Source organism: Candidatus Beckwithbacteria bacterium (genome assembly GCA_026397255.1).
Taxonomy (GTDB): Bacteria; Patescibacteriota; Microgenomatia; order UBA1400; family CG1-02-47-37; genus JAPLVF01.
Genome location: JAPLVF010000014.1, coordinates 1 through 54,455, shown reverse-complemented (window position 1 = coordinate 54,455; position 54,455 = coordinate 1). Strand labels below are relative to the sequence as shown.

68 protein-coding genes and 5 tRNA genes (1 of these 73 running past the window's edge) are annotated in these 54,455 nt (G+C 42.7%); 24 read left to right on the top strand and 49 right to left on the bottom strand.

Annotation, left to right across the window (positions count from 1 at the left end; translation table 11 throughout):
* The 11 genes from NTZ93_04760 to NTZ93_04710 all read right to left on the bottom strand — a co-directional run.
* A protein-coding gene (locus NTZ93_04760; GenBank protein ID MCX6817148.1) for a hypothetical protein crosses the window boundary here: on the bottom strand, nt 1–648 show its start. It extends 1,872 nt beyond the left edge of the window; only the first 648 of its 2,520 coding nucleotides appear in the window; it begins with the start codon at nt 646–648; its stop codon lies off the left edge, out of view.
* A gap of 55 nt (nt 649–703) precedes the next feature.
* Entirely contained in the window at nt 704–922 is a 219-nt protein-coding gene (locus NTZ93_04755; protein MCX6817147.1) for a type II toxin-antitoxin system HicA family toxin, read from the bottom strand.
* Nucleotides 900–1,154 (bottom strand): type II toxin-antitoxin system HicB family antitoxin, encoded by a 255-nt coding sequence (locus NTZ93_04750; protein ID MCX6817146.1) that lies wholly within the window; start codon nt 1,152–1,154, stop codon nt 900–902. Before NTZ93_04750 ends, NTZ93_04755 begins: the two co-directional genes overlap by 23 nt.
* A 150-nt stretch (nt 1,155–1,304) precedes the next feature.
* Nucleotides 1,305–1,553 carry a type II toxin-antitoxin system HicB family antitoxin gene (locus NTZ93_04745; protein MCX6817145.1) on the bottom strand — a complete coding sequence of 83 codons (249 nt, stop codon included), beginning with the start codon at nt 1,551–1,553 and terminating at the stop codon, nt 1,305–1,307.
* A gap of 22 nt (nt 1,554–1,575) precedes the next feature.
* Nucleotides 1,576–2,625, bottom strand: a complete 1,050-nt coding sequence (locus NTZ93_04740; protein ID MCX6817144.1) for a M50 family metallopeptidase — start codon at nt 2,623–2,625, stop codon at nt 1,576–1,578.
* On the bottom strand, nt 2,625–3,188 hold the full coding sequence (locus NTZ93_04735; protein ID MCX6817143.1) for a ribosome-recycling factor: 564 nt from the start codon (nt 3,186–3,188) through the stop codon (nt 2,625–2,627). The genes NTZ93_04740 and NTZ93_04735 overlap by 1 nt, the downstream gene beginning before the upstream one ends.
* A gap of 18 nt (nt 3,189–3,206) precedes the next feature.
* The gene (gene tsf, locus NTZ93_04730; protein ID MCX6817142.1) at nt 3,207–3,665 is read right to left on the bottom strand and encodes a translation elongation factor Ts; all 459 of its coding nucleotides are present in this window, start codon (nt 3,663–3,665) and stop codon (nt 3,207–3,209) included.
* The gene (gene rpsB, locus NTZ93_04725; protein MCX6817141.1) at nt 3,649–4,350 is read right to left on the bottom strand and encodes a 30S ribosomal protein S2; all 702 of its coding nucleotides are present in this window, start codon (nt 4,348–4,350) and stop codon (nt 3,649–3,651) included. The genes tsf and rpsB overlap by 17 nt, the downstream gene beginning before the upstream one ends.
* Before the next feature lie 46 nt (nt 4,351–4,396).
* On the bottom strand, nt 4,397–5,686 hold the full coding sequence (locus NTZ93_04720; GenBank protein MCX6817140.1) for a serine hydroxymethyltransferase: 1,290 nt from the start codon (nt 5,684–5,686) through the stop codon (nt 4,397–4,399).
* 24 nt (nt 5,687–5,710) lie between these two features.
* The gene (locus NTZ93_04715; GenBank protein MCX6817139.1) at nt 5,711–7,264 is read right to left on the bottom strand and encodes a hypothetical protein; all 1,554 of its coding nucleotides are present in this window, start codon (nt 7,262–7,264) and stop codon (nt 5,711–5,713) included.
* A 1-nt stretch (nt 7,265) separates the two neighbouring features.
* Nucleotides 7,266–7,907: a deoxynucleoside kinase gene (locus NTZ93_04710; GenBank protein MCX6817138.1), complete on the bottom strand. Its 642-nt coding sequence runs from the start codon at nt 7,905–7,907 to the stop codon at nt 7,266–7,268.
* A 28-nt stretch (nt 7,908–7,935) separates the two neighbouring features.
* Between NTZ93_04710 and NTZ93_04705 the strand changes: the two genes are divergently transcribed.
* Entirely contained in the window at nt 7,936–8,655 is a 720-nt protein-coding gene (locus tag NTZ93_04705; protein ID MCX6817137.1) for a purine-nucleoside phosphorylase, read from the top strand.
* Here NTZ93_04705 and guaA read toward each other — a convergent pair whose 3' ends face one another.
* From guaA to NTZ93_04645, 12 genes are all read right to left on the bottom strand, one after another.
* Entirely contained in the window at nt 8,656–10,140 is a 1,485-nt protein-coding gene (gene guaA, locus NTZ93_04700; GenBank protein ID MCX6817136.1) for a glutamine-hydrolyzing GMP synthase, read from the bottom strand. It lies immediately after the preceding gene.
* Nucleotides 10,137–10,742, bottom strand: a complete 606-nt coding sequence (locus NTZ93_04695) for a phosphoribosyltransferase family protein (protein MCX6817135.1) — start codon at nt 10,740–10,742, stop codon at nt 10,137–10,139. The genes guaA and NTZ93_04695 overlap by 4 nt, the downstream gene beginning before the upstream one ends.
* Nucleotides 10,743–10,761: 19 nt before the next feature.
* Nucleotides 10,762–10,941, bottom strand: coding sequence for a hypothetical protein (locus NTZ93_04690; protein MCX6817134.1), 180 nt, complete (start codon nt 10,939–10,941; stop codon nt 10,762–10,764).
* Nucleotides 10,942–11,033: 92 nt separating this feature from the next.
* Nucleotides 11,034–12,107: an IMP dehydrogenase gene (locus NTZ93_04685; GenBank protein ID MCX6817133.1), complete on the bottom strand. Its 1,074-nt coding sequence runs from the start codon at nt 12,105–12,107 to the stop codon at nt 11,034–11,036.
* A 4-nt stretch (nt 12,108–12,111) separates the two neighbouring features.
* Nucleotides 12,112–12,999, bottom strand: a complete 888-nt coding sequence (locus tag NTZ93_04680) for a ribose-phosphate pyrophosphokinase (GenBank protein ID MCX6817132.1) — start codon at nt 12,997–12,999, stop codon at nt 12,112–12,114.
* A 2-nt stretch (nt 13,000–13,001) separates the two neighbouring features.
* On the bottom strand, nt 13,002–13,841 hold the full coding sequence (locus tag NTZ93_04675) for a hypothetical protein (GenBank protein MCX6817131.1): 840 nt from the start codon (nt 13,839–13,841) through the stop codon (nt 13,002–13,004).
* On the bottom strand, nt 13,838–14,578 hold the full coding sequence (gene pyrF / locus NTZ93_04670) for an orotidine-5'-phosphate decarboxylase (GenBank protein ID MCX6817130.1): 741 nt from the start codon (nt 14,576–14,578) through the stop codon (nt 13,838–13,840). Before pyrF ends, NTZ93_04675 begins: the two co-directional genes overlap by 4 nt.
* The gene (locus NTZ93_04665) at nt 14,575–15,204 is read right to left on the bottom strand and encodes a phosphoribosyltransferase family protein (protein MCX6817129.1); all 630 of its coding nucleotides are present in this window, start codon (nt 15,202–15,204) and stop codon (nt 14,575–14,577) included. Before NTZ93_04665 ends, pyrF begins: the two co-directional genes overlap by 4 nt.
* On the bottom strand, nt 15,197–16,117 hold the full coding sequence (locus tag NTZ93_04660) for a dihydroorotate dehydrogenase (GenBank protein MCX6817128.1): 921 nt from the start codon (nt 16,115–16,117) through the stop codon (nt 15,197–15,199). Before NTZ93_04660 ends, NTZ93_04665 begins: the two co-directional genes overlap by 8 nt.
* Nucleotides 16,105–17,547: a hypothetical protein gene (locus NTZ93_04655; protein MCX6817127.1), complete on the bottom strand. Its 1,443-nt coding sequence runs from the start codon at nt 17,545–17,547 to the stop codon at nt 16,105–16,107. The genes NTZ93_04660 and NTZ93_04655 overlap by 13 nt, the downstream gene beginning before the upstream one ends.
* A gap of 131 nt (nt 17,548–17,678) precedes the next feature.
* Nucleotides 17,679–17,858 carry a hypothetical protein gene (locus NTZ93_04650; protein MCX6817126.1) on the bottom strand — a complete coding sequence of 60 codons (180 nt, stop codon included), beginning with the start codon at nt 17,856–17,858 and terminating at the stop codon, nt 17,679–17,681.
* Between the two features lie 15 nt (nt 17,859–17,873).
* Nucleotides 17,874–18,662, bottom strand: coding sequence for a nucleoside phosphorylase (locus tag NTZ93_04645; GenBank protein ID MCX6817125.1), 789 nt, complete (start codon nt 18,660–18,662; stop codon nt 17,874–17,876).
* A 26-nt stretch (nt 18,663–18,688) separates the two neighbouring features.
* Here NTZ93_04645 and NTZ93_04640 point away from each other — a divergent pair, with 26 nt between their 5' ends.
* The gene (locus NTZ93_04640; protein MCX6817124.1) at nt 18,689–18,913 is read left to right on the top strand and encodes a hypothetical protein; all 225 of its coding nucleotides are present in this window, start codon (nt 18,689–18,691) and stop codon (nt 18,911–18,913) included.
* Here NTZ93_04640 and NTZ93_04635 read toward each other — a convergent pair.
* From NTZ93_04635 to topA, 6 genes are all read right to left on the bottom strand, one after another.
* Nucleotides 18,885–19,328 (bottom strand): cytidine deaminase, encoded by a 444-nt coding sequence (locus NTZ93_04635; GenBank protein ID MCX6817123.1) that lies wholly within the window; start codon nt 19,326–19,328, stop codon nt 18,885–18,887. The genes NTZ93_04640 and NTZ93_04635 overlap by 29 nt on opposite strands.
* Nucleotides 19,291–19,929, bottom strand: coding sequence for a dTMP kinase (tmk, locus tag NTZ93_04630; GenBank protein ID MCX6817122.1), 639 nt, complete (start codon nt 19,927–19,929; stop codon nt 19,291–19,293). The genes NTZ93_04635 and tmk overlap by 38 nt, the downstream gene beginning before the upstream one ends.
* Nucleotides 19,926–21,266 (bottom strand): deoxynucleoside kinase, encoded by a 1,341-nt coding sequence (locus tag NTZ93_04625; protein ID MCX6817121.1) that lies wholly within the window; start codon nt 21,264–21,266, stop codon nt 19,926–19,928. The genes tmk and NTZ93_04625 overlap by 4 nt, the downstream gene beginning before the upstream one ends.
* Complete coding sequence (locus NTZ93_04620; GenBank protein ID MCX6817120.1) at nt 21,263–23,434, bottom strand: adenosylcobalamin-dependent ribonucleoside-diphosphate reductase; 2,172 nt, start codon at nt 23,432–23,434, stop codon at nt 21,263–21,265. The genes NTZ93_04625 and NTZ93_04620 overlap by 4 nt, the downstream gene beginning before the upstream one ends.
* Before the next feature lie 97 nt (nt 23,435–23,531).
* Nucleotides 23,532–24,323, bottom strand: coding sequence for a hypothetical protein (locus tag NTZ93_04615; protein ID MCX6817119.1), 792 nt, complete (start codon nt 24,321–24,323; stop codon nt 23,532–23,534).
* 41 nt (nt 24,324–24,364) lie between these two features.
* A complete protein-coding gene (topA, locus tag NTZ93_04610) occupies nt 24,365–26,290 on the bottom strand; it encodes a type I DNA topoisomerase (protein MCX6817118.1) in 1,926 nt (641 codons plus the stop codon).
* A gap of 21 nt (nt 26,291–26,311) precedes the next feature.
* Between topA and NTZ93_04605 the strand changes: the two genes are divergently transcribed.
* Nucleotides 26,312–27,097, top strand: coding sequence for a hypothetical protein (locus NTZ93_04605; GenBank protein MCX6817117.1), 786 nt, complete (start codon nt 26,312–26,314; stop codon nt 27,095–27,097).
* On the opposite strand, the gene dprA is transcribed toward NTZ93_04605, so the two are convergent.
* Both dprA and NTZ93_04595 read right to left on the bottom strand, forming a co-directional pair.
* Nucleotides 27,084–27,950 carry a DNA-processing protein DprA gene (gene dprA / locus NTZ93_04600; protein MCX6817116.1) on the bottom strand — a complete coding sequence of 289 codons (867 nt, stop codon included), beginning with the start codon at nt 27,948–27,950 and terminating at the stop codon, nt 27,084–27,086. The two genes, NTZ93_04605 and dprA, sit on opposite strands and share 14 nt — an antisense overlap.
* Before the next feature lie 3 nt (nt 27,951–27,953).
* Nucleotides 27,954–29,375, bottom strand: a complete 1,422-nt coding sequence (locus NTZ93_04595) for a penicillin-binding transpeptidase domain-containing protein (GenBank protein ID MCX6817115.1) — start codon at nt 29,373–29,375, stop codon at nt 27,954–27,956.
* Nucleotides 29,376–29,403: 28 nt separating this feature from the next.
* Here NTZ93_04595 and NTZ93_04590 point away from each other — a divergent pair, with 28 nt between their 5' ends.
* Nucleotides 29,404–29,646 (top strand): hypothetical protein, encoded by a 243-nt coding sequence (locus NTZ93_04590; protein ID MCX6817114.1) that lies wholly within the window; start codon nt 29,404–29,406, stop codon nt 29,644–29,646.
* Here the strand turns inward: NTZ93_04590 and NTZ93_04585 are convergent.
* Nucleotides 29,621–30,667, bottom strand: a complete 1,047-nt coding sequence (locus NTZ93_04585; GenBank protein MCX6817113.1) for a rod shape-determining protein — start codon at nt 30,665–30,667, stop codon at nt 29,621–29,623. The two genes, NTZ93_04590 and NTZ93_04585, sit on opposite strands and share 26 nt — an antisense overlap.
* A gap of 31 nt (nt 30,668–30,698) precedes the next feature.
* Between NTZ93_04585 and NTZ93_04580 the strand changes: the two genes are divergently transcribed.
* Entirely contained in the window at nt 30,699–32,531 is a 1,833-nt protein-coding gene (locus NTZ93_04580; protein MCX6817112.1) for an O-antigen ligase family protein, read from the top strand.
* Complete coding sequence (def, locus tag NTZ93_04575; protein ID MCX6817111.1) at nt 32,512–33,042, top strand: peptide deformylase; 531 nt, start codon at nt 32,512–32,514, stop codon at nt 33,040–33,042. The genes NTZ93_04580 and def overlap by 20 nt, the downstream gene beginning before the upstream one ends.
* Here the strand turns inward: def and NTZ93_04570 are convergent.
* Nucleotides 33,039–33,647, bottom strand: a complete 609-nt coding sequence (locus tag NTZ93_04570; GenBank protein ID MCX6817110.1) for a nucleotidyl transferase AbiEii/AbiGii toxin family protein — start codon at nt 33,645–33,647, stop codon at nt 33,039–33,041. The genes def and NTZ93_04570 overlap by 4 nt on opposite strands.
* Nucleotides 33,637–33,909, bottom strand: a complete 273-nt coding sequence (locus NTZ93_04565) for a hypothetical protein (protein ID MCX6817109.1) — start codon at nt 33,907–33,909, stop codon at nt 33,637–33,639. Before NTZ93_04565 ends, NTZ93_04570 begins: the two co-directional genes overlap by 11 nt.
* 20 nt (nt 33,910–33,929) lie before the next feature.
* Here NTZ93_04565 and NTZ93_04560 point away from each other — a divergent pair, with 20 nt between their 5' ends.
* A complete protein-coding gene (locus NTZ93_04560; protein ID MCX6817108.1) occupies nt 33,930–34,610 on the top strand; it encodes a formyltransferase family protein in 681 nt (226 codons plus the stop codon).
* Here NTZ93_04560 and NTZ93_04555 read toward each other — a convergent pair.
* A complete protein-coding gene (locus NTZ93_04555) occupies nt 34,567–34,803 on the bottom strand; it encodes a hypothetical protein (protein ID MCX6817107.1) in 237 nt (78 codons plus the stop codon). The genes NTZ93_04560 and NTZ93_04555 overlap by 44 nt on opposite strands.
* Nucleotides 34,804–34,830: 27 nt before the next feature.
* On the opposite strand from NTZ93_04555, the gene nadD reads away from it, so the two are divergent.
* Nucleotides 34,831–35,403 (top strand): nicotinate (nicotinamide) nucleotide adenylyltransferase, encoded by a 573-nt coding sequence (gene nadD / locus NTZ93_04550; protein ID MCX6817106.1) that lies wholly within the window; start codon nt 34,831–34,833, stop codon nt 35,401–35,403.
* Here the strand turns inward: nadD and NTZ93_04545 are convergent.
* Nucleotides 35,394–35,786, bottom strand: coding sequence for a hypothetical protein (locus NTZ93_04545; protein MCX6817105.1), 393 nt, complete (start codon nt 35,784–35,786; stop codon nt 35,394–35,396). The two genes, nadD and NTZ93_04545, sit on opposite strands and share 10 nt — an antisense overlap.
* Before the next feature lie 223 nt (nt 35,787–36,009).
* Here NTZ93_04545 and NTZ93_04540 point away from each other — a divergent pair, with 223 nt between their 5' ends.
* Nucleotides 36,010–36,600 (top strand): site-2 protease family protein, encoded by a 591-nt coding sequence (locus NTZ93_04540; GenBank protein ID MCX6817104.1) that lies wholly within the window; start codon nt 36,010–36,012, stop codon nt 36,598–36,600.
* Here NTZ93_04540 and NTZ93_04535 read toward each other — a convergent pair.
* Nucleotides 36,589–37,239: a GGDEF domain-containing protein gene (locus tag NTZ93_04535; GenBank protein MCX6817103.1), complete on the bottom strand. Its 651-nt coding sequence runs from the start codon at nt 37,237–37,239 to the stop codon at nt 36,589–36,591. The genes NTZ93_04540 and NTZ93_04535 overlap by 12 nt on opposite strands.
* A gap of 200 nt (nt 37,240–37,439) precedes the next feature.
* Here NTZ93_04535 and NTZ93_04530 point away from each other — a divergent pair.
* Nucleotides 37,440–37,511: transfer RNA gene (locus NTZ93_04530), tRNA-Thr, on the top strand.
* Nucleotides 37,512–37,525: 14 nt separating this feature from the next.
* On the opposite strand, the gene NTZ93_04525 is transcribed toward NTZ93_04530, so the two are convergent.
* Both NTZ93_04525 and NTZ93_04520 read right to left on the bottom strand, forming a co-directional pair.
* Nucleotides 37,526–37,762 (bottom strand): hypothetical protein, encoded by a 237-nt coding sequence (locus tag NTZ93_04525; GenBank protein ID MCX6817102.1) that lies wholly within the window; start codon nt 37,760–37,762, stop codon nt 37,526–37,528.
* A complete protein-coding gene (locus NTZ93_04520; GenBank protein ID MCX6817101.1) occupies nt 37,759–38,091 on the bottom strand; it encodes a DUF5674 family protein in 333 nt (110 codons plus the stop codon). The genes NTZ93_04525 and NTZ93_04520 overlap by 4 nt, the downstream gene beginning before the upstream one ends.
* Before the next feature lie 27 nt (nt 38,092–38,118).
* Between NTZ93_04520 and NTZ93_04515 the strand changes: the two genes are divergently transcribed.
* From NTZ93_04515 to NTZ93_04500, 4 genes are all read left to right on the top strand, one after another.
* A tRNA-Tyr gene (locus tag NTZ93_04515) sits at nt 38,119–38,201 on the top strand.
* 24 nt (nt 38,202–38,225) lie between these two features.
* Nucleotides 38,226–38,301: transfer RNA gene (locus tag NTZ93_04510), tRNA-Thr, on the top strand.
* Between the two features lie 39 nt (nt 38,302–38,340).
* The gene (rpmG, locus tag NTZ93_04505) at nt 38,341–38,520 is read left to right on the top strand and encodes a 50S ribosomal protein L33 (GenBank protein MCX6817100.1); all 180 of its coding nucleotides are present in this window, start codon (nt 38,341–38,343) and stop codon (nt 38,518–38,520) included.
* Nucleotides 38,521–38,526: 6 nt separating this feature from the next.
* Nucleotides 38,527–38,597 (top strand) — tRNA-Ala (locus tag NTZ93_04500).
* On the opposite strand, the gene NTZ93_04495 is transcribed toward NTZ93_04500, so the two are convergent.
* Entirely contained in the window at nt 38,579–40,057 is a 1,479-nt protein-coding gene (locus NTZ93_04495; GenBank protein ID MCX6817099.1) for a hypothetical protein, read from the bottom strand. The two genes, NTZ93_04500 and NTZ93_04495, sit on opposite strands and share 19 nt — an antisense overlap.
* Before the next feature lie 41 nt (nt 40,058–40,098).
* Here NTZ93_04495 and NTZ93_04490 point away from each other — a divergent pair.
* Nucleotides 40,099–40,170, top strand: a tRNA-Trp gene (locus NTZ93_04490).
* Nucleotides 40,171–40,175: 5 nt separating this feature from the next.
* Here NTZ93_04490 and NTZ93_04485 read toward each other — a convergent pair.
* From NTZ93_04485 to NTZ93_04470, 4 genes are all read right to left on the bottom strand, one after another.
* Nucleotides 40,176–41,366 carry a sigma-70 family RNA polymerase sigma factor gene (locus NTZ93_04485; protein ID MCX6817098.1) on the bottom strand — a complete coding sequence of 397 codons (1,191 nt, stop codon included), beginning with the start codon at nt 41,364–41,366 and terminating at the stop codon, nt 40,176–40,178.
* 478 nt (nt 41,367–41,844) lie between these two features.
* Entirely contained in the window at nt 41,845–42,801 is a 957-nt protein-coding gene (locus tag NTZ93_04480; GenBank protein ID MCX6817097.1) for an alpha/beta fold hydrolase, read from the bottom strand.
* Nucleotides 42,794–43,624 (bottom strand): deoxyribonuclease IV, encoded by an 831-nt coding sequence (locus tag NTZ93_04475; protein MCX6817096.1) that lies wholly within the window; start codon nt 43,622–43,624, stop codon nt 42,794–42,796. The genes NTZ93_04480 and NTZ93_04475 overlap by 8 nt, the downstream gene beginning before the upstream one ends.
* Nucleotides 43,624–44,517 carry a UTP--glucose-1-phosphate uridylyltransferase gene (locus tag NTZ93_04470; GenBank protein ID MCX6817095.1) on the bottom strand — a complete coding sequence of 298 codons (894 nt, stop codon included), beginning with the start codon at nt 44,515–44,517 and terminating at the stop codon, nt 43,624–43,626. Before NTZ93_04470 ends, NTZ93_04475 begins: the two co-directional genes overlap by 1 nt.
* 29 nt (nt 44,518–44,546) lie before the next feature.
* Between NTZ93_04470 and secE the strand changes: the two genes are divergently transcribed.
* The 5 genes from secE (at nt 44,547) to NTZ93_04445 (ending at nt 46,883) form a co-directional block, all read left to right on the top strand.
* Nucleotides 44,547–44,729 carry a preprotein translocase subunit SecE gene (secE, locus tag NTZ93_04465; GenBank protein ID MCX6817094.1) on the top strand — a complete coding sequence of 61 codons (183 nt, stop codon included), beginning with the start codon at nt 44,547–44,549 and terminating at the stop codon, nt 44,727–44,729.
* Nucleotides 44,730–44,732: 3 nt separating this feature from the next.
* Complete coding sequence (nusG, locus tag NTZ93_04460; GenBank protein MCX6817093.1) at nt 44,733–45,329, top strand: transcription termination/antitermination protein NusG; 597 nt, start codon at nt 44,733–44,735, stop codon at nt 45,327–45,329.
* A 10-nt stretch (nt 45,330–45,339) separates the two neighbouring features.
* Nucleotides 45,340–45,516 carry a hypothetical protein gene (locus tag NTZ93_04455; protein ID MCX6817092.1) on the top strand — a complete coding sequence of 59 codons (177 nt, stop codon included), beginning with the start codon at nt 45,340–45,342 and terminating at the stop codon, nt 45,514–45,516.
* A gap of 145 nt (nt 45,517–45,661) precedes the next feature.
* A complete protein-coding gene (gene rplK / locus NTZ93_04450; GenBank protein ID MCX6817091.1) occupies nt 45,662–46,081 on the top strand; it encodes a 50S ribosomal protein L11 in 420 nt (139 codons plus the stop codon).
* A gap of 1 nt (nt 46,082) precedes the next feature.
* The gene (locus tag NTZ93_04445; GenBank protein MCX6817090.1) at nt 46,083–46,883 is read left to right on the top strand and encodes a hypothetical protein; all 801 of its coding nucleotides are present in this window, start codon (nt 46,083–46,085) and stop codon (nt 46,881–46,883) included.
* On the opposite strand, the gene NTZ93_04440 is transcribed toward NTZ93_04445, so the two are convergent.
* Nucleotides 46,864–47,478 carry a hypothetical protein gene (locus NTZ93_04440; protein MCX6817089.1) on the bottom strand — a complete coding sequence of 205 codons (615 nt, stop codon included), beginning with the start codon at nt 47,476–47,478 and terminating at the stop codon, nt 46,864–46,866. The genes NTZ93_04445 and NTZ93_04440 overlap by 20 nt on opposite strands.
* Nucleotides 47,479–47,577: 99 nt before the next feature.
* On the opposite strand from NTZ93_04440, the gene rplJ reads away from it, so the two are divergent.
* The 3 genes from rplJ to NTZ93_04425 all read left to right on the top strand — a co-directional run bounded on the left by rplJ (nt 47,578) and on the right by NTZ93_04425 (nt 48,824).
* Entirely contained in the window at nt 47,578–48,111 is a 534-nt protein-coding gene (gene rplJ / locus NTZ93_04435) for a 50S ribosomal protein L10 (protein ID MCX6817088.1), read from the top strand.
* Complete coding sequence (gene rplL, locus NTZ93_04430; GenBank protein MCX6817087.1) at nt 48,108–48,506, top strand: 50S ribosomal protein L7/L12; 399 nt, start codon at nt 48,108–48,110, stop codon at nt 48,504–48,506. The genes rplJ and rplL overlap by 4 nt, the downstream gene beginning before the upstream one ends.
* Before the next feature lie 78 nt (nt 48,507–48,584).
* Nucleotides 48,585–48,824 carry a MerR family transcriptional regulator gene (locus NTZ93_04425; GenBank protein ID MCX6817086.1) on the top strand — a complete coding sequence of 80 codons (240 nt, stop codon included), beginning with the start codon at nt 48,585–48,587 and terminating at the stop codon, nt 48,822–48,824.
* On the opposite strand, the gene NTZ93_04420 is transcribed toward NTZ93_04425, so the two are convergent.
* The 4 genes from NTZ93_04420 to NTZ93_04405 are packed head-to-tail and all read right to left on the bottom strand — an operon-like array spanning nt 48,801 to nt 52,974.
* Nucleotides 48,801–49,469, bottom strand: a complete 669-nt coding sequence (locus NTZ93_04420) for a WecB/TagA/CpsF family glycosyltransferase (protein ID MCX6817085.1) — start codon at nt 49,467–49,469, stop codon at nt 48,801–48,803. The genes NTZ93_04425 and NTZ93_04420 overlap by 24 nt on opposite strands.
* Nucleotides 49,456–50,799 (bottom strand): aldehyde dehydrogenase family protein, encoded by a 1,344-nt coding sequence (locus NTZ93_04415; GenBank protein MCX6817084.1) that lies wholly within the window; start codon nt 50,797–50,799, stop codon nt 49,456–49,458. Before NTZ93_04415 ends, NTZ93_04420 begins: the two co-directional genes overlap by 14 nt.
* A gap of 14 nt (nt 50,800–50,813) precedes the next feature.
* Entirely contained in the window at nt 50,814–51,959 is a 1,146-nt protein-coding gene (locus tag NTZ93_04410) for a glycosyltransferase family 1 protein (protein MCX6817083.1), read from the bottom strand.
* 1 nt (nt 51,960) lies between these two features.
* Nucleotides 51,961–52,974, bottom strand: a complete 1,014-nt coding sequence (locus NTZ93_04405) for a rod shape-determining protein (protein MCX6817082.1) — start codon at nt 52,972–52,974, stop codon at nt 51,961–51,963.
* Between the two features lie 195 nt (nt 52,975–53,169).
* On the opposite strand from NTZ93_04405, the gene NTZ93_04400 reads away from it, so the two are divergent.
* Nucleotides 53,170–54,455, top strand: a 1,286-nt coding sequence (locus tag NTZ93_04400; GenBank protein MCX6817081.1) for a helix-turn-helix domain-containing protein, incomplete at its 3' end; no start/stop codon positions are given.

Sequence of the window (54,455 nt, the reverse complement as noted above, 5' to 3'; positions counted from 1 at the left end):
ATCTACGCCCGCCACTGCCAAGCTTAAAATTGCCCCGCCGTTAGCGATTCCGTCGGCATCCGGCAAAATCGCCGTCGCTGTTAAATGGCTATCATAACAAACCAATTGCTGATTAAGAGCGGCTGTATTAACCAAAGCATCCGGAGTAATTACCACCGCCTGCTCCACTTGCGCTGAATAAATTGTCGCCGCATGTAATAAATTGGAACACAAATCAGGTGTCGCTGTGGCTGTGCTTCCGCCGCCGCCTGGCGTAGGACTGCGGCCTAAACACGCCGCCAATACAGCCAAGCCAGTCAGACTTACCAAAGTAATTGCCCCATATCTTGCTAAAGCCTTCTTATTAGGTTTCCCATCTAAAATTAAACTCCAATTCTCTCGAGTCTCTTGCTTTATTAACTCTCTCGCAGTTTGTGGATCGGTTTTTTTTAAACGGTCCACCGTTGTTTCCGGTCCGTTTAAACTTAAAAGATGATCTATAGCAAAAGCAACAAAATCTTGTACCTGTAATTGATCCACTTGTCCCTGAATGCTAGTTTCATCAGCGTTTCTTACGAGCGGCCGATTCAAACGGGCCTCTGTCCGCGCTCTGATTCCTTCACCTAATGGCATTGACATATTTAAAAAAGCCTTATCAGCATTTGTCATATAAGGTATATTATACCCTATAATATCACATACAATTTAATTATACAAATGCGCCTTATTTTCTTTTAATATCATTTACCGTTAATTGAATGTCTCGAAGAATTTTGCGCAATAAACCCTTACCAATGGTTTTTCTGTGAATTGGCACCGAAGTCCATCGACCGTCTTTATGGGAAAATATAGCGTGACTACCACTCTGCCGATCTTTAGAAAAACCCTGTTTCTCAATTATCCTAACCAACTCATTCGGTTTAAGAATTGGCAAATAAGCCATAAGGAAAAATTAAATTCTTAATACCGACAAATTCTGTCTGGCTGTCATCGGGAAGAGAAACATTCGTCTTTCTTGCTTTCAAATGAAGCTTAATCACGTCTTTAATATTCCTCATCGCTTCTTCAAAAGTATCTCCCTCTGTATAACAACCTTGCAGAGACGGCGCCGAAGCCACAAAAACCCCGTCTTCGTCCTGTTCAATGAGCACTCGATAATTTAAAACTTTTGGCATATGTAATTAATTGTAACACTTTTCCTGACAAAAATCATAACTACCCTATAATAACCCCTTTAATTTAATTTTGCAAATGAGCCCTTCTGGGAAATAATTGTGAAACCTAGTCTTTTTAATCTTTTGATTAACTCTTTGGCCGAGTAAAATCTAGGCATACCGAATATTGGGAAAGAGTTTCTCCAGCCTCAGATCAGGCAAAATAACATCATCAACCGGCACTTTTTCGTCTTCAAAATAAAGTTCCAGCGCTTCCTGAAGATTCACTAATGCCTGCTTAACGGTTTTCCCCTGACTGGCAACTTCAATTTCCACCGCTTTCGCCACAAACCAATCACCCTCACGCCAAACCAAGGCATTAAGACCGAATTTTTTAACAGATTTTTTAATTTTTTTCATATATCTCAATTATAACACAAAACTACCCCATCAACCTTTTAATATCTCCGATTGTCACTAACACCATCAAACCAATTAATACTAACATTCCTGCCATATGGATCGCCTGCTCAATTCCCGGTTTAATCCGCTTGCGCGTCACCGCTTCTATCCCCAGAAACAGCAACCTGCCCCCGTCTAAGGCCGGCAAAGGCAGCAAATTTAAAATTGCCAAATTAACTGACAAAATCCCCATAAACTGTAAAACCGCTAAAAAGCCGGCCTTGGCCACGGTTTTGCTGATTTGATAAATTCCCACCGGCCCGGCTACGTCTTTCGGCATCTGTCCGTGTAACAAACCAGCGATCATTGTTCCCAAACCGGCCAAAATCTCCCCGCCCCAAGCCAGCGCCTCCTGCAATCCCAGCCACATTCCCCGAAACGGCCGCTGCCAAATCGGGTAAAATACCGTCTCTGTATCAGTTATTCCTACTCCCAGCGCCCCCTGGCCTTCCGGCGTGTCCTGGACCAATCTGGGTATAACAGTCAACTCTCGTCCATCTTTAATCTTTAATCTTATTTCTTGGCCGCGCTGATCGTTAATATAATTAATAAATTCTTCGCTCCCCTTAAAACCCAAAATTTTGTCGTCCGGTTTCAGGCCCGACTTTTCCGCCGGTGAGCCAACCGCTACGGCAGTTAAAGTCAAATAATCAGTTTTCTGGGGAATGCCGGTTTTGGTGTAAATCGCCCCGAACAGCACCACTCCCAAGATAAAATTCATTACCACGCCGGCAATTAAAATTATCAACCGTACTCGTTTTGATTTCAAAAAAAAGGCTCCTTTAGCTTGAGGCAAACCTGCCCTGAGCGAAGTCGAAGGATCTTCACCTCGCATTCTGACAAATCCCCCAAACGGCAAAAGATTTAAACTGTAAATTGTTCCCCGCTTTTTAATCCCTAAAATTCTCGGCGGGTAGCCGAAACCAAACTCTTCCACTTTGACTTTTAACTTTTTCGCCGCCAAAAAATGTCCCAGCTCGTGGACAAAAACCAAAATTGAAAGAATTATAAGAAAGCTTAAAATCGCCATTATATTTGCATCAGCTCTTGTTCTTTAACTTTCTCCAGCTCATCTAATTTCTTATTATATTCATCCACTACCCCTTGCAGTTTCTCGTTTAACCTAAAAATGTCGTCTTCGGACACGCCGGCCACGCCTTTTTGGTCATCGATTTCTTTTTTAGCTTCCCCCCGGGCTTGTCGCAGCATTGCTTTGCCGCCTTCAATTTTTTGTTTAACTGACTTGACCAACTCCTGCCGTCTTTCCTCAGTTAATGCCGGTATAGACAGCCGGATAATCTCGTTGTCCACCACCGGATTAATTCCCAAATTAGCTTCCTGAAGGGCTTTGGCAATCTTGGCTAAAACCGTTTGGTCCCAGGGTTTAATCACCAGGCTGTGCGGGTCCGGTGCCGAAATTGTCGCTAATTCTCTTATCTCCATCGGCCCCGAGCCTTCATAAGCCGCTACTTTGACATTTTCCACCATTGCCGGTTTGGCCCGGCCGGTCTGCACGCTTAATAAATCATCTTTAACCAATTGAATTACCCCGTCCATTTTCTGTCTTGCCCGCGCTAATTTACTCTCATCCATACTGATATCAATCTAACATCAAAGGCTCATTCTGGCAATCTCTTTCACTGTAATCCTTTCTTTGCACTTGGCCGCCATCTCATTCACCAAATCCGCTACTGTTTTTTTGGCATCGCGGATGTAAGGCTGTTTTAACAAATCTTTAATGTCTTTCGGATCCATGCTGGCCACCTGCATCGTCAATTCTTTGGTTAATTTTTGAAACTCTTCGCTTCGGCTGACAAAATCGGTTTCGCATAAAATTTTTACCATGGCCGCTACCCGGCCGCCGCTGTGGACATAAGCATAAATCTGACCTTCTTTAGTATCCTTATCGGCCCGCTTGGCCACTTTTTCCAATCCTTTCTTTGCCAAAATTTCTTTGGCCTTGGTTTCACTGCCCTTGGCTTCTTCTAAGGCTCCTTTAATTTCCATTACCCCAGCGCCGGTCTCTTCCCGGATTTTTTTAATCTGGTTAGCCTTAATTTTTACTGCCATCTACTACCGCCTGACTAATTTTCCCAACAATATATTTTATCGAGGCCACTGCGTCATCATTGGCCGGAATCGCTAAATCCACTAATTCCGGGTCGACGTTTGTATCCACAATACCGATTACCGTGATGCCTTTTTTCCGGGCTTCCCTTACCGCCGCAATTTCTTTTTTAATATCCACCACAAAAATAGCCGAGGGTTGTTGTATCAAATTTCTTAACCCTCCTAAAAACCGGTTTAACTTATCAATATCCCGGTCAATCAAGACGTTTTCCCGCTTGGTATATTTCTTAAACTCTCCGGCTGCTTTCCGTTTTTCCAAATCCATCATTTTATCCACACTTTTTTTGATCTGCTCCCAATTGGTAATAATCCCGCCCAGCCAGCGGACAGCCACGTAAGGCATACTGCACTTGACAGCTTCTTCTTTAATCACCGTCGCCGCCTGACGCTTAGTCCCGATAAAAACCAGCTGTTTTTTTTCTTTCACTAAATCCCGGACAAACTTCATCGCTTCTTCGAGCTTTTTGGCCGTCTGGCCTAAATCAAAAATATGCACCCCTTCACGCTTAGCATAAATATATGTCTTCATCTTTGGATTCCAACGCCGCGCCTGGTGGCCAAAATGGCATCCAGCCTCCAAAAGCTCCTTTAAACTGATCTTATATTCTGTAGTTTTTTTAGTCATTATTTAGGTTAATTAGGTAAATTAGAATAATTAGTATAATTTAAATCTATTTTCCCGGCAAGGGGTATTTTTTGGCCAATGCGTTTACTTTGGCTTTTAAGTTTTGTAAAAATTTATCTTGGGATAATTTTTTGAGCGTATCTCTATCATTAGCTAAATTTTTATCTTTAAGGTAATTAATTACGCTTAAAATCCACTGGCTAATCTGCTTCATTTCTTCTTCTTTCATCCCCCGGCTGGTCAAGGCCGGTGTCCCGAGGCGTAATCCCGAGGGATAAAACGCTGAACCGGTATCGTAAGGCACGGTGTTACGGTTAGCGATTATCCCCGCTTTTTCCAATGCCCAGGCCACCACCCAACCGGTCAGATTTTTGTTACGTAAATCAATTAACACCAAATGCTTGTCTGTCCCGCCGGAAACAATCTTTAAACCACCTTTTTTTAAATCCAGCGCTAATACCTTAGCATTTTTAACCACTTGCCAAGCATACTTCTTAAAGGGCTTGCTCTGAGTTTCACGAAGAGCGACCGCGATTCCGGCAATCGTGTGCAGATGCGGCCCACCTTGTAGCCCGGGAAACACTGAAAAATTAATTTTGTCAATTAAATCAATCCTTCCAATAATCATTGCGCCTCTTGGCCCCCGCAAAGTTTTGTGGGTCGTGAAAGTCACCACGTCGGCATGAGGAAACGGCGAGGCGTGTGCTCCGCCTACCACCAAACCCGCCTCGTGGGCAATATCCGCCAAATAATAACCCCTCACTTTTTTGGCAATCTGGCTCATTCGTTTATGGTTAATCGTCCGCGGGTAAGCTGTCCCGCCGGAAATAATTAATTTGGGCCTAAATTTTAACGCCTGCTTCTCAATCTGGTCATAATCAAAAACTTCAGTTTTTTGGTTAACATGGTAAAACTGGACCTCCCAAATCTTCGACACTAAAGTCACTTTTTTGTTAGGCAGCGACCAGCCGTGGGACAAATGTCCGCCGTCCGGCAAATACATCGCCATGATTTTATCCCCCGGCTGAAGCAAGGCATTGTAAACTGCCAAATTAGCCTCGCAACCGGAGTGCGGCTGAACATTCACTCCCCACTCCTTGTCAGATAAGCCAAAGGCTTGCAAAGCGCGTTTTTGGCATAAGCTTTCTATCTCATCCGCATTTCTATTTCCCTGATAATAACGTTTCTTCGGATAACCCTCCGCATATTTATTCATTAAGCACGACCCGACCGCTTCCATTACTGCTTTTGAAACAAAATTCTCCGAGGGGATCAGCTCCAACTCCTCCCTCTGTCTTTGTTTCTCCTTTTTTATTATCTTAAAAATCTGATCCATAAATCTTTTTTTAAGTATAACACACTAAAAATTCGAGTAATCAACGGTTAATTTCTTCATTTTTAAATCTAAAATTTCTCTAGGCACAACTGTTGTAAAGAATCTACTTTTTTGTTGAGCATAACTCATTACTTTTTCCACTCTGGACACAAAATCGCTGGGACTAAATCCTGGCTGCTTCGTCATCAAAATATATTTATTAAGCAAACTGACTGCCTGGCTGGAAAACTGACGCAAAACATAAATACCAATCTTTCTCATATAAGGATTGGCTAATCTTATATCTAATCTCCCATCAATAACTTTATTTAGATCATCAAAATTCATTGCCGCTATTCTGGTTAAAGCTTTTGTTAATTCTTCTGTTTTCTCACTATATTCTAACCACAATTCTTTCTGAAGCTCATGAGTTAATTCTAAAGATTTACTGAATAACGTCGTGGCTTTTAAATTATGACGGCTAATCAAAACCATATCTTTGGCAAACTTAATGTGATAATTTCCCCGTTTTAATTGAGAATATCTTAGCCAGGATTGGGCAAAAGGAGTTAAACCCGTAGTATCTTCAAAACTACGGCAGGTTTCATAAGCCGCCCGTAAAGTATCATCCTCAAAATCTTTACTTTCCGGATTGTATCCATCAACTATTCTATCGACAAACGTATAATAATCTGTAATTTGTTTTGACAAAGATAAATATTGTCTGCCGGGAATCGCCTTGATTGCCCTTAAGGCTGCAAATGACGGCGGTGCCACTTGGTCACGCACATCTGCCGCCGTTAAATGGCCTCTGACCAACTCTGCCATTAATTCAGTAATATGGGAAAAGTCTAACTCTAACGACCATAAATTCACCCCAAAAGCGGCCAAGCTTTTTTCTAATTGACCTAAAGAAGGATAAACTTCAGTTAAGCTTTTGCCAAAAATTTTTTCGTAAGACTTGATCAACTCTGCCGGTCTGGAAAAGTCAACCATCTTCATAGTCTTACTTTCCAGCTCATGATTAGCCACCGCATAAGCTGCTAAAGCAATCTGTCTGTCGGTATAAGTGGTCTTACCTAATAAATTCCCCAACCACATCAATCCGGGTATAAAAAAACGGCCGCCGATTTGATCATGTCCCAGTCTTTTACGCTCTGGTAAAGTCGAATCCACTTGTAAACAATCATGATCTGGCCAAATCGCTCCTAAACTAATCGCCACATCAATTTTATCCTGATAATTATCTAAACTCCTTACTCTCGGGTCAAATATTAAATGAACTTTGCCATTTTGAGTTACCCGGAAACTATGATTAACATCATGATCGCTATAAAACGGGTCGTACATTTTCTCTCTTAATCCTTGTGGTAAAACCTGATCGAATAATCTTGAACCATACAGTCTGGCACGGGGCAATACTTGATGAATAAATTCTCCGGCATACCACTTAACTTTAACTTCTGATTCAACTTTTCCGCCTAACGCTTCCCAGGCTTCGTTGTGAGATACAATTTCAGCCAAATCTTTTAAAATAGAGTGACCAAAAACAGTGGTCAAAGACCCCTCTGGCTGTCCTGATCTTTGTTCCGCTGGCATATTAAATCGCTTGCTTAATTACTTTTAAAGCCTGACTCATCTCAATTTTTCCGTTATTATCCTGCTTCACCTCGTCTTCTGTCAAGCTGACAACTTTAATTTTTTTTCTTTCCAGTTTTTCCTTTAATTTGACTAAGCCGTTGTCAATTTGTTTTAAATAGGTCGGATTATAATATTTCAGTTCAAATCCCCGACCACGCTTCTTAATTCGTTTAATTAAAGTGGGAACCGAACAGTCCAAGGCCACCACCAACGAGCTGGCAAATAAATTGATAGCAATTTTATCAAACAGCCGGCGGTAAAGCTGCCATTCTTCCTTTGTCATCGTCCCGGCCAAAAAATGGCCGTGGGTATACGCCCAGCTCATCAAGAGGCCGGAATCGACCACCAATAATTTATCTTTATTTGCCCGCAGATACTTTTTGACCAAAACTACCCGCTCCAAAGTCAACCACAGCTCATTGGCCAATGCCCACCTTTTGACATCATTCAAATACAGTTCCCGGAACGGATCAATTGTCTGAAATAAATTATCCGCGTCCACGTGTTTCGCCTTTAACATTTTGGCAATAATCGGCGACACTGTTGTTTTTCCCGAACCGATGTTGCCGACAACCGTGATCATCTTTGGCTTAAAACGCATGGATTTATTATATGTTAAAATATTTATTATGGAAACGGCTTTAATTTTAGGCAGCGGCTGGAACGCAATCATTAACCAAGTCGTCATTCTCAAACGCGAATCTTACCAAAAGCTTTTTCACTTAAAATCGACTGTTCCCGGCCATAGCGGCGAATTGATTCACGCCCGCCTGAAACATCAGGAGATCTTAATTATGTCCGGCCGATTCCATCTTTACGAAGGCTATTCTCCCCAACAAGTCACCCGGCCAATTCAATATTTAAAAAAACTTGGTGTTAAAAATTTAATTATTACCAATGCTGTCGGCGGGCTTAACCCTAAATATCGCGTTGGGGATTTTGTGGTCTTGTCGGACATTATTACTCTACTCTCCCAAACTCCCTTAGTCGGCCCGAAATTTGTTGATATGTCCCAAGTTTTTAATCTTCAATTAATTAAACTAGCCGAAAAGCAGGCTAAAAAATTAAGGTTGCGTTGCCATCGCGGTGTTTACGCTTATTGTCACGGCCCGCAGTATGAAACGCCGGCGGATAAGCGGGCGTTGATCGCCATGGGTGCCGACGTCGTCGGCATGAGTAATGTCCCGGAAACAATTATGGCTAATTATTTAGGCATGAAGGTTCTCGGCCTAACCTTTGTCACTAATCTGGCTTTTGTCAAACACTCCCACGGCGAGGTGCTGGCCGAATCCGCCAAAGCCGCTCCGAACATGTCCAAATTGCTGACCGGCATTATTGGAAAATTTTAGCTACTCCCATTCCATTGTTGCCGGCGGTTTGGTGGTAATGTCATAAACCACCCGGTTAATCCCCGCTACTTCATTGACAATTCTAGCCGAAGCTTTAGCTAATAATTTATAGGGCAAACGCGTCCAGTCGGCCGTCATCGCATCTTTGGCAGTCACCGAACGGATAGCAATCATGTCTTCAAAACTGCGACCGTCACCTTTCACCCCGGTAGTTTTTAACGGCACATAAATTGCAAAAGTCTGCCAAACCGGCTCTTTGATTTCTTCCTGTAAAATTTTATCCGCCTGCCGCAAGCGATCTAATCTTTCCTTAGTGACTTCCCCCCTGATTCTGATGGCCAACCCCGGTCCGGGAAACGGCTGACGCTTAATAATATTTTTAGGCAAACCCAATTTTGCGGCTAACTGCCGCACTTCATCCTTGTATAAATCCCGCAGCGGTTCGATTAATTTCAGCTTCATTTCTTCCGGCAACCCAGCGACATTATGATGACTTTTAATTGTTTCAGCAGAAACCCCACGTAGCTTTAGCGAAGTGGGGGCACTCTCAATCACATCCGGATAAATCGTCCCCTGGACTAACCATTTTGCTCCCCATTTTTTGGCTTCCGCTTCAAATAATTTAATGAATAAATTACCGATTATTTTCCTTTTTTCTTCCGGCTCTTCCACTCCCTTTAAGGCTTCTAAAAATTGCTTTTCCGCCCGGATAATAATTAAATCTTCTTTAAAAAATTTCTTAAAATCTTTTTCAATTTGGACTGTTTCCCCCAATCTCATTAAACCAGTATCCACATAAACACATTTTAATTGTCGTCCTATTACCTGATAAACTAAAGCCGCCGCGGTTGACGAATCTATTCCGCCGGATAAACCGCAGATTGCCCTGCCTTTAATTTCACTTTTCTGCCACTTTAATTGATTAAAGTCTTTCCTCGCCAGGCAAATATTAAAAATAAAATTTTTAAGAATTTTTATCCCGTTCTTTGTGTGGATTACTTCCGGATGGAATTGAATCGCTAAAAGCTTCTCCTTACCCATGGCGACATTAGGCACATCTTTAGACGAACCTAAATTAATAAATCCCGGCGGTAGTCTTAACACCTGATCGCCATGGCTCATTAACACTTGCTGTTTGCCGTTTATTCCTTTAAACAGCTTAGATTTTTTTAGATCTACCTCAACCACACCGAACTCTTTATTTTTTCCTTTGCCAACCTCGCCGCCTAAAATTTTACCCATCAGCTGCATGCCGTAACAAATCCCTAAAACCGGCACCCCCAAGCTAAATACTTTTTTGGAAATTGTCGGCGAATTAGGCAAGTTTACAAAGCTTGGCCCACCGGATAAAATTATTCCCTTAAGGTTTTTAAGTTTTTCAAGGCTTATTTTATAACTGACGACCCGGCTCTCTACTCCCAAATCCCTGATTCTTCGATTAATTAAATGGGCTGTTTGCGAACCAAAATCGATGACAATAATCATAACAACTTCACCTGATCATTCTTGTCGATACTTTTTACCCTCACGCAGGAAAATACTTTCACCCCCAAAGTCTGCACTTGCTCTAATCCGCCCTGAAAAACTTTATCAAATAAAACCGCAAATCCGACTACTTTCACTCCCCGCTCCAACAAGCCTTTAACAATTCTATAACCGGTTTCCCCTTTGGCACAAACATCGTCCAATAAGAGCACCCGGTCGCCTTTTTTCACAAAAGATAAATTAATCCCGGAAAAAACATCCACCCCGCCGGACGAAGTCGTAAACGACCGCACTTCCTGACGATAAACATCTTTCCAGCTGGTCGGAATATTCTGGTCTTTACGTGAACTGTGTAACCGGACTTTACTTCCCAATTCCAGAGCCACTGCCGTTGCCAAATAATTGCCGGAATGAGGAATGCCGTGGACCGTATCAATCTTATCGTTTTTAAAAACATTGGCGATTAATCGGGCTGCTGCCTTTAACACCTCCGGCTTCATCCGCAAATTAAAAGAGCCGACTGAAATATAACCTCTTGTTGCATCAATGACTTTCGCTTCCCTTAAAAACTCCTGCTTTAAAAAAGCTAACTCATTCGCCATATTTAATTATAGCGGAAAACTATGCATCCATCAATCCCACGGTTTCCGCCGCCGCCGCCGCTTCCCCCCTAGTTTCAGCGAGCTTTTGTAATCTTTCCCGTACTTCTGGCGACAAATACTCTAGTCTGGAATGTGTTTCCGCCGGTGTTGCTTCTTGTGGAACTGGAGGATCTGGTAATAACCTCTCTGAATTAACCATTTTTACCTCCTTTCTGCCCCTTGTCCGCCTTTGGCAGAAAAAAAATAGGGCTTCCTTAGCCCTAATCTACTTCCAAAATAATCGATTATTTTTTACCTGTCAAGCAGCAAAATGCTGTGCGGCCGGGATTCATACACGCCGGCGCGGGAAATCCGGATGAACTTGGCCTTTTGCCGCAATTCTTTTAAGTTTTTTGCTCCCAGGTAGGCTAAACCTGATCTTAACCCGCCGACTAACTGGTAAACAAAATCTTCCAGCTTGCCTTTGTATTCTACTAATCCCTCCACCCCCTCCGCCACCAGGATTTTATCGGTTTTTTTCTGACCATAACGTTCGGCACTCCCTTGCTTCATCGCTCCAACCGAACCCATTCCCCGGTAAGTTTTATATTTTTTACCTTGATAAGTGACTAATTTCCCCGGCGCCGCGTCAGTCCCGGCTAATAAAGAACCCAGCATCACTGCAGCCGCTCCGGCCGCCAAAGCTTTCACCAGATCTCCGCTGGTACGGATACCGCCGTCGGCAATAATGCTTTTTTTATATTTTTTAGCCGCTTTGGCCCCAGCCACAATCGCTGACAACTGCGGCACTCCCATGCCGGACATAATTCTGGTGGTGCAGATCGAACCCGGCCCCATCCCTACTTTGACTGCCGCCGCGCCGGCTTTAAATAAATCATCAGCGCCTTCATAAGTAGCCACATTGCCGGCAATTACTTCCACTCCGGAGTGGAATATTTTTATCTTTTTAATTGCCTCAATAACGTGTTTCGTGTGGCCGTGGGCCGAATCCACACAAATCTCCTTCACCCCGGCTTTAATTAAAGCCGCCACTCTATCTTTAAAATCCACCCCTACCCCAACCGCCGCTCCTGCTTTTACCCCTGCTTTTAAAACCAATTTTAATTCGCCCACTTGTTTTTCGATTGATAAGTTACGATGGATAATGCCGTACCCGCCGATTTTACCTAAACGGAGGGCCATCGCTGATTCGCAAACTGTGTCCATCGGTGAGGCTAAAATCGGAATTGGCAATTTAATTTTTTCTGTTAACTTAGTTGTTGTATCCGTTTTTGAAGGCGTCACTTCCGAATAATTCGGCAGCAATAACACATCGTCAAACGTCAACCACTCGCTTTGATTATTTAAATTAATGACTTTGTTCATCAAATCAGTTTCTAATTTCTTTAGCAATCATTTCCGCCACACTCACCACCGTTAGTTTTTTTGATCGTGCTTTTGGCTCGACCGTATCCGTCACCACTAAGTTGGTAATCCCGCTTTGGTCTAACTTTTCCTGCACTCCCGGCAAATACAAATGGTGCGTCGCGGCCACGGCAATCGACGCCACGTTTTGGGTTTTTAAAAATTTAGCCGCTTCGATTAAAGTGCTGCCGGTAGCAATCATGTCATCTTTAATGAGAATTTTCTTACCGGCCACGCTCCGGCTGATGCCTCTAACCGTGACTTTGCCGGTATTTAAATCTCTTTTTTTCTTAATGTAGGCCACATGTGCCTTTAAATCATAAGCAAACCGCTTGGAGGAATTACGGGCTCCTTCATCCGGCGCCACCACGACCGTATTTTGATCGACTTTATTTTTAAAATACTCCCGAAAAACTCTTCTGCCGGACAAATTAATTACTTTAGTTTTGAAAAATCTGGCAATCTCCGGTTTGTGTAAATCATAAGTAATTATTTTTGTTAACTGTGTTACTTCTAACATTTTAGCGACCACCTGAGCTGATAACGGCTCGCCCGGCCGGAAAGCTTTATCCTGTTTGGAATAACCCATCCAGGGAATCACCGCAATAATTTTATTAACCCCTTTTCTTTTTAAAGCATCGCAAATCAAGCAAAATTGCATCAAATGGTTGTCTGTCCGATGCGACAAAGACTGCACCACCACGGCTCGCTTGCCCACATTTTTTTCTGTCACCCACACTCTGATTTCGTCATTCGGAAACTTAGATAATTCAATTTTTCCCAGTCTCGTTTTTAACGCTTTAGCTAACCTGGCTGCCAATAACTTATTTGAAGTGCCGGAAAAAACCAACATATCTACTGTTTATACCACTTGGGTAGGAAGTGACGCAATAAGTGCCCGGCATCGGCGACCGCCCTCTGGCCGGTTAAATAATACATTTCATTTAATTCGTTCGCTTCACCCACACTTGTAAAACTACTTTTAATCCCCATATCGGCTAATGTTTTTCTGGTAAAAATCAATCCTTGCCGGGTACAGCTGATTGACCGATGGTTAATTTTCGCTACGGCTAGGCCTTTGGCCTGAGCCGCCACAATAAAAGCCAGCCCGGAAGCTCCGGAGGCCGGATTAACAAAATCGCTTAAAAGAATTTCCCGGCTTGAGATTTGTTTTAGCTTAGGGATATCCCGCCACTGAACCGTGACCGACAAATTTGTGTCCGGCTCGGCAACAAGATGTGTTCGCTTAGTCACTACCCGCTGCTCATTCTCAATCACCGCATCTCTGTCTACCCCTAAAACCAGTCTGGTTGTTACTAATCCGGCCCGCTCTAAACTAACAGGTATTCCCACCGGTTTATATTTATCCAGCATTCTGTAACCAGCTTGAGCCAAATTAAAGTATTCCCGGCAAAAACCAACATCGTCATATTTAGTCGCGTCGCTGATTACCTGTTGGGCCAACTCATTAATCTTATCCATTAATTTTCTGGCTTCGTCAAAATCATGTTCCAAAATCACCACTCCATCTTTAGGCAAATCCGCCTCGCTTTTACCAATTAAACTGACAAACGAATCCCCGAATTTAACTAAATGATCAACTTTCGTCGAGCCGTGAAAATCTTTCGGATATTTTATTAATTTGGCAACATCCAGTTTTTCTTTTGGTTTAGCGCTGACAATTTTGTATTTCATTGGCGGTATTGATTAATTCTATCTCTTAATTTTTGCGCTTCCAAGCGGGGATTTTCACTAAAAATTATCCCGCGCGAAGAATTAATAATCATACCGGCTTTCTGACGGTTTAATCCGGCTTTAACCGTCTTTTCGACATCCCCGCCCTGCTCCCCGATTCCCGGCACTAATAGCGTCATTTCCCCCGCAATTTTTCTGATTTTGGCTAATTCTTCCGGATAAGTCGCCCCCGCCACTAACAAACAGTTGTTATTTTTATTCCAATCATTGACCACATTTCTGGCAACTTTTTCCCAAACTAAGTCCTGGAATTCACCACTACCCGGATTAGAAGTTTTACATAAAATGATAATCCCCTTATCCGCTCGGTCTAAAAACGGCTGGAGCGCTTCCCGGCCAAAATACGGGTTAACCGTCACCGCATCAAATCCTAAATCATCAAAAATTGACTTGACGTATCCCTCGTTAGTATTACCGATATCCGCCCGCTTGGCATCAGCAATTACTACCACTCCGGAGTGGAATGTTTTTATATATTCCACTGTTTTTTTTAAATTTTCCCAGCCTCTGATTCCCAACGCTTCGTAAAAAGCAAAATTAGGCTTATAAGCACACACCAAATCATGGGTTTGGTCAATAATTTTCTGGTTAAACTCCCATTCTCCCTGGTCCAACCCTACGCAAAGAAGTGAATTATTTTTGGCAACAATTTTGTCCAGCTTGTCCTGAAAGTTCATTTTCCCGCTTTCTTTTTTAAATATTCCCGGCCATGACCAAGGGTAGTATTAACCGGCATTTTAGCTTTACACATCGGGCAGAATTTTTCCTCATAAGCATCGGCACTGAAAATTCCTAAAGAAGTAAACGGTGCTCCGATTACTTTTGCCGTTACATTTTTAGGGTCACGATTCACCATCACGCAAACTCCCACCACTTCCCCCCCCAAAGCCTTCACGCTATCCACGGTCTTTTTTACCGAACCGCCAGTCGTCGTAAAGTCCTCCACCACTAAGACTTTTCTATTCTTAACCAACTGATCATAACCTCGCCGAAAAATTTGATTGTTTTGTTCATCTTTTTCACTATACCCGCCTAAAATTTCTTTTCTTTTTAATTTAGTTAAGTGGTAAGCCGTCCACTGGGATAAGATTATTCCCCCCATGGCTGGCCCGATCACGGCATCAATTTCTTTATCTTTATATTTTTGAGCAATCATCTTTCCCACGCGCGAAACTTCTTTTGTATGCGGATACAACGCATCTTTATTTAAATATTTACTGCTGTGTTTTCCGGAAGTTAAAACAATATGGCTGTCAGTCGTAATTGCCTTAGTTCTTTTTAAAATTGTTAATATTTTACTCATGGACACCTCCAATAATTTCTGCTAATTTATTAATTTTATTATCCTCCATATATTTAACCAAATCAGCTTTAATTTTTTCATAAACCTCAAAACCGTGGCGGTACATGGCTGAACCGACGCCGACTAACGTCGCTCCGGCCAGCATCATTTCCACTACATCACGAGCCTTCTCCACTCCGCCCATACCGATAATCGGCAACTTAACTGATTTATAAATTTCCCAAACGCATTTAACCGCCACTGGCCGGATTCCCGGACCGGACACACCGCCGATTAAATTGCCCAACATCGGCTTTCTGGTTTTAATATCAATCACCATGCCCGGACCAACCGTATTAATCGCGCAAATCGCATCCGCACCGCTTGCCTCCGCTGCCTTAGCCACTTCGCCGATATTGATCACATTCGGTGACAACTTAGCAATTAATTTAACTTTTGCGCCAACTGTTTTTTTAACCGCTTTGACTGCCGCAGTTGTTGAATCAACCCCCATTCCCAAAGGTTGACCCATTTCGTTCACCGCATTCGGACAAGATAAGTTTAATTCTAAAAACTGGGGTTTAATCACCAAAGCTTTTTTAGCTAACTCAGCAAACTCGCTGGTTTTGACACTGAAAATGCTGACAATTACCGGCACCGGACAAACTTTAATAAACTCACCCGCCAATTCTATTCCCTTATCAATCCCCGGATTTCTTAAACCGACTGAGTTTAAAATCCCAGATTCATATTTGATTACCCGCGGCATTGGGTTTCCTTCCCGTTTTTCACGGGTTAAAGATTTTAACGTCACCCCGCCCACCCCGGCTTTTACGGCCACCATGTGGCCGGGAATCTCCTGTAGAATCCCCGACGGCAATACTAATGGATTAGGAAAACTAACGCCTAAAAAATTAACTTTTAGTGTCGGCATAGATTTTCTAACACTAGCTTAGCCATTGGCATATCGGTTATCAAGGATATTCCCGCTTCGGCCGAGGCCCGGCGGATCAGCTTACCATCAGTTAACTCGTCCGACTTTCCTTGAGGGATATTAATCACTAAGTCAAACACCCGACGGGTTAATAAATCGCCGATGTTCGGCTTTTGGCCGATCGCCGAAATTTTATGCACCATGGCAGTTTTAATTCCTTTAGTTTTCAAAAATTCATGCGTTTTTTGGGTCGCATAAAGGGTAAAATTTTTATTTAATTTGGCAATATAAGGCAAAAGTTTCTTTTTGTCGCTTAATTTACCGATCGTTAACAGCAGCTGTTTTTTATCAATACTGTACAGCGCTGCCTGTCCATAGCGCTTTTCGTGCCAATCCTGTGACTGCTTATTAAGCTGGGAAAACAAGGAAACATTCCTAATATCTTTTTCCCCGAAAATATACTGCATTACGCGTTCATTACCGATACCATAACCGGCATGAGGATTCGTCCCCTGACCTTTAATAATCTTTAAATACCAGCCAAAGTCTGCATAAACCCCACCCCGTTGTAAATGCAGCCGGTACATCGTTGATGTCAGTAAGCGCTGGTTTAGTTTATTAAAATCATGTTCCCGCACTGCCGAACCGGTCGCTTCACCGCTATGGGGCAGGATTAAATCGGCCGACAAAACCACCCGCGGATCTTTATTCGATACCTTCATGTTGAAAAACTTAATTTCTTTGGGATAACGCATGATAAACACCGGCAATTCTGAACCTTTTTTGTTTAGTAATTTCACCACCATTTGTTCGTGATCAGCTTTTAAGTCATCGCCAAACTTTAATTTATTAAAACCGTGTTTATTTAACAGCTTAACCGCCTCTTCGTAATTAATTCTTAAAAAATTAACTTTGGCGGCCTGCTCCAACTTGAGAATATCCCGGTCATAGAACTTTTTAAGAATTGTTTTATTGTCTTTTAGAACCGCTTTAATCATCCCCTGAATCGCTTTTTGGATATGCTGTAAAAGCGCCTCAAACATTTTTTCTTCATCGTAATTTTTTCTGGTCATTCCTGCCAAAGTGCAGTCAAACTCTTCTTCCGTCAGGCGAAATTGTCTTAGATGCCGTTCGTCTTCCACTTCTTCATCCCGGCCGGAATGAATCACCGTAAAAGCCCCGTGAAACGATTGCAAGGCCTGCTCTAAAGAAAGCTGGCCGGTTTGGGTAAAAAACAAAGGAATATCTAAGCGGTTACCGACCTTAAATAAAGTATCCACATTCTCGCAGGCGCCGGTAATACCCACAATTTCCGGCACATCCACATAAGTTAGCCCGGTTTTTTGATAGTTTTCCCTGGCCCCATTATTCAAGCTGGCATTAATCTTGGTTAAATTGGCAAAATGGTCGTTAAAGTTTATTTTTTTCATACTTGTCCGCCTTTGGCGGAAAAAAATCCCGCTCTCGCGGGGTTACCTCCTGTTAATTTTATGATAAAAAAACTCCCAGAATTATGTTTCATAGCTCTGGGATTTAACAATACTAAAATTAATTTTTCTTGTCAAGCGGGAATTAATTTATCTGCTTGTCCAAGATTCCCGTCACTAACTTTTACTGTTTTATAAACTTGAGCCGTCTCTTCTGACATCCCTGTGCTTCCCGAAACCGTCCCGGGTAAATCAGATTTTAATTCAGGATCAATTCTGTCTCTTTTAATTTCCGGCAATCTATCAGGAAACATACTTAATTATTTAAACTATTTATATTTTATTTGCAAGAGCCTAATTGCTTCACTGGCCACTAAGGCTGCCGATTGTTCCATTTCATCGGTAATTTTAAACTGATTATGAACCCTGTCAGCCACCACCACACAAACCATGCCCGCGCTGATACCGAACACTGACGCTAACGTTAACAAACACCCGCCTTCCATCTCAAAGTTTTTCACTCTCGCTTTTTGCATATCTTTAAAAATATTCTCTTTATGGCTAGGCAAATAATCATTAAATCCCGACCGCCCCTGCCCACAATAAAATGTATCGGTCGAAGCGGTAATGCCAACATGATATTTAACCTTTAATTTTTTGGAAGCTTTAATTAAAGCTTCCACCACCCGATAATCCGCTACGGCCGGATATTCCGGAATCACATAATCTTTCGACGCCCCGTCCAATCGCACCGCCCCGGTCGTAATCACTAAATCACCCGGATACATCTCCGGCTGTAAACTGCCGCACGTCCCCACCCGAATCACTGTCTTAGTACCAATTCTTACCAACTCTTCCAAGGCAATCGCCAATGCCGGCGAGCCGATCCCGCTGGAAACACAGGCCAACTTTACCCCGTGATACTCACCTTTGTAAGTCACATACTGCCGGTAATCAGCCACAAACTGATTTTTATCCCACAAAGAGGCGATTTTCACGACCCGTTTCGGATCTCCCGGCATCAACACAAAAGGCGGAATATCCCCGGCTTTTAACCGGATATGATACTGCAAACCTTTTTCGGTCGGTTTTTCCGCCGAACTTGACTTAAAGCTCATAATAAGAGTATAGTCTAAAAAAGTCTATGCCACAAATTCCAGAATGGGCCGCTAATCTAGCAGTAACAATTTTTAACAAAAGCGCCTTTAAAGCCACTGAATTAATCGGACAACAGCAATTAGCTAATGGTACGCCTTTGGCACCTGGAGCATCAAAAGTTGCCCTTAAGCAATTATTGGAAGCAAAAAAACTAATGATCACTCCTGAAGGCAAAATCGATATTACTCTATCCCCAGCGAAGTCGGCGTAAACGCTTCCGGCAACATTTTTTTCAAACTCGTTATTTTTAAAATTTTACCTTTTAAATTCCCGCTGATAATTTCACAATCATCACAATGTTCGGCTATTCTCTGCCGGCAACGGCCGCAGGACATACCGCCGTTCTTAGTCACTATCGCTACCGCTTTAATAAATTTCCGGCCGTATTTTTTCACCATACCTTCGCTGACTGCCTTAGAAATTAAACTTGACTCGGCACAATCAGTCAAACCATAAGAACAAACTTCCACATTACAGGAGGAAAAAATCTCGCCGCCAACAGTTAATAACGCCGCCCCGACCTGATACTTGGAATACGGCGCGTAAAAATTCTTCGACGCTTCAATCGCTTGTTTAATTAATTCTGGTTTATAATCTCGAGCAAAGTCGAGAGATAATTTCTTCATGAATTTTTTGCGCTGATAAAAGTTGATTATTTTTATCCAGGGAATTAATTATCTGCCATTTTTTTCTTTTTGCCAACTGCTGATAAATTTCAAACGCCTGACGCTGGTGTTCCAAGTCTTTCTCTGCTTCATCTTTCTCCCGTTTCCGGCCGCTGATTAACTGGCTGGTAACTTGAGCCGGCATCTTTAACCAAAACACCTCGTCCGCCTTCGGCAATCCGTACCATTGATCTTCCAACCTTTCAATCCAATTAATTATTTTCTCCCTTTCTTTTCCTTTTAATTTCGCCCCCTGGTGGGCTTGGCTGGAGCCGGTATACCGATCAATTAAAACCGTCTTGCCCGCTTTCAGCCAATTATTAATCATTCTCTTTGCCAATAATCTGTCAGTCGCGAAGAGCCACGCCACCCAGTACGGACTGATTTCTTTCCCCCATTTTTGATGCAAAATAAAATGGATTATTTTCCCGAAAAAACAATCATAGCGGGGAAAATCCAACTTTTCGACCTTAACTTTTTTGCTCTTTAAATAATTAAAGAGCATTTGTACCTGGGTCGATTTCCCCGAACCGTCGATGCCCTCAAAAACAATCAAACTCATAATTTCCACCCTAAATGTTTTAAGGTTTTTACTACCCTTTCCGTTAATTCATTTTGGGCTTTTCCATTCTTTGAATAATTAAAGTGGTCAGTATCAATCATTAATACATTAATATAATCCGTCCCTAAAACCCAAATCCGATTAACCGCTTTCATTAATAAAAAGTATTTGCTGGCCACCCGCTCAAATTTTCTTTTCGTCTTTTTCGCCCGGTTAATTAACACTTCATCGCTGGCCGTTAAATAAATTAATAAATCCGGCGCCGGCGCCTTTAACCAATTAAAGGTATTAAAATATTTAATATACTCGGCAAAATGCTTCCCCGACATCCGTTTCAAAAGCGTATTGGTAAAAGCATAGCCAAAATCCATTTCCGGATGCACATCTTGAATCCAAATTGAGTTTTTATCCGCCTTCCACAACTGTTCATGTTTTCTTTTAATAAACCATTTTTGCGACTGTAATAATCCCCTGGACGGATCACTGTAACTTTTCTTTAAATACGGGTTATTCGGCCAATCTTCCAATGACAGTTCCACCGGCAATTTTAATTTTTTAAAACCTTCAGCTAAAACCTGGGCCGCCGTGGTTTTGCCGATCCGCATGCTATCTGAACCGATTTCAATTCTGGGGTAACGCCGCTTTATCTCTAAAGGCCGTCTTTGGTAAGGCAAAGAAACGGTTTTTAACCACGCCGGTGGCGACTGAATTAATTTACCGTAACTGCTTTCTTTCACCCGCTCAAACCAGCTTAAAGACTGGCCGCCCAGTTGCTGCAACTCTTCATAATGATCTTCACAGCTCGCCCCATAAAGACTGGCCGCACCCACCACCAGTTGCTTTTCTTTTTTGAATTTAGCGTATGTGTATTTGGCTCGTTTCTCACATCTAAGGCCATTCTTAAAATAATCACAATGAGCAAACCCTTCCACTACTTCATCCGCCAAAGACAATAGTTGCGGCGTAGCGCCGAACGGCCGCCTCTCAGAATCCAGTAATAGTCCGGCAGCATAAACATCAACCTGATGACTTAAAAGTTCTTTTACCACCCCTACTAGCTGTTCATCAAAAAAATTAACTTCGTCAATCAACACTTTAACCGTTTTTTTATTTAACGCTTTTTTAAGAATTAAGTCCGGTTGCCGGCTATCAATAAAACTTGCCGCTACTTCTCGACCATGATGGCTCTTTAATACCGCTCTATTAGTGTAACGTTTGTCTAAGGTCGGCTTAAAAGCCACCACCCCTTTCCCTTTACCGTATTGTCGGATTAACCAACTGGTTTTATCTGACCACATCGGCCCAAACCTAACCACTAATTGTCCTCTTGATTTCATAAACTGCAAACAGAGAAAGCACAATTGGGACAGGTCGCACACCCTTCTGTTTTTAACATTTTAGTCCCGCACTGGGGACATTTTTCTGATTTCTGATTTCTCGTTAATCTTTCATCATTAATCTTTAATCTTTTGCTGTATCCAACGTTTAGTACTTGTTCTTTCCGGCTTTGGTCCCGGTAAACCGTGATTCCCTTGCACCCCAACTCCCAAGCTAATATGTAAGCTTTAACCACATCTTCAATCCGCGCGTCACTACGCATATTAATTGTTTTAGACACGGCATTATCTGTATATTTTTGCCAGGCCGCCTGCATTTTAATATGATCTTCAAATTCCAACTCATGTGCCGTTAAAAATATTTTTTTAATTTTTTCAGGGATTTCTTTAATTAATTGAAGTGTACCATTATTACTAATTTGATCAATTAAACCATTGCTCATATCTAATCCCTCTGTTCTTAATTTAGCTAATAAATCTTTATTGATTTCCGGTAATCGAACCCCACCCAAAGCCTCTTTATAAAAAGCGTTGGCAAAATGCGGTTCTATTCCGTAACTGCAATTCGCCAGCATGGAAATTGATCCGGTCGGAGCAATCGTAATTAAAGTCGCATTTCTAAAAGATTTAAAACTTCGCTTTGGCCAAATACTCGTTTCAAAATTTGGAAAACTGCCTTTTTCTTTACCTAAACTTTCGGAAACTTGCCAAGTAGTCTCTTGAATAAACTTCATTAATTTCCCCGCCAGCCTTAAAGCCTCCTGACTATTATAAGGAATGTTCAATTTCGCCAGCATATCCGCCCAACCCATCACTCCTAAACCGATTTTACGGTTAGCTCTCACCACTTGCTCAACTTTCTTTAAAGGATACTTACAAATTGATACGACGTTGTCTAACAGCCTAACGCCAACCTCGACTGTTTCTTTTAATTTAGACCAGTCCACCCCACGAATCCGCCGGCTGGTCGGAGAAGTGGGGTCAACCTTTACGTGCCTTGCCAAATTTACACTCCCTAAATTACAGGCCTCATAAGCCAACAACGGTTGTTCACCGCATAAATTGACTGCTTCCAAAACTCCAGCCTGAGGCGTCGGGTTATCCCGGTTAATCCTATCCAGAAAAATCATTCCCGGATCACCGTTTTTCCACGCATAAGAGGCAGCTAGTTCAAAAATTGAGCGGGCCGAAACCTTGTTAGCTACAGTACCGGTATGCGGATTAATCAGATTCCAAGGCCTGTCTTTCTTAACCGCCACCATAAATTTATCAGTAATACCCAGAGAAAAATTAATATTATTTAACTGCCCTTCGTCTTCTTTACAGGTAATAAATTCCAAAATATCCGGATGAGTAATGTGCAAAATCACCATGTTGCCGCTGCGCCGACCCCCGGCCTGCTGTAAAATCTCACTGGCTTCGTTGATAATTCTCATAAAAGCCACCGGCCCAGCCGCTTTACCGGAAGTCCCGGCAACCTTATCTCCCTTGGGGCGGATATGGGAAAAAGAAAAACCGACACCGCCGCCGTTTTTTTTCAAAATCGACGATTCTTTAATACTCTCAAAAATGCCTTCCACCGAATCAGGCATCGGCATCACAAAGCAGTTAGCCAGTTGATTATTAGTCGTTCCGGCATTAGCTAAAGTTCGGCCGCCCGGCAAAAACCTTAAACTGCTCATTATTTCCAAAAATTTATCCTCCCAAAATGCCCGCTTTTTCTCTGTTTTCTCCGCTTTTGCCAACGCTTTAGCCACCCTCTTGAAACAACCCTTCGGAGTTTCATTTTTTAATAAATACTTATTCTTCATCACCAAAATCGAGTTGTAAGGCAGTCCGATATCGTCAATGACCCCCAAACCTTTTTCCGCTTTGGCCTCCTGGCGCTGTTTCTCTCTGGCGATAATAAACGCCCGGGCCACATCGTAAAGCTTTTGATCAATTAACACCCGCTCGACCACATCGCCGATTTCATCCGTGCCTAAAATCTTTTCCTTCTCAAATTTTTGCTTTAATTCTTCTCTGACCAGTTGACCGATTTTGGAAGCTTTGATTTGATCCTCTTTATTAATATTCTGTTGCGCCCGAAAAATTGAGTGGCTAATTTTACTGGCGACATAAACCTGGATTTCTCCGCTTCTTTTTTTCACCTGCCAATCATTTTCCATATTCTTGACCAATATCCCAAAAAATTTCCCTTTCTTCAACCAGAACTTACTATATCAAACTAAACCTACAGGGATTATCCTTGAAGGTGATTTTAGTTTAGGCTAATTTTTTGGCACCGGCACACGCCCAGGCTACCTCTAATTCCTCCGTCAATATCCCTAAAGTCTGATCTGTCTGTGCCTTATCTTTAAACCAACTGAAAATCTCTCCTCTCCTGTTGTCATCTTGTTCTCTGGCAAAGTCAAAGGTGTTCCGCTTAATAAAGCCAAACCTTATTCCCCACTGAACTCCAGTTTTAATGGGAATATTTTCTTCACGGCATAACTTCAGGCCGGCTTTAAAACACCCAGCCACCACCAAATAGGGATACGGGTCCATGAACCTGGCAATTTTTTCTGCCTGGGACTGATCATGTCTGATTCCTGCTAACCCCATTTCTCCTGCCAGACTATCTATTGTCCCGCCAAGCGCCTGACTGCCGTAACCGCCAATCAGTCCTTGAACAACCGGTTGACCCTCTTCCCATTGCTTATGCAAATTTATCTCTACCTCCCTTAAGCTGGCTTTCGCCTTTGTACCAAGAAACTCCCAGATTAACGGCTGCCATTCCTTATCAACCCCTTCCCACTTATTAACGTTGCGGTCAATAAAGCCCTGAGTGATAATTTCTTGTCGCAGACTGTCTGACGGCATATCCCATTCCTGCCGCAATTTAGCGGCAATACGATACATGAAATTTTTCCAGCCCGGACGTTCATAAAAAGCCAAAAGTTTTAGCCGCTTTCTAGAATCAGTCACGTTTCTATATTCCCTCACTGTTGAATTAACGTCCCAAAAATCACTAACACCAACTCCAAGTTTTTTTGCTATTTCCGGCAACGACGGCATAAAAAATCTTTCCAGGCAGGAGATTTCTAAATTAAGCCATATTATACAATAACTGCCTGCGAGGAGACTCCTTGCAGGCTCTTTGGTTTATTCCAACTCATCCACTTGCACTTGGGGTAATTTCCACAGCCGTAAAACTGTTTTCCCCGCCGGGTTTTCCTGACCACCACCTCGCCGCCGCACTCGGGACATTTCACTCCCTGAATAATTTCTTTGTACTGTTTAGTGTATTTGCATTCCGGAAACCGCGAACAGCTGAAAAACTTGCCAAACCTGCCGGTGCGGATAACCACGTCACCTTCTTTGCACTCAGGACACTTTTCCCCCGTTGTCTCCACCTCAATTTTGGCTCTTTTGGCTTTTTCTTTAACTTTAATTAGATTACTGTCAAAATCTGAATAAAAGTTTTTGAGTAATTCTTGTGAACTTTGTTTACCCTGGGCGATTTCATCCAAATCCCCTTCCATTTTGGCCGTAAATTCATAGTCCATAATCTTCGGGAAATATTCCATTAAAAATTTCGTCACCGTCGTACCAATACTCGTCGGTATTAATTTCTGTTCCTTTTTCTCCACGTAAAATCTGTCCTGAATGGTTGACAGAATCGGCGCATAGGTAGATGGCCGGCCAATCCCTTTTTGCTCCAACACTTTGATTAAACTCGCCTCAGTGTATCTGGCCGGCGGTTGAGTCAGTTTTTGTTCTGACAAAACCTTAATTAAATCTAATTGATCTCTCTGTTTTAACTCCGGTAATTTTAAATCTTTAATCATTAATCTTTTATCAACTTTCCACCAACCATCAAACACTAACCGCTCGCCTTCGGCTTTTAATTCGTAGTCAGCTGCGCTAACGGTTACTGTCGTCTTTTCCACAAGCACCGGCTTCATCTGACAAGCCACAAATCTTTCCCAGATTAAACGGTACAATCGGTTCGCTGACTGGTCCTCCACTATTTCTCTTGTCATATCCGTCGGCCGGATGGCTTCGTGCGCCCCCTGGACATTCTTGGAACCGCTTTTATAACCAATCGGCTTTTCCGGTAAATATTCTCCCCCAAATTTTTTCCCGATAAAATCCCTAGCCTTACCGACTGCTTCCATGGCCAAATTAACACTGTCTGTCCGGTGGTAAGTAATTAAGCCTTGTTCATATAACTGCTGTGCCTGACGCATGGTTTTTTTGGCACTCCACTTCAGCCGATTTCCTGCTGACCGCTGCAGGGTTGAAGTGATAAATGGCGGCAACGGCCACTGCCTAACTTCTTTAGTTTCCACATTTTTCACCTGATAGCTAGCTTTAGCCAAAACCGCGGCCGCCGCTTTAGCCTTCATCTCATCCGTAATTTTATTTAAATAAGCCTCAAACTCTTCTTTGTCTTTGCCTAAGACTGCCCCCACCACCCAAAAAGCCTCCGGCTTAAACACCTTAATTTCTTCCTCCCGCTCGACAATCAACCGCACGGCTACGCTTTGCACCCGGCCGGCCGACAGCCCCCTGCGCACCTTCTGCCATAAAATCGGCGACAGTTTATAACCCACCAATCTGTCTAAAATTCTTCGGCCCAGCTGGGCATCCACCAACTTTAAATCCACCTCGCCCGGATTTTTTAACGCCGCTTCAATCGCTGTTTTGGTAATCTCATGAAACACAATTCGCGAGAACTTATTTTTTCCTTTAAGCAAATATTGCACATGCCAGGCGATCGCTTCTCCTTCCCGGTCCGGATCGGTTGCCAAAATCACCCTGTCAGACTTTTTCGCCAGCTCTTTTAATTTTTTTACCACCGCTGTTTTCCCCTTGACAATCACATATTCCGGTTTAAAATCATGCTCCACATCCACCCCTAAATTTTTCTGGGGCAAATCCCGCACGTGCCCCATCGAGGCCTCAATCGTAAACTCCCCGCCTAAAAACTTAGCCAGTGTCCGCGCCTTAGTCGGTGACTCCACCACAATCAATTTCATATTTGATATACTATAAATAGTATGGACAAGTTTAAGCAAGTCCTAATAATTTTAATCTGTCTGTCAAGTTTAACCTCTGCTTTCCTCTTTTATCAAAACCTCCAGCTGCAAAAACAAATCGCCGTTTTGCAATCACCCGTTTCTCTTCTCGTTAAACCTTCTCCCAGCCCCTCGCTCGACCCCACAGCCGACTGGAAAAAATATACTAACTCCTCCAACCAATTCTCATTTAAATATCCCTCGGAATATACCGTGACAAGCCAGCCGACTTTTACGACAATCAAAACTAATGTCGAAAGTTTCATGGTTTCCGATACTGATACCCCGGAAAAATTTAACTATTATATTCAAATATCCCTCGATCCGCAGAGTAATTTTGATACCTGGACCAAATACGAAAGTACTCAATCTTTAGGTACGGAAAAAATCAACGGATATAATTTTGAAAAATACATTGTGGCAGACATGTACCTTACTTTAAATTATATTTATAAGGATCCCAACGGTTTAATATATAGATTTATGCTCGGACCATATGACAACATAAAAACACCAAATGATTTAACGATAAAGTTTGACCAGATTCTCTCCACCTTTAAATTTACTGAATCAGAAAAAGCGGTTTGTAAACCTACCTACGAGGTGATACAAACCCCCGAATTATCTGCTGAACAAACCTATTCCCAGGAATGTCTTAATAAAGACAATGAAAGTGACTGTCTTAAGGTAGATATTTACAATCTTTCTCAAAAAGATTTTTCAAAACCGGATGGGATTCCGGACTGCAAATGGACTAAATCAAATTAAGCTCTTCCAAAATATCCTCTACTTTCGTTACCAACTTTGCCCCTTGTTGAATGAGTTGCGCCGGCCCTTCAGATTGCGGACTACCAATCGGTCCAGGCACACAAAACACCTCGCGGCCGTAATCGGCCGCAAAATTGGCGGTAATTTTTGTTCCGGATTTTTCTCCACCCTCAATCACTAATGTCCCCAAACTTAATCCGGCCATAATTCTGTCTCTTTGAGGGAAATTAGTTTTGCTGATAGGAAAATTCAGCGGGTATTCTGTCACTAAGGCACCCCCCTTAGCCACAATTTCCTCGGACAAAGGCCGATTTTCAGGCGGGTAAACCCGTTCTAACCCATGACCTAAAACGGCCACAGTTTTCCCGCCCCAGACCAAACAATTTCGGTGGACTAAGCCGTCGATTCCCCGGGCCAAACCGGAAATAATTACCAATTTATTTTTGACCAAATCTTGCACTAATTTTTGTACCGCCTGACAGCCGTAAGTCGTCGGTTGCCGGGTCCCCACGACCGCCAAACTAGGTTGGTTTAAAACTTCAATCTGTCCTTTAACAAATAAAACAAATGGCGGAGAATCAATCTCTTTTAATAATTTTGGGTATCTTTTATCTTCAATCGTAATAACTTTAATCAAACTCTTTGCCAACACCTCCATCTCTTTATCCAAGTCCCTTTTTTGCCAATTCTTAGCCATTTCTGGTTTAATCCCTAATTTTATCCAACCTGTTGAATTCGCCTCATAAATTTTTTTGATTGAGCCAAAATACTGCCTTAATAACTTTAACCGTTTTATTCCCAAACCCCTGAATCCGCTTAATCCCACCCAATATTTGAGCTCATTTTGATCCATTCTTTACTGCCTTTCAAACCAATAGCTTAACAGATCTTTGGCCACCGGCGCCGCCTGATATGACCCTTCACCCGCTCCTTCCAGTAACACCGTCACCGTAATTTGAGGTTTGTCTATAGGTGCAAAACCCGTAAACCAAGCGTGCGTCTGGGCTGGTTCCGATTTAACGCCAGGCCCAAACTCCGCCGTCCCGGTTTTTCCCGCCACTTTAACTTTGTAATCAAAAAACGGCCAGGCTGTCCCCCCGGTCTCGCACACCTGTTTCAACCCTTCCGTCACTAAATTAATCGTCTTTTGACTAATATCTAACTTTTTACAATCAATCCTGTCTTTAGTCAGTGTTGGCCGGCATAAGTTTCCTTTTGCGGCAACTATGCTCATCATTTGGTTAATCTGTAGTGGTGTGGTCAACACATGTCCTTGCCCGATCGCGGTGATAAACGTGTCCCCGGTATACCAATCTTCTTTCATCACTTCTTTTTTCCAGACCGGGTCCGGCATTAACCCTTTGGCTTCACCGGCCAAATCCACCCCCGTCTCCGTTCCGAAACCAAAATACTTGGCCCAATCCGCCATTTTGGCTATCCCTAGTTTTTCTCCCAATTGGTAAAAAAAGACGTCGTTACTCCGCGCTAACGCTTTAACAATATTTATCCATCCTTCTTTTTTCCCGTATTGGGTAAAATACCAGTTAGTGTAACGGTAGGGACCGATGACGATTTCCCCGGTATCCTCAATTTGTGTTTGGCCGTCAATTGCCCCTTCTTCCAAAGCCCCGACAGCCGTAATTACCTTAAAAGTTGAACCCGGCGGATATTCACCCCCTAAGGCTCGATTAAACATCGCTAGATTTTTATCGTTTAAATATTTTCCTAAATTCTTCGGGTCAAACCCGGGACTGGAAACCAACGCCAAAATTTCTCCGGTGTTCGGGTCGCTGACCACCACCGCCCCTCTCCGGTGATTTAATAATTCATAGGCTTTTTTCTGCAAACCGGCATCCAAAGTCGTCTTTAAATCTTCCCCCGTGGTCGGCTCAATTCTTTTTAATTCTCTTAATTCCTGCGCGTTGGCATCCTGCTCCACAATCGAAAAACCGTCAGTTCCTCTTAATTTTTGGTCATACTGCTTTTGCAAGCCAGTCTTACCCACAATTGCCCCCAAATAAAATTGCTCCGCTTCCTGCTCATCTGCTTCGCCCGTATAACCTAAAACATGCCCAGTCGCTTCACTCACTGTTAATTTTTCCCCGTACCGGTCAAAAATTTCTCCTCTTGTTGCCGCTAAAATCTTCTGCTTCACCCGATTTTCATCCGCCAGAATTTGGTAATATTTCCCTTCAAAAATTTGTAAATAAACTAACCGGACTCCCAAAATCCCGGTTGAAAGAATTAACAAACAGTAAAACCAAGTTAATCTGGACATATATTTATCATTATTGTATAACTATTGTATGTCTGTCCGCATTCTTTGGCACTCCCTCGTCTTCATTCTTACCCTAGCTTTAATTTATATTTTATTTCCGATTTTAATTGTCCCATCGAAACTGCCGCCGGTTCAATCCGCCGGCTCGCCCGACGCTCAAATCTACCAACTGGAAGTTCCCCGGCAACCTTCGCTGAAAAACACAATTAGTGACTTGCGCCAACGTCACCAGCAAGGCATGAAACTCATCTTAGCCCCCTTCGCACCCTAAGCTCACTTAAAAGTTTTCCATCCGCCAAAAGCTTGGCACAGCCTTTCACCACCGCATCCTGAGGTTCTTCCGCCACCCAAACCGGCATTTTGGTAATTTCCGTCACCACCTTGTCAATACCATAAAGTTTGCTCCCGCCCCCGGCCATAATAATCCCGTGTTTTAAAATATCTGCCACCAGCTCCGGCGGTGTTTCTTCAATTGTCTGAGCAATGGCCCCAATAATTTCCTGAACTACCGGCGCGATGGTTTCCCGAACTTCACTGCTTTTTAATTTTAACGACCGCGGTAAGCCTTTTTCCATATCCCGGCCGCGCACCACAAAACTTTTTTCTTTTTCAAAGGGGATTGCCGAACCAATGTTAATCTTCACATCTTCCGCCGTTGTCTCTCCCAGTAACATCCCGTGTTTTAGCCGGACCGACTTAATAATGGCTTCATTCATTTCTTCCCCGGCCAAACGCAGTGATTTATTAAGCACAATTCCGTTTAACGAAATCACGGCAATTTCTGTCGTGCCGCCGCCAATGTCCACAATTAACCGTCCTTCCGCCCGGTCAATTTTTAAACCCACGCCGATCGCCGATGCCAACGGTTCTTCCACCAACAATGCTTCTCGGGCGCCGGCGGACAACGCCGCCTCCTGCACCGCCCGCTTTTCTACTTCAGTCACTCCGGCCGGAATACCGATTAATACTTTCGGCCGCGCCAACTTAGGCATCAAACCCACGTGCTGGTGGATTTCCTCAAAATAGTGCTTCAGCATTTCCCGGGTAGCATCGAAATCGGCAATTACCCCGTCTTCCAAAGGCTTAATTACCTCAATCCCTGCCGGATTTTTCCCTAACATTTTTTTGGCTTCAGAACCCACTGCTAATAATTCTTTGGTTTTTTTTCTTTTGGCAATCACCGTCGGTTCCCTCACCACCACCCCTTTACCTAACACCAAAATCACTGTGTTCGCCGTCCCTAAATCAATCGCTAAATCATAACTGAAAAGTCCGAACAATTTATCTAACATGAATTTTATTCTATCATGTTATACTTTGCTTATGAACCTCAATAAAATCTGTTCAAAAGTCATCGAATTCTCTTTTTACGCCTTATTTATCATCGTTCCCCTGATTCTCACCCCTTACAACTACGAGCTGTTTGAATTTAATAAAATGCTTACGGTTTATTTCTTAACGGTAATTATTGCCTCAGCTTGGATTATTAAAATGATTGTTAATAAAAAAATTCTCATCAGCCGGACGCCGTTTGACATTCCTTTAGTTTTATTTTTACTCTCCCAAATTCTTTCGACGGTTTTTTCGATTGACGTCCACACCTCACTCTGGGGCTACTATTCCCGCTTTCACGGCGGTTTGATATCCACCATCTGTTATCTCACTCTTTATTTTGCCTTTGTTTCTAATAATATTTCGGTTAAAAAAAGCTTAAAAGTAATTTTATCAACCGCTGTGATTGTTTCTCTTTACGCTATCGCCGAACATTTCGGGATTGATAAAACTATTTGGGTCCAGGATGTCCAAAGCCGGGTCTTTTCGACCTTAGGCCAACCTAACTGGCTCGCCGCCTACCTGATTGCTCTGGTGCCTTTATCCCGCTGGCTCGCCCCAATTTTTTTACTTACCATTTACTTCACCAAAAGCCAGTCCGGCTTGGGGGCTACCTTAATTACTCTTTTTTTAATCTTTGTTTTTTTTCTAGTCAAAAAACGATTGTTAAAAATTATTCTAATCGCCGCCTTACTGACCGGAGGCAGTTATTATTTACTGTCTTCACCGCTAGCCGTCAATAATCAAAAAACACTCCAATTGATTAATGAGGAAAATCTCACCCGGCTCGGCGGTTCCTCTTCCTTGTTAATCCGCCGCGTCGTCTGGCAGGGAGCCTTTGATGTCTGGAAGCACTATCCGGTTTTTGGCTCCGGCGTGGAGACTTTCGCTTATTCTTATTACAACTTCCGTCCCGCGGCCCACAATCTGCTCTCCGAATGGGATTTCTTGTACAACAAGGCCCATAACGAATATGTCAACTATCTCGCTACCACCGGCGCTTTCGGCCTCGGCACCTATTTATTATTTATCTTCTGGGTTTTAATCTGGATTTTATCTAGGCCCTACTCCCTAAACGCTATTGCCCTTCTTTTAGGCTTTATTTCTATTTTAATCACCAATTTTTTTGGCTTTTCCGTCGTCCCGGTCGCTTTATTTTTCTTCTTATTTCCCGCCTTCGCCGTTAACTTTCAAACTCCTAGGCTAACAATATCAAAAAATTCAAATTATTCTCTAAACAAATGGCAATCTCTTTTTATCATTACTATTTTATTCCTTAATCTTTATTCTTTAATCTTTATTATTAATCTCTGGCGCGCCGACAAAATTTTTAATTTAGGCCACAATTTACTCAATGCCAACCAAATCCCCCGCGCCGCGCAAACTTTAAAACAGGCCGTGGACCTCTCACCCAATGAACCGCTTTTTCGGAACGACTACAGCGAAAGCCTGGCTAAATTAGCTTATCTTTATTCCGGACAAATCTCTAACCCTCAGGTCTCCACCGAAGCCGCCAAATTAAGCGGCCTTTATCTTAAAGAGGCCATTAGCCAATCTGACCAGGTGATTCAAGCCAACCCTGTCCACTTAAATTACTGGAAATCCCGGATTAAAGTTTTTCTGCTTTTAAGCAGCTTGGATACAAAATATACTCAAAATGTTGTCGAATCTCTTCAAAAAGCCATTTATCTGGCCCCCACCGATGCCAAGCTTTACTATAATTTAGGCCTGATTTATGAGCAAATAAACCAAACTCAACTGGCTAAACAAGCTCTTCAGCAAGCCCTGGAATTAAAACCTAATTATGATATTAAATTACCCTAACCCCATCCTGCGCCAAACCGCTAAACCTGTCAAAACTATTAACGAAGAAATTCGCGAGCTGGCCAAAAATTTGCTGGCCACGGTTATTCCCGATCCCCGGGAACCGCTCGGCGTCGGCCTGGCCGCCAACCAAATCGGCTCTCTTTGGCGTGTCTTTGTCATGATGTTCCCTACTAAAAAAATTGAAGTAATTATTAATCCCCAGATTTTAAAATCTTCAAAAAAAATGCTTTCGTCTTTACCCAAAAACGACCAATTTCTTGAAGGTTGTCTGTCTTTCCCCGGTTACTACGGCTTTGTTGACCGGCCGGTAAAAATTAAAGTTTCCTACCAAACTCTCAGCAGTCTGACAAAAACAGTCCGCCTGACCGCCCCTTACTCGATTTACTTTCAGCACGAACTCGACCACCTAAACGGCATCTTATTTATTGATTATATTAAAAAGTCAGATGAACAGCTTTATTTCGGCTCCGGCCGCGACCACCTCAAACCAGTTAAAAATCCGTTTTAACTGACTGCAATTTTTTTTAACTCCTCTTTGATAATCTCATCTTTCACCGCCATTCCCGGCAGGTATTCTATATCTTCGGAATAATCAACATCCGCAAAATAATCCAGTTGCTCCCGCAGCAAACGTTCATTAATATGATTAGGAAATAACTGACTCGCCCGATTGACAACTTCTACTAACGAATATTTTCTGAAAATAAAATACAAGTCCACGTAATCCTTCCATTTCGCCCGCTGGCCCAAGGCATAAACTTTCATGGCAGAGATCGTTAATACATCCGGCATGGTGATGATTTTTTCGCAACTAACTTCGTGCGGTACAACGAAAGGAAAATTATACCAACTCATTTTTACCTGATTTACCTTAACTGTTAATTCATCTTTACTATTAATATAAGTTTGGCTGATCGGATAATACCGGTTAATTTTTTTAATAATCAGGTCATTTCTAAAATCTTTCTCTGAAAACAGATCAAAATCAATCGACCGCCGATGGCCCAACTGCAGCGTCAACGCCGTTCCGCCAACCAAATAAAACTGCGGAGAGAATTGGCTGATTAAAGGCAGTAATTCCTGCTGATTTTTTGTTAAAATTTTAGTCAGCATGAAAAGTTAAATAATCATTAAACAAAACCCGGACAGGCGGCCGCAAATTAACCCGCCTCTGGGTGGTCATTTTTTCAAATAACAGACGGATTTTATCTAACCCCCACCATTTTTTTAGCTGTAAAAAATCTGCCCAGTCGCCGTAATTCATTACTCCCTCAAGAATACTTTCATCAGATAGTTTCGTCACATCTGCCACCCACCACCATAAACCCCGATGTTCGTCCAGCCAGCTCGCTAATTGTTGTTTTCCTAACGGCATACTCCTATTATACTGTATCTATGCCGCCAATTTCTATTCTTTTCTTCGGTTCTTCAGCCAACTCGGCTATTGTTAAAAAAGCCCTAATCCAGGCCGGCTATACTCTTGTTGACCAGCCGGACAAAACCAATCTGGTTATCAGCGCCGACTATGGCCAAAAACTAAAGAGCGCTGGTCTCAATCTCCACCCCTCGCTTTTGCCCCGTTACCGCGGCTCCACGCCTGTTCCTTGCCAAATCTTAAAAGGAGAAACCGAATCGGGGATTTCCATTATTCAAATGACTGATCAGTTTGACGCCGGTCCGATTGTCGCCCAGGAAAAAGTACCGATTTTACCTGACGACACCACCCCGGATTTACTGAAACGCTGTTTTACTAAAGGTGCGAACCTTTTAGTTAACATCCTCCCTGCTTATTTGAACAATAAAATTACTCAAAAAAAACAAGACGAATCGCAAGCCACCTTCACCCGTAAATTTACCAAACAAGACGGCTTTATCTCTTGGGAAGAATTTAAAAAATCCCGCCAATCCCCAACCCTAGACCGTAAAATCCGCGCGCTTTTCCCCTGGCCGGGTGTCTGGACTACTATGCCCAATAAAAAAACCTTAAAGCTTCTACCCAAAAATTTGCTCCAGCTTGAAGCTAAACAGCCAATTACTTGGAAACAGTTTCAAGCGGGTTATCGGCAATTTCTTTAAAATACTCGGTTATTGGCCTACCAATCTCTTCTTCAAAAATTTTCCTACATCGTTCATTCACGATCATTAAACCTGCTAACTTTAATATATTCACCTGGATACTTTCAGCTGTCTCTCCAAACTGTTCTAATAAATCTCTTGGGAATTTCCCGCAATCAAATCCTACTACGGGAATCGGGGCTTTTTCAGCCATATGTCTCCTTTTCTGTTACAATAAGACATGAATATAACTCTTTTCGGCGGCAGTTTCAACCCACCGCACCTCGGCCACGAAATTGTTTTAACCCAGACTTTTGACTTAATCCCAAACTTAAATGAAATTTGGCTTCTGCCCACCTACCAGCACACTTTTGTCAAAAATAACGATTTAGCTCCGGTCAATTTCCGCCTCGCCATGGCAAAATTATTAGCCACGGACCGCATTAAAGTCCAAACCTGCGAAATCGATAAAAAAATGTCCGGACAAACCATTGACTCGGTTAAATTTTTAAAAAAGACTTATCCGCAGCACCAATTTTCTTTCCTGATGGGCTCGGACCAGTTAAAAACTTTTGACCTCTGGAATGACTGGCAGAAATTATTAAAACTCATGACTTTTTACATCTACCCCCGCGCCGGCTTTACTTTTCAGCCGCTTTATCCCAACATGAAAACTCTGGAACATCCTTTACAAGTCATTACCAATATTTCCTCTACCATTGTCCGCAAACGCCTCCAAGCCGGCCTAACCATTAACCACCTCGTTCCTGAAAAAATTGCCGCCTATATTAATAAAAACCGTCTCTATATTTGAGGAGCTTGAACTTCAGCTTTAATTTCCTGGACAAAACTATCTAAATATCCATCAATCGCTAATTTCCCTATTAATTCCCGTGCTTTGGGTTTTAACTCTCCTGTGTCCTTATCTAACCCAGCCGGGCTTGCCATCATATTCCTTAATGCTTCTTTAATTACAAAAGGGTAGCCACATAAGTTAACCGCTTCATGGTATTTCTGTTCCAGTGTTCCCAAATTTTCTTCAACCATATGGCTATTTACCATAAAAAGAATAAAAGACCCCACGTCTCTTGCCGTCACCAGCTTTTCCAAACTACTTAACTCGATCCCCCCTACCATACTTGCTTTTCCGGGCAGGAAATTTTTATTTAAAATTTTGCTTCTTAAATGCGCGGACACAGCTGGTACACAAAATCATTCTCTGTTTTTTCCCGTCAACCATTACCGTTATCCGCTTTAAGTTGGGTTGGAATACTCTTAATACCCTGTTTTTGGCATGCGATACAAAATGCCCGTACTGGATACCTTTACCGCATTTTTGACACCTGTGTGACATATCAGGATATACTATAATTCATTAGGTCAATTAGGTCAATTAGAATAATTAGGTTAATTTAAAATTATGTTCAATGATTTCCTGATTTTTATTCCCGCGCTTTTAATCGCCCTAACTGTTCATGAATTTAGCCACGCCCTGGTGGCCGATAAATTAGGCGACCCTACTCCCAGACTAATGAAACGTTTAAGTCTTAACCCCTTAAACCATCTTGACCCCATCGGCACCTTGATGCTTTTATTTTTCCATTTCGGCTGGGGCAAACCCGTCCCTTTTGACCCCTTTAACCTGCGCCACCCCAAACGCGACGCCGCCTTAATTTCTCTTGCCGGTCCGGCCAGCAATCTGATTTTAGCCACTATTCTTTCTATTATTACCAAACTTTCCGGCATCCCTCTCTTATCTCTTATTTTTCTTCCCTTAATTATTATTAATGTTAACCTGGCTATTTTCAATCTTCTGCCCATACCCCCGCTTGACGGTTCTAAAATCCTTTACGGCATCTTGCCTTTAGACTGGGCTGACGAATACAACGACTTTATGCGCTCTTACGGTACGGTTTTACTGATTTTGTTAATTCTCCCCATCGGCGGCTCATCTTTAGCCATCAAACTCATTATGCCGGTGATAAATGTGATTACGAATTTACTGCTCTGAAGCAATTACTAATTGACCTCTTCCTCTTTGTTTTGCCTGATATAAAGCCCTGTCCGCCGGCTTATAAACATCTGCAAAAACGTTCGTTAATTGACTGTCATCCGTTTCGGCAATCTTAACCATTTTATCCCAACCAACCTCACATAAACCAGCGCTAAAATTCACCCTCATTGTCTTGGAATTTTTCCCTGTTAAAATTGGCAATTCTTTTAATCTCTCATCAATTCCCTCGTATGTTGCTCTGCCGGATTTATCTTCTCCAAACAGTATCAGTAAAAATTCCTCTCCCCCCACTCTTACTAAAGCATCAGTGTTATGAATATTCCTTAATAAAAGTCGGGCGAAAGAGTTAAGGACTCTATCTCCAACTCCATGACCATACATATCATTTATTCTTTTAAAATGGTCTAAGTCCAGCATTAAAACCGCTACTTTTTGTCCAACCAAATCCTGACCGTTAATATCTTTATATTTATCAGGAACCGCAATCATTTTTCTTAAAAGTCTTCTAAGTCCTTTTCTGTTATAGGCACCGGTTAACTCATCAAGGCCAGCTTTGGTGTCCGCCTGCTCATTGATAATCTTATTCCATTCTAGTGCTTCTGCATGCGTTTCTGGTGTACTAAGGGCTTGATTCATAATGCTTGACAACCTGCTATAATGATTTTACTGCCCTACCGGGCGCGTTGACAAGTTGAAAAATTTTTCCTCAACGCTTTCTATAAGGAAGGCATTATACCAGAAATCTGTGGATTTTTGATTAGCTTTCCACCTTGAACTTTAGTTCGGGGAACAGTTTCAACCAACGACCATGTGTAGGGTAGTTTGTATTCTTCCACGCCGCCTTAGCTCAGTGGTAGAGCAACGCTTTTGTAAAGCGAAGGTCCTCAGTTCAAATCTGAGAGGCGGCTCAACTATAAAAAAACTAAACCAAAATTGCCGCCGCCGTCCACGCCTTCTCTGCCGCCTTCAATTTTTCTCCGCTTAGATTTTTTATCTTATTTAACCATGACCCGGCAGGTAAATTACCAATTTTCAGTCCCTTATTTCCATACAACTTGATATCTCTCTCCAAAAATTGGCTGGCCAAATTTATCTCGCCATGATACAACCACTCCCCAATCCTCATTAAATCTGCCGATAAATTTTTTTTATGATTCATAAATTTAGTTTTTCTCTCACAATTTTATCAAATTTTTCTCTTATTTTTACATCCATAATCACATGGCTGGGGTTTGTCTGACCGCGGATATTAATCAAGGCTGTATAATCAAACTGCTGATTTTTTAAATTAATTCCGCCGCCCCACAAATCGCTCTGCTTGCTTCCATTGGCTATCAATATTTTCTCTCCGCCTGCATGCCATTCCCCCCCGATTGTTATTAATTTTGTTTTTATATCTACAACCACTTTAATATATTCGCCGTAATCTTTTTTGGCTTGATTTAAGCCTTCTTCATCAACTTTATTCCTTATCAAAACTGTAGTCATATTGCTATAATAGCATGAAGTTAAAAAGCTGGGGTGGTAGAGCGGTCAATTACCCGTGTCTGTAAAACACGTGCCTTACGGCTACGCAGGTTCGAACCCTGCCCCCAGCACTTCGCTTTGCTCAGTGCAAGCACGCCGTCTTAGCTCAGTTGGTAGAGCACGCCCATGGTAAGGGCGGGGTCCCGGGTTCAAATCCCGGAGACGGCTCCAAATTGCCAAAAACACTAATTACTGCTAATATTTCAGTCTATGGCAAAAAAATCTAAAGGCCCGCGCGGACTGATTGCTCTTAAGTGTTCCGTCTGCAATCGGCAAAACTACATTACCCAAAAAAACCGGACCAATACTCCGGAAAAATTGGCGTTAACCAAGTATTGCCGCAAGTGCCGTAAACACACCATTCACAAAGAAACCAGTAAATTAAAATAAATTTCCGGGCCCGTGGTATACCGGTAACATGCTTCCATGGCATGGAAGAGTAGAGGGTTCAATTCCCTCCGGGTCCACTTATTCTGAACCGCTCTTTCAGCAACTCAAACTGAGAGATCACCGGCGCATTTTTTTCATTTCTCTTCAAAAAAATGATGACTCTTTGATCAGCATAAACCGGCGCCCATTCCGGATCTTTCACTCTCTGAATTAAAAATTGCTGTCCCCACGGCGTAAAGTCCTTAATCGAAAAAATAATCGCCTGAAATTGATATTTTTCCAGCTGTTTCTGCCACACCTGATCGTCTTCCTGCATCGGCACATAAACTTTAGTAAAAAAATCTGCCGTGTAAGCTTCCGGCCGATTATCCACAAACACTTTTTCCTGCGGATAAAAATAATAAATTAAGTAACTGCCGATATCATAATTGTTAAAAATCGGGCCGGATAAGTTTTCTTTAATAAAAAACTCGGCAGCTTTTTGATTATTAACTTCCAGACCTAAACCGAATTGATGCGTCAGGCTGTAAACGACTATTCCCACTGCTACCGCCGTCACCCCTAGAAATGACTGATTTTGACTATTTTTGGCAATCCCTGACCAATTAACCGCCATAATTGGTAAAGTCAGTAAACCAAATAAGGCAAAATTCCTGATCGCCAGCCACCCGGCCGCACTGATCGCCACCGCTACCAATAAATTAGTCACCGCTACTTTTCTTTGTTTGATAAAGACAAAAATAAAACTGGCCACTAGCAGTAAAAATACTATTTTAAACACCAAATAATGCGGGTTGCTGAGTATTTTTTCAATCATCCACACCGGCTGATTTTCCGCCAGCCGGTAACCGTAGTTATTAAAAATCGTCAGCGGCGCCAGCAACCCCTTAACTCCATACGGATTAACCATTATTGCCAAGCAATCAACTATAAAAACAGTCAATAATTTAAACCTCCGTTTACCCAATAAAAAACAGCCGATTAAGCCCGGCCCGAGGAAAAAATAAATGTGAGTATTAACCCACACTATTTGTAATACCGGCAACAGCCAAATCCATTTTGTCTTCTGATTATCTTTAAACTTTGTCAAAATTAACCAAAATACACTGACAAAAAAGTAAGTAAATACCTCCGGCCTGATCTCTGTCCGTTCTGCCAATAAATTAATCACCGGCAAGGCCAATAAAGTCGTTATTAGTAAATTACCGGAGCCATACGCCCACCACAACATTAGCCCCAAAGCCGCCGTTGACAACAAAATATAAAATAGCTGCAGACCGCTAAATCCGCCTATTTGCCAAATTTTGTAAAAAATCACTCCACTCAACCAATGATGATTTAAAACCGGATAATCGGTTTCTGTATAAGAATAGGTATTTGTCTTCAAAATCTGGCCTTTTTCCCAGAAAACTTGTCCGTTAACCAAATGCCTTCCCAGATCCGCCGTGACCAAATTAATTTTGTGACTCAAAAACAAGCCGTAAAATAAACACAGCAATATTACCAGTAAAATTTTAGTTAAGCGATTGTCAGACACTCAATAATTATAACAAGCATATGTTAAAATAGTTTTAACAAAGGGGTGTGATGTCAACGGTAGCATGGAGCTCTCCAAAAGCTCTCGTGAGGGTTCAAATCCTTCCACCCCTGCTTTACTATCCCAAATAATCTCTTAATTTCCGCCTGACTGCCAAGTGACGCAGACGGGATAATGCCTGAGCTTCAATTTGCCGGATACGCTCACGGGTAACACCCATCTTCTGACCGACTTCTTCAAGAGTATAAGCCTGTCCGTCCAGTAAACCGTAACGCAGTTGCAGAACCCTGGCTTCACGCGGGGGTAAGCCATTCAGAAATCCACTCAAGTGTTCACGTAACAAATCCGCAGTCGCCTCATCCGGCGGGGAGATTTCATCATCTTCGATAAAATCGCCGAGAACAGAGCTTTCCTCATCATCAGTCGGTGTCTCCAATGAAAGCGGCCGCTGTGCCACTGCAATCATATTCTCAACTTTCTTGGGCTGGGTATTGAGTGCGACAGCCAATTCCTCCACTGACGGTTCCCGTCCCAAACCTTGGGTCAGTTGATGCTGAACACGTAACATTTTATTAATCTGATCGCCCATGTGGACCGGTACACGGATAGTGCGGCCTTCGTCGGCAATGGCGCGACTCACGGCCTGACGGATCCACCACGTCGCATAGGTGGAGAATTTGTGGCCGCGGCGGTAATCAAATTTCTTGACAGCCCGCATCAGACCAATGTTCCCTTCCTGAATTAAATCAAGAAAAGGCACGCCACGACCCATATATTTCTTGGCTACCGAAATAACGAGACGGGCATTGGCATTAATTAGGTGCTCACGGCTAACCCAACCATCCTCAATAATTTGATGCAGTTCTAAGCGGCGGCTGGGAAAAGTTTTGCCGCGGGCCAATTCTTCACGGGCCATTCTGCCACGCTCGATACTTTGGGCCAACCCCACTTCTTCGGTAGCGGTTAAAAGCGGCACCCGACTAACTTCTTTAAGGTACAACCCGATGGTATCATCAACATCAATGTTGGCCAGATAATCATCAGGCAACGCTTCCGTCTTTGTCTCAGCTTCGGTTTCTTCCGCACCCATCAGTTCGTCATCCAAAGGTTCACCAGTCGACGCATCTTCCAAAAAAACCACCCCCTCGCTTAACAGTCCGGCAAAAACTTCTTCCAACTGTCCCGCATCCTGTTCGGCCTCCGGGAAAAAATGCACAATGTCGTCAAAAGTGACATAAGATTTCTTCCGCCCCAGTTCGATTAACCGATTGATAGGTGAATATTCCTCATCATGTTCAGAAACATTAATTTCAGAAAATTCTATTAATTTTGGAGTTTTTTCCGCCGCCGTAGTCCATCTGTCCACTTTAACTTTTGGTTTTAATGCTTTCAATCTCTCCAGAACATTACTGTCAATCTCTTGCATTTGATAGACTCTTCTATAGTTATCTGCACCGCCTTGAAATTGCTGCCAAAAATGCCTAAGATACTCAACGTCCCAAAATTTTTTATCCTTCGGCCTCACTCCCTGTTTTTCTAAAGCTTCCATTGTTATGTAAATTGTTGTCCTGAATTTTCCATCTTTCGGACCTGTTTCTTGTCCATCTTTTCTGACAATTAAAGCCTTAACCAGTGAGATATGAATGGTTGGAGTCCCGTTTACCTCTGTCCATAATTCTGGAAATTTTTCCAGTGGACTTTGCTCTAATTTTTCTATTGCTTGAAGTTCTGAAACTACTTCTAACCTCGCCATATTTCCAATATCTTATAGTATTACTGACTAAAAATCAATTTTCTTTAAACCACTCTAGGCTTCTTTGCACTGCTTCATCCCAACCCGGTTGTAAATTATGATCCGCTCCGGGATAAATATAAAGTTTTACTGTCTTCCCTTTATCTTTTAAATTTTTCTCCAAATCCTGCGACCATTTCAAGGGAACCGACTCATCGGCCGTTCCCTGGTGAATTTGGACCGATGCCTGAACCCAGTCATAATAATTATGGATCGAAAACTCATTGGCGTCGTATTGGGTATCAAAGCCGGCAATTAACTTCCGCAGCGCTTTGCCATAATCATCATACTCGTCCGTGTAATAAAGGATTGAGTATGGAAACGGTTTGGATACTGGCGCCCATAAAACCGTCGGATAGTTTTTTCCGGAAATCTCCAAAACTGATAAGGCAATCTGACCGCCGTTGCTATGCCCCCAAATATTAATTTTGTCCGCGTTCGCCTGCGGTAACATTTTCACTGACGCAATTAACTGCAGCGCTTCCACCGGGCATAAAAACCTGTTTTCCAAGTCATTCTCCGGTGCTTTATCCGACTCACCGTAGCCCAAAAAATCCGGCGCTAAAGTTAAGAAACCGTTTTTGGCAAAATATTGCGCGGCTGGTTGAGTCCCGATTCCGGTTTGGAAAATTTCCTTATCCACATAGCCTCTAACCATAATCACTACCGGCCATCCGTCCGCCGGCACTTCGCCTGCCGGCTGATTAATTTTTCCGCTGACCTTTTTGTTTTCCACCCAATAATAAAACTTACCTCCCTCTACCCAAATTCCCTCCGGCTGAAACACTCGTTTTCTTAATTCCGGAAAGCTGTATTTTTGCAGTGGTTTCTCTGTAAAAATCCACTTTGACGCCGGCGATAAAAAATTTCCCTTTTGCCTTGACCATAAATAAAACAAACTTATCCCGATTACTATTAGTAACCCTATTAAATAAAATATTTTTTTATTCATTGGCTAATTTTTTTAATATTTCCAAATTCTTTTTATCCGGCCCGTGTCCGTCAAATCCCGGCGTTTCAATAATCAAAGGCAAATCTTTAAAAGCCGGATAATTAACGAATTTTGCCAATTCTTCCAGTCCCATTTTACCTTTGCCTAAGTTTTCGTGCCTGTCCAACCCGCCGCCTAACACCCCTTTTGAATCATTGACGTGCAGGCAAACCAACGATTTAACTAGATCAAACTGCTGCAGGGTATTTTCCAAATCTTTAGCGAAGGAAAACCCTGCCCCCCAGGCATGACAGGTATCCAAGCACCACCTAATTCTACTATCATTAATAGCTGTCATTAACAAGCTAATTTCACTTAATTGAGAACATATTTTACCCTTCTGTCCGGCACTATTTTCAATAATCAGCTCTGACTCTTTAGAACTATCCTGTAATATCTCTTTAATACTATTCACTAATTGTTCCTGTATCGCACTGAATCCCCGGCCCTGATGGCTGCCCAAATGAACAATTACTCCTTCGGCGCCGATTAAGCTGGCAACTAATAAATCGTGTTTTAAAGACTTTTTGGAAATGGCCACCAGCTCGGTTTTATCCGAACCTAAATTAATTAAATACTTAGCATGAATAAAAATTGGCTGAATATCATCTTGTAGAGCCGTCGCTTTAAATTTTTTGACCTCATCCTCTTTAGGTAGAGCCGCTAGCCACATCCGCGGGCTCGAAGAAAAAATCTGTAAAGAGTTTCCACCCATTCTGACGGCCGCTTCCACCGCTTTATCCAATCCGCCGCTGATTGACAAATGGGCACCGATGCGTCTCATTAACTTAAATCCAGTGTTTTTAAATATTTTTTAAAATCCGGGGCCATATCCGGTCGCGCCAAAGCAAACTCTACCGTCGCCTCTAAATACCGCAGCGGATCACCGGTCGTCATCCATTTTCCCTCAAGCCTGGCCGCATAAACCGGCCGTCCTTTGGCATATTCAATAATGGCATCAATCAACCACAATTCATTGCTTTTACCCAATTTATTCTCTTGTTGGTTTTTTCTTAAAATCTTGACAATGTCCGTGTTTAAAATAAACCGGCCGAACTGCGCTAAGCGCGACGGCGCTTTTTCCGGTTCCGGCTTTTCCACCGCGCTTTGCACCCGGTCATTGCTCCCTTTTTGTAGCTTATAAATCCCGTAACGGCTCACTTCGCTTTTGGCCACTTCCTGAACCGCTACTGTGACCGCTCCGTTCTTTTTATCCGAATACTCCATGATCTGTTTCGTGCATGGCTTTTTGGATAACACTAAATCATCGCCGAACATGTAAATAAACCGCTCGTTCGGGGCCAATAAATCCTGAACGCATAGAAGCGGCGTGCCGTTACCGTAAGGCAAATGCCTTCCCTGCCGCACGTAAATATAATTCGCCATCCGGTAAACCCGTTGGACTTCTTCTAACTCTTTTTTCTTGCCGTTTTTCATCAGTTGAATTTCCAGCTCTAAATTTGAATCAAAATGATTTTCCAAAGATGTTTGCCCAAACCGGGTGACTAAAATAATGTCCTTAATTCCGGAATTAACCGCTTCTTCAACTAAATACTGGATCACCGGTTTATCGATAATCGGCAGCATTTCCTTGGGTTGATTTTTCGTGGCCGGTAAAAATCTCGTTCCGTAACCGGCTACCGCAATTACTGCCTTAGTTATCTTTCTATTGCCCATAAGCAAACTCTAGTATAACATATTAAATCATGATAGAATCACAAAACTTTATCAAAGCGTCGATCGCTGAATTAAAGCAGGTTGTCTGGCCGAACAAAAAACAGGTTTTGCGGCTGACAATCATCGTGATTGCCGTCAGTGTGGCGACAGGCGCCTTCATCGGCGGCCTTGATTATGTCTTTACCAATTTTGTTGGTTTATTAGTAAAATAAATTATGACTGATATTGTCATCGAACAGGAAGAAAAGGATAACACCAACCACGTCGTTATCAACGACTCCGCTTCCCCAAAAGCCAAATGGTACGTCGTCCACACCTACTCCGGCCATGAGCTTAAAGTCACCCAAGCCCTAAAACAACGGGCTGAATCGATGAATTTAACTGACTATATTTTAGAAGTTCTAATCCCTACCCAAAACAAAATCCAGATTAAAAAAGGCGAGAAATTCTCCATCAAAGAAAAACTTTTTCCCGGCTATTTACTGGTTAAACTGATTTTAACCGACGATTCCTGGCTGGCTGTCCGCACCACCCAAGGGGTTACCGGCTTTGTCGGCATCGGCAATCAACCCACCCCTCTGCCGAAAAGCGAAGTGGAAAATATCCAGAAATTTATGGCCATGGCCGCGCCTAAATATAAATCCGTCTTTTCCATTGGCGAAGCGGTCAAGATCATTGAAGGCCCGTTTGCTGACTTTCTTGGTTCGGTTGAATCTTTGGATGAAACACGAGGAAAAATTAAGGTTTTAGTTTCCATTTTCGGTCGCGAAACCCCGGTCGAACTCGACTTCCTGCAAGTGCAGAAGATATAATAGAAATAATATGCTTATTACATCAAATCAATTTTGGTTACAAGAACCGCCAGCACAAAACCCAGATCCAAACCCAGACGCCCCAAGTGTTCCTCCAGAAATTATCAAACATAATACTGAATGGGATGGAAAAGTTTGGCAAGATCCAGATTATAGCGAACCTGAAGAAGATAGTGATGATAATTAAAATTGAAACGATCTTGTTTTAAACTTAATTCTTTGTTATACTTTCCCTACTTCGTCAACAGCGAGGGAGGTCACGATAACATCGGACCGAAATTTAATCCTTGCTGTGACGCAGGGATTTTTTAATAGTGAGCGAAGTCGAATCTATGGCAAAAAAAATTAAAATTATCATCAAGCTGAATATTCCCGCCGGCAAGGCCAACCCTGCCCCGCCGATCGGCCCGGCCTTGGGCCAGCACGGCGTGACCATCATGGAGTTTTGCAAGCAATATAACGAAAAAACCAAAACCATGCAGGGAGTTATCCCGGCTTTAGTCACCATTTTTGAAGACCGCTCCTTTATTTTTGAACTGAAAAAACCGCCGGTTGCCGCCCTGATTAAAAAAGAGTTAAATCTTCCCAAAGGTTCGGCCACTCCGGGCAAAGAAGTAATTGCCACTATCAAAATGAGTCAGATAGAAAAAATCGCCCGGGAAAAACTGGATGACTTAAATACTACTTCTTTAGAGTCGGCTAAAAAAATTATTAGCGGCACCGCCCGCTCAATGGGGATAAAAGTGAAGTAATATGGGCAAAAAGAAAATCGCTCTAGTCGATCTCTCCCAATCCGAAACCGCTCAGCTAAAAGCTAGCGGCGTCAGAAGCCAAAAGCTCACTAAAACCAAGACTAAAAAGACTGTCGAAGCACCATTGCCCGTGGCCGAAATTCCTCTCCAGGAACCAATTAAAAAAGAAAAAGAGATTGTTAAAGAAATTAAGAAAATTAAAAAACGAGTTAAGCATCATCGCTCGAAACGTTATCTAAACTCAAAAAAGCTGGTTGATAAGAAAAAAACTTACCCGATCCCTGAAGCCGTCAAACTCTTACGGGAAATCTCTCAGGTTAAATTTGATGCTACCGTCGAATTTCACGCTAATTTAACCTGCGAAAAATTATCCGGTGAACTGTCGCTGCCTCACGGTACCGGCCGGAAACAAAAAGTTGTTATTGCTTCCGAAGAACTGCTCGCCAAATTAAATGACGGCGTCATTGACTTTGATGTCTTGGTTTCTGAACCTCAATTTATGCCTAAATTGGCAAAATATGCCAAAATTTTAGGCCCCAAAGGCTTAATGCCCAACCCGAAAAACGGCACAATTTCTCCCCAGCCCGAAGCGGTGAAGAAAAAACTGGAAGCCGGCGCTTTCCGTTATAAATCCGAGCCCAAAGCCCCGCTTTTACATTTAGTCATCGGCAAACTTTCCTTTAAAGACGAACAACTGATCGCCAATATTGCCACCGTGATTGCTACCCTCCAGCCCAAGAATTTTTCGACTGTGTATCTCTGCTCCTCCATGAGCCCGTCAATTAAACTGCAACTGGAATAATTCTTTCGCTCATTACCCGCTCCATTATCCTCACCACTGATTCTGCTTTATCTGATTTTCCCCAGTTATGTGGCGAAAAAACTAATAATTGGTCCATTGATAAAGGTTTAATTACAATCTTTAAATACTCATCTTTCCACGAATCACTCCCCGTCATCATTGTTTGATCGCTTAACCATTCCAAACCCAGGCAATAATTATTTCCCTCTACATCCCGAATTACATGACCATTAGTTTCATCTGTTAAATAATAACCAACATTGGGCATTCTATAATCAACTCCACCTGTCAAAAGATTATAGCTTAGATTAAAAATCCGAGAATCAGTCATAATCGAAACGTGCGTCGGATCACCAACCCCATCAAAGCCTAAAACTATGTTCTTGTCCTGACTGGTAAGAACAAGACTTATTATCGTTCTTGTCTTTTCATCAACCGATAAAAGTAAGCTCGGAACTGATTCTTTAGACTGACCCCTTTTAATTAAATTAATCCAATAACTAACTAAACCTGTTTCACTCGGCACTTTATACCAATACAGCATCCGATCATCTGATAGTTGATCTTGCCATTGCTCTTTTTCAATTTGCGTCATATTACTAATTATAGGCCATTGACACCAGTTAATCAATAGTTATAAAATCAGCTTTGTCCTAAGACAACAAGCGCTAAAATAAGTCTTGTCGAGGAAACTATGCCAAGTCAACAAAATCTTACTACTGTTTCAACCCTTGCCGAAAAACTCCAAAAATCTAAATCTGTTGTTTTGTCCGATTACCGTGGTTTAACCGTTAATCAACAGCGCCAATTAAGAAATCAGGTCAAGGCCGTTAACGCCGAACTAATCGTCGCCAAAAACAGCCTCATTTCTCTGGCTTTAAAAGCAGAAAAATACTCCCTCCCCGCCAGTCTTACCGGACCGGTCATGATACTTTTCGCCTACGAAGACGAAATTGCCCCAATAAAAGTCCTAGCCGAATTTGCCAAAACCAACGAACTGCCGAAAATCAAACTGGGCTTTTTGGCTAAAAAGCCCTTAACTGACACCCAGGTTAATCAATTAGCCAGCTTGCCCACCAAAGTCGAACTTCTGGCCAAAACCGTCGGCACGCTTAAATCCCCGCTTTACGGTATTGTTAACGTTCTGGCCGGTAACATTAGAAAATTAGTTTATGCGATATCCGCCATCGCCAAGGTTAAGGCGGACAAGGGGGTGAAATCTAAATGACAGACAAACTTTCTGCCAAATTAACCAAAATCATCGAAGAAGTCGAAAAACTTTCCGTTTTGGAATTAGCTGATTTAGTTAAGGCTCTTGAGGAAAAATTTGGTGTTTCTGCTTCACCAGCCATAGCTTTAGCGCAGGCTGGCCCCGCCGCTCCCGCAGGCGCTCCTGCGGCTGCTGAAGAAAAAAGCGAATACCAGGTTGTTCTCGCCTCTGCTGGCGCCAACAAAATCGGCGTTATCAAGGCTTTAAGAGAAATCAACCAAGCCTTAGGTCTAAAAGAAGCTAAAGACTTAGCTGAAGCCGCTCCGAAAGAAATCGGCACTTTTAAGAAAGAAGAGGCCGAAGCTGCTAAGAAAAAACTTACAGCCGCTGGCGCTCAGGTAGAGCTCAAATAACTCTACTTGACACCTTCCCATCCTCTTTGATATATTGATTATGGTTTGAGTAGTAATTAGACTGCTTTTGAACAGACAATGGACAATCAAAATATATCACAAGATAAACCTCTGCCTCAAAAAGCTAAAATTTCTCTAGAATCTTTGCCGGATTTATTGACTGTCCGGGAAGTGGCCGAACTCTTACGTGTCTCTCCACTCACCATCAAACGCTGGGGTAAACGCGGCAAACTGCCGGCCATCCGTATCAACTCCCGCGGCGACCGCCGCTACAAAAAAGAAGCTGTTCTGTGGTTATTGGGTATCCAGGAAAAATAATTTAATAAACTTAACTAGCGCTAACTGTCTTTTTATCCGCCACGGCTGAACCATCAACCGCCACAGCCATTCCAACCCAAGCGCTTGCACCCGTAAGGGTGCTCTTAACCACGGCTTCACCACTTGGTCCAGCGCCCCACCCACCCCCATCGCTACCTTAACTTTTAATTTGGGTAAATTGTGAACAATCCATTTCTCCTGTTTTCCCATCCCCAAAGCCACAAACAGCAAATCCGGCTTAATTTTATTAATTTCTGCCACATTGGGTTCGCTCATACCAACTACCCCCAGTTTTTTACCGGCCTTTTCCGCCACTTTATTAAAACCACCGGTTAAAACCGTTTTATAACCTTTTTTAATTAATGCCAGCATCAAATCCGTACCCGTAACTCTTAAAAGGTCAGACCTTGTAAGGTCTGACCTTTTTATGGCCCACGCTAATCCGATTCCGTCGCAGATTGCCAAATCCGCCTGATTTAAGATTTTTTTAAATTCCTCATCTTTCTGGGCCAACATCACAAACTCGGGATTTATAGTCGCAATATATCTTTTTTTATCTTGCCTTACCCATCTACCGACCAACTCCACTGCCTCCTCTAAGCTCGCTCTATCCACCCTTACTCCCAGAATTTTAACGCTCAACATACCAGTGCTTTTTATGAACAAACTCCCAAATCCCGTGCTTGCCGCCTTCAGTGCCGAAACCGGATTTTTTTAAACCCGTCCACGGCGAACCAACCGGACAAGCAAAAGTCGTATTAATATACACTGACCCGGCCACCAACTCTTTTTGGGCCTTAGCGATTTTTTCTTTGGCTTTGGTAAACACCGTTGCCGTTAGACCATAATCAGAATCATTCGCCAGCTTAATTGCCTGATCAAAGCTCTCCACCTCCATCACCGGCAGCACCGGCCCGAAAGTTTCCTGCCGCATAATTTCCATCTTATTATTCACATGGATCATTAACGTCGGCTCGTGAAAATAACCCTTAATATGTTTTTCGTCCCGCAGTCTCCGGCCCCCGACAATTATCCGACCGCCTTGAATTATCCCCCGGGTGATTTGCTGTTCAAATTTCTTTAGCTGGACTTCACTCACTAACGGCTGCAACTCTAATTTTTTAATTTTTTCACTTAATAATTTTATTAATTTGTTATAAACTTTTTTCTCCACAAATACCCGTTTGATGGCACAACAAATCTGACCGCAGTTATCAAACCGGCCATGAACAATTTTTTCGGCTGTTTTTTCCAAATCCGCGTCAGCACAAACAATTGCCGGTGAACTTCCACCCATTTCCAAAACAAATTTAATTAACCGGGCACTGCATTTATTGGCAATTTCCTGGCCAACTACAGTCGAACCGGTAAAACTGACCATATCAATTGGGCTATCCACCAGCATTTGGCCGACTAAAGCCCGGCCGTGCAACACTTGCAACACATCGGCAGGTACGCCAGCCTGCCATAATAATTTCACCCACATATCGGTTACCAGCGGTACATATTCCGATGGCTTTAAAATCACGCTGTTGCCCGCCATTAAAGCCGGCGCTAAAGCCATCATTGGGGTATCCAAGGGATAATTCCAGGGTTTAATCAGGGTCACCACCCCGACCGGATCATATTTCAGCCAACTGGTTTTGGGAACTAAAACCTCATCCGCTAAAACTTTTAATCCGAATTTAACCGCATTCTTAACATCATTTATCCCCCCATTCACCTCGTCTTCCGCCTCTGTTAACGGCTTGCCCATTTCTAAACTAATCTGTTTGGCTAAAATTTTGGCATTTTTCTTAATTAATTCCGCCGCTTTTAGCAAAATTTTCCCCCGTTTTTCCAAAGCTTCACCTCGCCATTTCTCAAAACCAATTTTGGCTTTTCTCACTGCTTCTTCAATGTCTGCTTTAGTCGCGATTTTCACCGCACCTAAAATCTCGCCGTTTACTGGATTTATCGAAGTTAATTTACTCACTAGCTCTTATTTTATCACCAATCTGTTAAAATTTCCAGAGTTTCCCGGGCCGCCTTTTCCCAAGAAAACTGCTTTACCTGGCGTAAACCTTTTTCAATCAATCCCTGCCTCAATTCATCGTTTTCTAAAACCAAGCGAATCGCCTGAGTAATTTCTTCTGTTTTTTCCGGGTTAATGATTAAGGCCCCTTCCCCGGCTACCTCCGGCAACGCTCCCCGATCAGAGGTAATTACCGGTATGCCTAAAGCCAAAGCCTCTAAAATCGGCAAACCAAATCCCTCCATTAAACTCGGGTAGACAAACACTTGGGCCATTTTATAGACCGCGGCCAAATCCGCTTCGGCCACCCGGCCGATAAATTTCACTCTTTTTTCCACTTTATATTTTTTTGGTGCCGCCAAAATCTCCTCATACATCCATCCCAATTTCCCGACTATGACCAAATCCCCATTCCACACCCGGTGTGGAAGATGTCCACACACCGGGTGTGTGATTAATTTTGAAAACGCCTCAATTAACCTGACTAAATTCTTCCTCGGCTGGACTGTACCCACAAACAAAATGTATTTTCCCGGCAAAGAGTATTTGTATCTAATCTGTCTTAAATATTCGCCGCTAAACTGCCTATTAATAAATTTAGGGCTTATCCCTTCGTGAATTACCGTAATTTTTTTCTCATCCGCTCCCAACCTTGCCGCTAATTGTTTTTTTGTCCACGCTGACACCGCAATTAATCTGTCAGCCTGTTTGACCGCGTATTCCGTTGACTTATTCAGCCATAATTTCTGGGGAAACTGATAATACTGGGGTAAAAACTCATACTCCAAGCCGTGAATCGTCACCACAGTTTTAATTTTAGGATTTCTGATAACCGGCAATGTATGCGCCGGCACCCATAAAACCTCGACCGGATTTTTAAGAAGCTCTAATGCCAACCCTCCCTGCGTCCACAACATCTTCCAGTTAATTTCTTTTACCTGCAAGGTCCGACCTTGCAGTCCTGCAAGGTCGGACCTTATGGGATTTCTTACATATAAAATAAATTCATGTTTTTTTGCCTCCGGCAATTTTAAAATCGCCTCAATTATTTCTTTAGAGTAATTTTCCGTACCGGTTTTGTCTTTTCCAAACGCCCGCGACGCATCAATACCGATTAACATTTTATCTCCGGCTGACTGCCCGCTTGTATAAATCCAGATTCTCCAGAGCAATTCCCGTTCCTTTAACCACAGCCAACAGTGGTTCCTCGGCCACATGGCAGGGCACACCGGTTTCTTTGGTCAATAATTTGTCAAAATTTTTCAAAAGCGAGGTTCCCCCCACCATTACAATCCCCTTATCGATAATGTCCGAGGCCAATTCCGGCGGAATTTCCTCCAAAACTGTTTTAATCATTCCCACAATTTGGTTGATTTTCGGTCGCATCGCCTCTTCAATTTCTTCCGGACCCACCTCGACCGTTTTCGGCAAACCCTGAATGCTGTCTCTGCCTTTAACCAACATTGGCTTCAAATTATCAGTTTCACTCATTAAAGCTCTGCCTATATTTAATTTAATCTCTTCTGCTGTCTGTTCGCCGATAATAATTCCGTGTTTTTTTCGCAAATAAAGGGCAATCGCATCATCTAAGGCATTGCCGGAAACCCGGACACTTTTCGCCACCACCACTCCGCCTAAAGAAATTACTGCCGCCTGAGACGAACCACCGCCCATATCCACCACCATATTACCAGAAGCCTCGCCCACCGGAATACCGGCCCCCAGCGCCGCCGCAAATGTCTCCTGGATAATATAAACTTCTTTGGCTCCGGCCGCGTAAGTGGCATCTTCCACCGCCCGCTGCTCCACTTGAGTACAGCCGGCCGGCACACAAATCATTACTTCCGGTCTGATCAGCCAACTTTTACCGCAGACTTTTTGAATAAAATACCGGAGCATTGCTTCGGTAATCACGTAATCGGCAATCACCCCATCGCGCATCGGCCGCGATGCGGCAATCGACCCCGGCGTCCGGCCCAGCATTTCTTTGGCTTCATTGCCCACCGCCACCACCCGGTTATCATCCACAGTCACCGCCACTACGGTCGGCTCCTGTACCACAATTCCTTTACCTTCGACATAAATCACCGAATTTGCTGTTCCTAAATCAATGCCAATTTTTTTACTTAAAGCCATGCTTAACTAACTTTAACACTATCAGTTTCATTCTTCAACCATTTATAAACTATAACAATATGTAACTTTATATAACAAAATATATTGGTATTTTTCCTCTGTTATTAGCACCTTGACACCTTCTTACATATAGTCCATACTGAATCGTGAAAACTTTTAAAAATATGGACAAAGTTGGACATTTCCAGAGTAAAAGTGTTTAGCATTAAAGACGCTGCCCAAGCTTTAGGGATCCATCCGAAAACCATTAGGCGCTGGGAAAAATCCGGCAAATTTATTCCCCAAAGAACTCCCGGCAATCAGCGCCGTTTTTCCCCCGACGATATTTTGAAGTTAAAAAAACTTCAGCTTGCCCCTAATCCCATTCCCGGAGTGAAACCTGCCTGCGCAGGCAGGGATGTCCACACACCGGGTGTGAATCTCTGGACCAAATACACTCACTTTCTAAGCTTAACCGCTTTAATCATTGTTTTATTTCTTGCTGGTTACCTTTTTTACCAAAATTCCTCCAAAATCGCTTCTCCGACCATTCAACAACTAGACTTAAATAAACAAGATGTGCAAATCGCCATGCCTCAGGTAGCCAATTTTTTAAACGGCCAGATTACCATCGGTTCGGATACCGGCACCCTCTCTTTTCTTGACCAAAAAGGCAATCTTTATCTTAAAAACTCCGCCCTGGTTGAAGGCGTCATTCAAACTACCGCTCTTCAATTTGCCCCTTCCGCTAAACCTGATAATCAGCTCGGCCGCCAGTACGTTGATAAAACTACCGGCAACCTCATGTATTTTGACGGGTTAGACTGGGTTACTCTAAATCAAGCCGCTTCCCAATCAGCCAATCTTAATTCTTCTCTGGCCACCAACTCCGCCTTGCCTCTTAAAATCTTAGGCAGTGCTGACCAGGCAATTATGACGATTGATGAGAATAGCGCCTACCCGGTTTTATTCAGCCAACCCACAAAAGTTTTAGCCAATTTTTACGCTAATAAATTTATCGACAGCGATTCCTCAAGTTATTTTCTTGATCCGTCTGCCTCAGTGATCAGCTTAAGTGTCGCCGGCAACGCCACGATTAGCTCCAATTTAACTTTTTCCGCTTACGGCGAGTCTATTACCAATTCTGTCGATAATTATTTAGTTTTCTCCGGCGGCCTGGGGATTGGTGGTATTACCAGCTATGGCTTTTCCCCTGATTTCAAAGTCAAGGCTAAAAATGCCCAAGTCGACGATGAATTAGTTATTTCCAATCTTAAACTAACCACCAATAAAATCGAGGCTCTCAACAACGACGGCATCAAACTCTACGACAACGCCGGTTACGGTCTTTATATTAAAGATGGCGGCAATGTTACCATTAATGGGGTCGACCTCCTTGTTCCTGACTATGTTTTTGATACTAATTATCAACTCCTTTCCCCTATCGACCTGGAAGAATTTACTAAAATTCACCATCATTTACCCAACGTCGCCTCGGCTGA

Bases quoted from the DNA above. Each gene is read 5' to 3' on its own strand.
- NTZ93_04755 (MCX6817147.1), bottom strand. From the start codon at position 922: ATGGCTTATTTGCCAATTCTTAAACCGAATGAGTTGGTTAGGATAATT.
- NTZ93_04750 (MCX6817146.1), bottom strand. From the start codon at position 1,154: ATGCCAAAAGTTTTAAATTATCGAGTGCTCATTGAACAGGACGAAGAC.
- NTZ93_04745 (MCX6817145.1), bottom strand. From the start codon at position 1,553: ATGAAAAAAATTAAAAAATCTGTTAAAAAATTCGGTCTTAATGCCTTG.
- NTZ93_04740 (MCX6817144.1), bottom strand. From the start codon at position 2,625: ATGGCGATTTTAAGCTTTCTTATAATTCTTTCAATTTTGGTTTTTGTC.
- NTZ93_04735 (MCX6817143.1), bottom strand. From the start codon at position 3,188: ATGGATGAGAGTAAATTAGCGCGGGCAAGACAGAAAATGGACGGGGTA.
- tsf (MCX6817142.1), bottom strand. From the start codon at position 3,665: ATGGCAGTAAAAATTAAGGCTAACCAGATTAAAAAAATCCGGGAAGAG.
- rpsB (MCX6817141.1), bottom strand. From the start codon at position 4,350: ATGACTAAAAAAACTACAGAATATAAGATCAGTTTAAAGGAGCTTTTG.
- NTZ93_04720 (MCX6817140.1), bottom strand. From the start codon at position 5,686: ATGGATCAGATTTTTAAGATAATAAAAAAGGAGAAACAAAGACAGAGG.
- NTZ93_04715 (MCX6817139.1), bottom strand. From the start codon at position 7,264: ATGCCAGCGGAACAAAGATCAGGACAGCCAGAGGGGTCTTTGACCACT.
- NTZ93_04710 (MCX6817138.1), bottom strand. From the start codon at position 7,907: ATGCGTTTTAAGCCAAAGATGATCACGGTTGTCGGCAACATCGGTTCG.
- NTZ93_04705 (MCX6817137.1), top strand. From the start codon at position 7,936: ATGGAAACGGCTTTAATTTTAGGCAGCGGCTGGAACGCAATCATTAAC.
- guaA (MCX6817136.1), bottom strand. From the start codon at position 10,140: ATGATTATTGTCATCGATTTTGGTTCGCAAACAGCCCATTTAATTAAT.
- NTZ93_04695 (MCX6817135.1), bottom strand. From the start codon at position 10,742: ATGGCGAATGAGTTAGCTTTTTTAAAGCAGGAGTTTTTAAGGGAAGCG.
- NTZ93_04690 (MCX6817134.1), bottom strand. From the start codon at position 10,941: ATGGTTAATTCAGAGAGGTTATTACCAGATCCTCCAGTTCCACAAGAA.
- NTZ93_04685 (MCX6817133.1), bottom strand. From the start codon at position 12,107: ATGAACAAAGTCATTAATTTAAATAATCAAAGCGAGTGGTTGACGTTT.
- NTZ93_04680 (MCX6817132.1), bottom strand. From the start codon at position 12,999: ATGTTGGTTTTTTCCGGCACTTCAAATAAGTTATTGGCAGCCAGGTTA.
- NTZ93_04675 (MCX6817131.1), bottom strand. From the start codon at position 13,841: ATGAAATACAAAATTGTCAGCGCTAAACCAAAAGAAAAACTGGATGTT.
- pyrF (MCX6817130.1), bottom strand. From the start codon at position 14,578: ATGAACTTTCAGGACAAGCTGGACAAAATTGTTGCCAAAAATAATTCA.
- NTZ93_04665 (MCX6817129.1), bottom strand. From the start codon at position 15,204: ATGAGTAAAATATTAACAATTTTAAAAAGAACTAAGGCAATTACGACT.
- NTZ93_04660 (MCX6817128.1), bottom strand. From the start codon at position 16,117: ATGCCGACACTAAAAGTTAATTTTTTAGGCGTTAGTTTTCCTAATCCA.
- NTZ93_04655 (MCX6817127.1), bottom strand. From the start codon at position 17,547: ATGAAAAAAATAAACTTTAACGACCATTTTGCCAATTTAACCAAGATT.
- NTZ93_04650 (MCX6817126.1), bottom strand. From the start codon at position 17,858: ATGTTTCCTGATAGATTGCCGGAAATTAAAAGAGACAGAATTGATCCT.
- NTZ93_04645 (MCX6817125.1), bottom strand. From the start codon at position 18,662: ATGAGCTTTAAGTCAAGTTCGGCGGAAAAACCGACCGAAAAAGGTTTG.
- NTZ93_04640 (MCX6817124.1), top strand. From the start codon at position 18,689: ATGCCACAAATTCCAGAATGGGCCGCTAATCTAGCAGTAACAATTTTT.
- NTZ93_04635 (MCX6817123.1), bottom strand. From the start codon at position 19,328: ATGAAGAAATTATCTCTCGACTTTGCTCGAGATTATAAACCAGAATTA.
- tmk (MCX6817122.1), bottom strand. From the start codon at position 19,929: ATGAGTTTGATTGTTTTTGAGGGCATCGACGGTTCGGGGAAATCGACC.
- NTZ93_04625 (MCX6817121.1), bottom strand. From the start codon at position 21,266: ATGAAATCAAGAGGACAATTAGTGGTTAGGTTTGGGCCGATGTGGTCA.
- NTZ93_04620 (MCX6817120.1), bottom strand. From the start codon at position 23,434: ATGGAAAATGATTGGCAGGTGAAAAAAAGAAGCGGAGAAATCCAGGTT.
- NTZ93_04615 (MCX6817119.1), bottom strand. From the start codon at position 24,323: ATGCCGTCGTTGCCGGAAATAGCAAAAAAACTTGGAGTTGGTGTTAGT.
- topA (MCX6817118.1), bottom strand. From the start codon at position 26,290: ATGAAATTGATTGTGGTGGAGTCACCGACTAAGGCGCGGACACTGGCT.
- NTZ93_04605 (MCX6817117.1), top strand. From the start codon at position 26,312: ATGGACAAGTTTAAGCAAGTCCTAATAATTTTAATCTGTCTGTCAAGT.
- dprA (MCX6817116.1), bottom strand. From the start codon at position 27,950: ATGGATCAAAATGAGCTCAAATATTGGGTGGGATTAAGCGGATTCAGG.
- NTZ93_04595 (MCX6817115.1), bottom strand. From the start codon at position 29,375: ATGTCCAGATTAACTTGGTTTTACTGTTTGTTAATTCTTTCAACCGGG.
- NTZ93_04590 (MCX6817114.1), top strand. From the start codon at position 29,404: ATGTCTGTCCGCATTCTTTGGCACTCCCTCGTCTTCATTCTTACCCTA.
- NTZ93_04585 (MCX6817113.1), bottom strand. From the start codon at position 30,667: ATGTTAGATAAATTGTTCGGACTTTTCAGTTATGATTTAGCGATTGAT.
- NTZ93_04580 (MCX6817112.1), top strand. From the start codon at position 30,699: ATGAACCTCAATAAAATCTGTTCAAAAGTCATCGAATTCTCTTTTTAC.
- def (MCX6817111.1), top strand. From the start codon at position 32,512: ATGATATTAAATTACCCTAACCCCATCCTGCGCCAAACCGCTAAACCT.
- NTZ93_04570 (MCX6817110.1), bottom strand. From the start codon at position 33,647: ATGCTGACTAAAATTTTAACAAAAAATCAGCAGGAATTACTGCCTTTA.
- NTZ93_04565 (MCX6817109.1), bottom strand. From the start codon at position 33,909: ATGCCGTTAGGAAAACAACAATTAGCGAGCTGGCTGGACGAACATCGG.
- NTZ93_04560 (MCX6817108.1), top strand. From the start codon at position 33,930: ATGCCGCCAATTTCTATTCTTTTCTTCGGTTCTTCAGCCAACTCGGCT.
- NTZ93_04555 (MCX6817107.1), bottom strand. From the start codon at position 34,803: ATGGCTGAAAAAGCCCCGATTCCCGTAGTAGGATTTGATTGCGGGAAA.
- nadD (MCX6817106.1), top strand. From the start codon at position 34,831: ATGAATATAACTCTTTTCGGCGGCAGTTTCAACCCACCGCACCTCGGC.
- NTZ93_04540 (MCX6817104.1), top strand. From the start codon at position 36,010: ATGTTCAATGATTTCCTGATTTTTATTCCCGCGCTTTTAATCGCCCTA.
- NTZ93_04535 (MCX6817103.1), bottom strand. From the start codon at position 37,239: ATGAATCAAGCCCTTAGTACACCAGAAACGCATGCAGAAGCACTAGAA.
- NTZ93_04525 (MCX6817102.1), bottom strand. From the start codon at position 37,762: ATGAATCATAAAAAAAATTTATCGGCAGATTTAATGAGGATTGGGGAG.
- NTZ93_04520 (MCX6817101.1), bottom strand. From the start codon at position 38,091: ATGACTACAGTTTTGATAAGGAATAAAGTTGATGAAGAAGGCTTAAAT.
- rpmG (MCX6817100.1), top strand. From the start codon at position 38,341: ATGGCAAAAAAATCTAAAGGCCCGCGCGGACTGATTGCTCTTAAGTGT.
- NTZ93_04480 (MCX6817097.1), bottom strand. From the start codon at position 42,801: ATGAATAAAAAAATATTTTATTTAATAGGGTTACTAATAGTAATCGGG.
- NTZ93_04475 (MCX6817096.1), bottom strand. From the start codon at position 43,624: ATGAGACGCATCGGTGCCCATTTGTCAATCAGCGGCGGATTGGATAAA.
- NTZ93_04470 (MCX6817095.1), bottom strand. From the start codon at position 44,517: ATGGGCAATAGAAAGATAACTAAGGCAGTAATTGCGGTAGCCGGTTAC.
- secE (MCX6817094.1), top strand. From the start codon at position 44,547: ATGATAGAATCACAAAACTTTATCAAAGCGTCGATCGCTGAATTAAAG.
- nusG (MCX6817093.1), top strand. From the start codon at position 44,733: ATGACTGATATTGTCATCGAACAGGAAGAAAAGGATAACACCAACCAC.
- NTZ93_04455 (MCX6817092.1), top strand. From the start codon at position 45,340: ATGCTTATTACATCAAATCAATTTTGGTTACAAGAACCGCCAGCACAA.
- rplK (MCX6817091.1), top strand. From the start codon at position 45,662: ATGGCAAAAAAAATTAAAATTATCATCAAGCTGAATATTCCCGCCGGC.
- NTZ93_04445 (MCX6817090.1), top strand. From the start codon at position 46,083: ATGGGCAAAAAGAAAATCGCTCTAGTCGATCTCTCCCAATCCGAAACC.
- NTZ93_04440 (MCX6817089.1), bottom strand. From the start codon at position 47,478: ATGACGCAAATTGAAAAAGAGCAATGGCAAGATCAACTATCAGATGAT.
- rplJ (MCX6817088.1), top strand. From the start codon at position 47,578: ATGCCAAGTCAACAAAATCTTACTACTGTTTCAACCCTTGCCGAAAAA.
- rplL (MCX6817087.1), top strand. From the start codon at position 48,108: ATGACAGACAAACTTTCTGCCAAATTAACCAAAATCATCGAAGAAGTC.
- NTZ93_04425 (MCX6817086.1), top strand. From the start codon at position 48,585: ATGGACAATCAAAATATATCACAAGATAAACCTCTGCCTCAAAAAGCT.
- NTZ93_04420 (MCX6817085.1), bottom strand. From the start codon at position 49,469: ATGTTGAGCGTTAAAATTCTGGGAGTAAGGGTGGATAGAGCGAGCTTA.
- NTZ93_04410 (MCX6817083.1), bottom strand. From the start codon at position 51,959: ATGTTAATCGGTATTGATGCGTCGCGGGCGTTTGGAAAAGACAAAACC.
- NTZ93_04405 (MCX6817082.1), bottom strand. From the start codon at position 52,974: ATGGCTTTAAGTAAAAAAATTGGCATTGATTTAGGAACAGCAAATTCG.